Genomic DNA, 57556 nt, shown 5'->3' with positions numbered 1-57556 from the left:
TGAGGCCCAAGACATCGAGTTTCAACTCAAAGGTCAAGTCTTTGCTTCGCAAAAGACGGCCCGGCGTTGGTGGCTCAAGTTCGAGAATTGGAGCACGATTGCTGTAGGGCAGCACACCATCTTGACTTGCTCGAAAGAAGACGCTTCCGTTTTAGCCCATACGTTCGACATTCCTCGCACAAATTTATCGTGACTCGAACGGCACCAACTGTGACGAAATTCAGTATGCCGATGGGATAGCCAGACAGCGTTTTAAACAACGCTTGGGTGGCGGCAAGCAGCAGTTCGTTTTGTTCATGGGCAGCGGACATCATCCCAACATCGAAGCCGTCGGCGAGATTTTTAAAATTGCCGCGACATTGCCAAAATCATATTTCTGATCGTCGGTAACGTCGGTTTATGCTTTCGATCCCATGCTCAAGCCGGAAAATGTGGTTGTTGGGCAAATCACCGAAACCAGCCAAGATCATCCTGGGTTAGCGGATATCGCCTTGAATCCCATGCTAGCCGGATCGGGAACCAATCTCAAAATGTTAGATTACTTTGCCGCTGGGATTCCGGTGATTTCCACGGCCACCGGCGCGCGCGGTCTTGACGTGCGAGACGAAGACCACCTTCTGATCCGACCCATCGAAGCAATGGCCGCCACTATAGAAAGCTGTCTTTCTCAACCTGAACACATGGCTCGTATCACTCAAACGGCCAGAAAGCATGTCGAAGAACATTTCGATTGGCGCGCAATAGCCGAGAAAGTCATGCTGAGCATCAAAAATGCCCCTCGGCCCAGCAGCTCCCAGGCAACTCGACAGACGCTCCGTCGGGCACGCTCCCACTTACAGTCCTTAAAACGCCCATGAGCAACTTCGATCACCAGCGTTTCCCGTCGCTTGAACCTGGGTTGTGGTTTCGATCATCGAGAAGCTTATCTCAACGTCGATCTGAATTTCCTGACAAGCCGGATTTGGTCGCCGACGTCTGCGAACTGACGATGCTACCGAGCGGTTACTATGAGGAAATCATCGCCCAAGACGTTCTCGAACACCTACCGCGAACTTCGACTAGTAAGGCGCTACGCGAATGGAACCGCTTGTTGCAAGTGGGCGGCCGACTTTATCTACGGGTGCCCAGCCTTGAAGCGTTGGCGTCGCTATTTCAGCAAAGCAACAGCTTCGAACGCCATGCCGAACTTGATGCATTTTTTGTTTGGAACCCAAGCCTATACTGGCGACTTTCATCTTACTAGCTTACCCAATTATTACTGGAAGGCTATCTGAGGCAAGCGGGCTTTCAACCCGAAACAATAACCATTCTGCACGATTGGCTGTTTGATGCATCCGCTAAAAAAATTTCTGCTTTAATTCCTGACAGCCTTGAACAAGGGAAAAGAAGCTTTTGAAATCAGTGAGCCACGCGACTTTGTTGCAGCCGCCTACCGTTTGCTGCTGAGGCGCGAGCCAGATTCTGAAGGCCAAGCATTTTTCTGGACGGGTTGCGGGCAGGTCATTTGGAGTACGCTCAAGTGGTGGCGATCATTGAAGGCTCACCCGAGTACCATCAACTTCAATCCGCTCCCAGCGTGCTGAATTCCATCGAGAACTCAGCCGCGGATAGCCAATCCCACTGAACTACCATCTCGGTTTTATAAGCAGCGACCTATCTTAAACAGCCTTGATTGATGATCTGCGTGACCCGACTTTGGAATTCAGGAGAGCGCAGAAAATCCACCGCACCTGCTCGCGAGTTTGGCTACCCGTATTCAATTGGTTCACCCAGTGGTTAAAACCGCTCAGATCTCCGCCCCGGCGTAAAAAAGCGTAGTAAAGATCAGCCACATAATCCGAATTGCTCCGGTTGCGGCTAGCATATTCAGCGCTGGCCAGAAACTGGCGCGAAATGGTATCGACTTCGGCGTTTACCGCCGCCGCTCCCGAACATTGCGCGCCGCGGAAACGGCCTAACCAATATTGAAATCCACTGCTGTCCGGCAATCGGTTAAGAAAACCCCGGTAAAATCCACTACCGCATAAACCTCACCCCGGCTGGTGGTATCACCCAGCAACCCTTTCATGTAGCTGCCAAATTCCGGCGAGAACATAAAAGAAAAGAGAATCACGCTACGCGGCAATCCGGCGGCCAGTTGGCCGCTCAATAAAGCCAGACCGCCACCATCGGGTTCGCGGCTGAAAAAGTGCGATATAATTCTATAACATATTGATTATTATCTGTATTCTTAGCAAGATATTCAGCGCTGGTAAAAAACCAGCCCGCCATGACCCGAAAGGCTTCCTGAGTGTCCACCCCAGCCCTTCCAAACGAGTGGTCTCACCCTGCCAGTAGGTCAAACCCCCTGAATCTGGACTGCGCCCGAGAATAAATTGGTAGTAATGCCGGATTAGATCTGTTGCGGCAGTCGAAGCAACCACCGTGAAAGAGCGATAATAAATTTCCGAACCAAAGACCCCTCCGCCGCATTTCTGAAGTCAGCCCAAACAAAATGCAGCTTATTTTTGTGAAAATCATTTGGGGTGCATGGTATCGGCGCGCGTCGGCACTTGACTGGGGCCCCCAAGCAACGCCATCGTTGCTGCTGGTATACAGTATGGGTCCTGTGGCAAAACCCTCGACCGTACCGGTCGTTTGTTGAAGCGGCATACAACCCCAGGCCTGGCGCTTCCGCCAAGGAAGGCGCCAGGCCTTCGGCGTTGCTGTCTGCTTCCGGTTGGTTAAGGGAAAATCCAGTCAGGGCGATGGGAGCTTCCCAACCTTGATTTTCGGGCGCTCCGCGCCGGAAGGTTACGTTGGTGCCCCGCGTGCGATCCCAGTACGCTACGGCCAGACGTCCGTCGCTGGTGGTCAATAAAGTGGGTGAATAGATGGCGGCATATTCTTCCGGGTAAAGAGGCGACAGCGCTTGAGCGGGATAAAGCCAGCTCGCCCCCTCCCGGACATCCCAGCGCAACGGATCGCACTCCAAAGAGTGAAGACGGCGGCCAACCTTGTTGTGGCCGGCCCGCGCGGGTACTACGGAAAATCAAATACAATTACCGCTGGGCAATTGTCCGAGCCGTGGGTACTCACTATCAGCAATTCCATCATTTTGTGTGACATTTTGTTCTGGTGTCCACGATTGCCCGCCATCACAACTCATCCGATGGTAAATCTGGCCATAACCGACATTACGGCTGTCGTAATAACCCAAATGCAGGTTACCGAAGCGGTCCACCCATAAATCCGTAGCGTGCGAATAACCATTGCTGGAATTACTGAGTTGTTGGGAGGCTGCCGTTGCACCACCGTCGGGGCTGCGCCTGAAATAAACTTCACCGCTAACAGGATCAGCGGTCCAAGCCACATAAACATTGTTACCGGCAACGGCGATTAAAGGCAATGCATCGTTACGGCCGGCCGCATTGCTAAGATTGACTGGAGCGGTCCATGTAATACCATTGTCAGGGCTTCGAATATAATAAACTTCTGGTTCATAATTAGGATAAACGAATCAGTCCACGCCGAATGCAGCATCCCATTCGCCGCCGCAAGGCGTGGAAAAACTGGAAGGGCCTTGAACGGTTGTAAGTCTAATTTCCGGACCAAATTAGCTTCGGCCGTAAGGCCGGCAAACGAGAAGCCGATTATCAGGCCGCTTGCTAAAAAGTACTTGACCATAGCCTATCACTCGTTTATTAAGGGCACGTTGGATTGTTATCCTGATAAATTCCTGCGCCATCGGTCAACAGAAAAAGAGAACCACCGCTGCGTTTGACGTGATTGATCGCCGCTGGTAGGGTATTTTTCGTCATCCAAGAGACTCCATCATCATTACTGCAATAATAATAACCAGCGTAATCAGCGCCGAATAGTCGCCCATCAGCAGAATATTGTAAACTGCTTAAAACCAGCCGCCGCAATCCCGAAGTCGTTACTGGAAAGAAGGAGCCACCTCCATCGACCGAGCGATACACCCCATTGTTGGTGGCTGCCACAACAATAGTGGGAGCCGTTGGTTTTTCCGCAATCGACAGAAATTCAAGACGGGAAAAACCTGGCGTGCTTGCGTTTATCCTAACCCAGCTTAGTCCATTATCATTGCTAAAATAAGGCAGATCATCAAACGAAATTAAAAAGAACTTGTTGGCAAGAACGCTGGATATTACCGAACCGTTGATTTTCAATCCCAAGATATTCGAAGTGGTGCTGACCTGCCAAAAGCCGTTCGCCTGCCTTCGAAATAGCCCATAGTTAGGATCGCTACCGGGAAAAAGCGAGTAAAATACCGTATTATTGTCAAAAGGTGAAACAGCTAATCCAACTTGATTGGTAAATGATTGCGGCACACCCGCCTCCATGACTTGAGACCAAGCTGCACCATTCCAACGAAACAAGCTTAGCGGCTGCCCAGCATCCAATAAATCATTACCACCAGACGCGGCATAAATTAAATTCGGGTCATTAGCACTCGCAGATAGCTGGGTAACGCCGCGAATCAGATCTCCCGCAAAGCCGATATTCAAACCATTATTCACAGGTGTCCACGTACCACCACTATTAGTGCTTTGCCAAGCACCACCACTCTTTAAACCCATAAAGAAATTAGTGGCTACCGCAGTACCGGTAAAAGCCATAACGCGATCAGCTTTCAGCCCATTTCCCGTAAAAAGCCATGGACTAATCTGTAAAGAATTGGTGGCTTGGGCGGTCTCGGAGCGAAATAAGCCGTAGCCTTTTACCGCCGCCAATACTCTCCTAGGCTGACCCGGCAGCGTGGTCAGCGCATAGATACCACCGAGCACATCTGGATTGACGCCAGGATCGACGGCCTGTTGCCAAGTCAAGCCATTATCGAGCGAGCGCCAAACCCCAACGGCTCGGGTGCCCGCCCAGACTATTGCAGGATTATTAGCATCCCGCCGCAGCGTATAGATTCCAAACAAATTACGGGTCAGAGACCAAGCTCCGTCACCCACTTTTCGATAGATGCCGCCGCTCACATCTCTAGGGTCCATTGTTCCCGCCAATAATGCCCCTGTACTATCCACCGTTAGTGAAGTTACAAATTTATTCGGTAAACCGTTGTTCCAATTCACCCATGACGCACCACCATCCGCCGATTTGAAAACTCCTCCGATATTGAGCGCGGGATTATGGGAATTATTGCGCGTCGCAACGTAGGCGACGCCCGTATTGGCGGCAGGATCGAACAGCAGATCGACAAAATCTAGGCTATCGAGTCCAGCGACGGTGTTAATGAAGGTTGCGGCGCCGTCCGTGCTCCGATACAATCCAGCACCGTTGATGCCCGCTAGCACTTGATTGGCGTTAAAGGGATTGAGGGCCACCACGGTCACTGGATCGAACAAACGCTGGCTCCAGCTCGCGCCACCATCGCTACTTTTGTACAAACCCGAGGTCGAAGCAACGTAGAGCACGGATCCGCTCCCCGCGAGACGGTGGATATAGCGGGCCGGCAACGCGGCCAGCCGACTCCAGTTCAATCCTCCGTCGTTGCTTTTGTACAACCCCCGCCAAAAGTGGCGGCGTAAACCACCGCGCTGTCCGCCGCATACAGGTCTCGAACTTCACCAGCTTGTACAGACCATTGTACTAGCGCCTCAACGGTCGCAGGGCGCATCAGTATCAGAAGAAATACGATCAGAATTCTTAGCGGCATTGATCAGGATCTCCGAGTCTTTATATTAAATTGCCTTCAGACTATCCGCTGCGTACTTTCTAAGACCACTCTTGAAATACGCTAGAAAATATCTAAAAAAATGCGGATAATCAAATAATTATTTTATCCATTAAAGCTTCAAGGCCATTGTATAGGCCTTGCTATTTTAAGGATCCACTACTTCCGGTCATGAGCCATGCGGCGCATCGGCCCTACCGTTGGAGCCGATCATTTTGATTTTTCAATATTTTTCACTAAAAACCTTAAAAAGCTGACATGATAGACTGGGTTATGTTTCGTTCCCTCTGGCAGTTTAGAGGGTTCATGTTAGGAGCGGTGCGGCGCGAATTTCAGGGCCGCTATCAAGGCTCAATGCTGGGTGGTCTGTGGGCGATTCTAAATCCTTTAACGATGATCGTTATCTATACTCTGGTATTTTCCAAGATCATGGGTGCCCGCTTGTCAGGTCACGAAGATAGTACTTTTGCCTACAGTATTTATCTTTGCGCTGGGTTACTGCCGTGGACCTTGTTCTCCGAGATGCTCGGAAGATTGAATTCGGTCTTTCTGGAAAACAGCAACTTAATCAAGAAAGCGCAACTACCGCGCGCTTGCTTGCCCATTATCGTGGTACTTTCAGCATTATTGAACTTTGCTATTGTAATGGTTTTATTCTTCTCGTTCTTAGCTATTACCGGAAATTTTCCGATATGTCCCTTACTCACCTTTCCTCTGGTCATCATGTTGCAATTGGCATTCACCTTAGGCTTAGGGGTTATTCTCGGTACTTTAAACGTGTTTTTTCGGGATGTAGGACAGTTTACTGGTATAATTTTGCAGTTCTGGTTTTGGCTGACTCCCATCGTCTATGTTCCTGGCATCCTCTCATCGGAAACTCAAAAACTGTTTTCGCTCAACCCCATGTGGCCGATGGTTCATGCGTATCAGACCATTTTCGTCGAACAGCGTGTTCCTGACCCGTGGTCGTTAATGCCGGTAGTGCTACTAGCGTTGGTTCTACTGATTCTAGCGGCTAAGATTTTTCTCGCTCGCGTGGGCGAGATCGTGGATGAGTTGTAATGGGTTATTTGCGAATTCAAAACCTTGGCAAAGTTTATAAACGCTATCCCCATAACCGGGCCCGGCTGTGGGAATGGTTGCAACCATCCCGCCAACGCCATATCGAGCATTGGGCATTGCGCGGCGTCAGTTTTGAGGTGCATCCAGGCGAATCCGTAGGTTTTATCGGTAATAATGGGGCCGGCAAGAGTACTTTGCTCAAGATTATCGTCGGTACTACTCATCCCAATGAGGGTCATGTCGAACTGGGTGGTCGCATTGCGGCACTTTTAGAATTAGGAATGGGTTTTCATCCAGAATTCACCGGACGCCAGAATGCCTACATGAGTGGGCAAATTTTGGGCCACACTGGCTCGCAGATCACCCAGCTTATGCCAGAAATCGAGGCCTTTGCCGAAATTGGCGATTATCTCGACCAACCCCTGCGCACCTACTCAAGCGGTATGATAGTGCGGCTGGCTTTCAGCGTGGCAACCGCAGTGAGGCCGGAAATACTGATTGTGGATGAAGCTCTTTCTGTAGGCGACGCTTATTTTCAGCATAAAAGTTTCGAACGCATCCGCCAATTCCGCGATGCTGGCACCACTCTGTTGTTCGTATCGCACAGCCCTGGTGCGGTGAAAAGCTTGTGCAGCCGAGCCATCTTACTTGGATCGAGGACTGCTGATCCGAGATGGTGAACCTGACACCATTCTCGATTACTACAATGCCATCATCGCCAAACAAGAAGCCGATCAGCAAATTCGAGAGGTGGAATCCGACGCGCGCAAAAGCGTGATTCGCTCCGGCAGCCGAGCGGCGGTGATTGAATTTGTGGATATGCTGGACGCTCGTCACAGCGTTAGAGCGGTCAGGGTCGGCGATCTGGCGCGGTTTCGGCTAGAGGTGGCGATCCGCGAGGATCTCGCCGAACTCACGGTCGGGCTGCTGATTCGGGATCGACTAGGCAACGATGTGTTCGGCACCAATACCTGGCACTTGGGTGCCAGCCGCCGCGATATGACCGCTGGCGAGAGGGTGCGCGTGGAATTCGAGTTTCCCGCGTTGAATCTGGGCATCGGCAATTATAGCGTCAGCTTTGCATTGCACAGCGGCGACAACCATTTGGCCAACAACTATGACTGGTGGAATCAGGCCTTGGTTTTTCAGGTAATTCCGGGCTCCGGACCGCTGGCTTTGGGCGTCAGTTACCTTTCCGTTTCAAGCCATTGGGATTAATGGAACAGCCAGCGCCATGATGCATCAACCATTCAGTCCGGAAGTCGATGCCGAACAGCTCATGCACAGCCTTCGCGCTGAAGTGGCTAAAAGCCGGCAATGCGACTATAGCTCTGCCGAAGCCTCGCTCTCGCCTTCCAAAAGGCTTTATACCCTCGATGAGCTCTTACGTTATGACGATAGCGAATTTATCGCCAACGCCTATCAGGGACTTCTTCAGAGAGAACCTGATCCTGAAGGATCGTTTCATTTCTTAGCTCGAATTCGCTCTGGATCAGAGAATAAAGTCGATGTCTTACGGGAAATTCGATACTCCCAAGAAGGCTTGCAGCAGTCTGTACCAGTGGCCGGGTTATTGCCGCCGTCAGCGCCAGCACACTCTGTTGTTCAGGCTGAATTTTCGGAGAGTCCTTTTCCATCCGTTCCCGTCTCTCAGGCCGATAGCCCGTCACCTATCAGCCATTCAGATTTCAAACCTTCCTATACGCTGAGCGAGTTGCTGCAATTCGATGACGAGCATTTCGTTTGCAATGCTTTTCTTGCCTTGCTTAGGAGGCAACCCGACTCCCATGCCCTACAATATTATTTACACCACCTCCGACAGGGGTTATTCACCAAAATCGATATCTTAGGTCGCTTGCGCTACTCTCGCGAAGGGCGCTCAATTCGTATAAAAGTAAAAGGCTTATTAATACCTTTTTTATTGCATTCGACCTTCACAGTGCCCCTAGTCGGTCACCTCATAGCGACGATCAGCTCATTGCCAAACGCTAGAGCTTTAATCCGGCGCTTACGGGCGACGGAAGCTCGCACTGAGATGCAAGCGATTCGAATTCTTTCCATCAGAACTCAGATAGCTGGACTGGCTGAAAAGGGCTCTCTCAACCAGAACAACCTTGTCGAACTCACCACCCGCCAGCACGAGATCATTGAACATCAACGGGCAATCGCCGTTCATCAGCAAGAAATTATCGCTTATCTGACAACTGAACTCACGCAATTGAAATTGCTGGCCGACGCGAAAGCAAATAAGATAGAGCTAACGGAGCTGATAACAGATTTACAGAATTTCGCCCGATCCGAAACAGTCACTGCTCGACTGGCCGACACGCTGTCACAAATCAGAGGACTGTTGAGCGCCAAGGCAGACAGCAATGAATTTGACCAGTTTGCCCGACAGTTGCGCGCGGAATTCGACGCCAAGCTCTCCGCCAGCCTCGATCAGGCCATCCCGCCGCTGCGCGCGGAATTCGACGCCAAGCTCTCCGCCAGCCTCGATCAGGCCATCCCGCCGCTGCGCGCGGAATTCGACGCCAAGCTCTCCGCCAGCCTCGATCAGGCCATCCCGCCGCTGCGCGCGGAATTCGACGCCAAGCTCTCCGCCAGCCTCGATCAGGCCATCCCGCCGCTGCGCGCGGCGCTTGATGTTTCGCATGTAGAAGTGGTCCGACGCACACAACAACTGACCGGCGCTCTTCGCAATCAACTTCAAGATCAAAAATACACGATCCTAGATCAGCAACGGCGTTTGGGCCTGCTTCTGGAGGAAACCCGCAAACGCTTGCCGGAACCGCTGGATACGGAGCAACTGAACGTTTTTTCAGATGAGGCGGAACACTTGTTAGATGCCATGTATGCGGCCTTCGAAGATCGGTTTCGCGGCACCCGAGACGATATCAAGGACCGGCAACAGGTCTACTTGCAAGCTATTCTCGAAAGTGGTGCTGGAACGGAACACGCGCCTGTGCTGGATCTCGGTTGTGGTCGGGGCGAATGGCTGGAGCTATTACGCGACCGGCAACTAATCGGGCGCGGCGTCGATTTGAACCAGATTTTTGTCCGGCAATGCCTGGATAATGGCCTGCACGTGGTCAAGCAAGATGCGCTGGCCTATTTAAGAGAGCTGCCGAACAATGCCTTGGGCGCAATCACCGGTTTTCACATTATCGAGCACTTGCCAACCCGAATCTTGGTCTCCCTGTTGGATGAAGCGCTGCGCACCCTGCGACCGGGAGGTATGGCGATCTTTGAAACGCCCAATCCAGAAAATCTGGTGGTGGGAGCCTGTAATTTTTATATGGACCCGACCCATCACAATCCGATGCCGCCCGCGATGACGCAGTTCTTGGTTGAAGCGAGAGGCTTCGTGCGCTGCGAAATTCGACGGTTGCACAATCGGGAGTTGATCGAGCCGTTACATTTGCTGGAACCGGAAACACCAGGAACGTTAGAATTGAATCGGCTGCTCCAGATGGCCAACGAGCACTATCTCAGCGCACCGGATTATGCGGTAATCGGCTATAAAGCGGGCAGGAGCTAAGCGATCGCGACCCCTCTGGAAACCGCATGAGCGTTGATCGATCATCTGAATTCGCTCGTAAATTCTCTTGCTTGGATGCTGGAACGATCATTAATAATGCCTGGAATAATGCCTGGCTTTTTTGCCTCCCGTTTTGAATTTGCCCTGATTACTCCTTGGTTCGGCTCTTTTGCTGGCGGAGGCGGCCGCGCGTTCGCCTCTCTGGCTGAAATGCTCCAGCAGTGTGGCTATCCGGTTACTGTATTGACGACCTGTAGCCGCTCTCCTTACGAAGATTGGCGCAAGGCTTGTCACCCGGCTGGTGAAACCCAGGTCGGTGCTATCCGGGTGCGGCGCTTCCCCGTCGATCAATCCGATCCCGGACCCTACCATACCGCCGTAGCCACCAGGATGCGCGGAGAGCCCGTTTCTCTGGAACTTCAGCACGCCTTTTTTGAAAACGGCCTCAACAGTCATGCCTTGATCGAGCATATCGGCCAGTTGGACCCCGAGGTCGTCCTTATCGCCGGAACCTATTTTCAGTCGCTGGTTCCGTCCGCTATCAACGCTCATCCGGGACGGATCATCGCCTTGCCGGCTTTTCATGATGAGCCAGAGTTTTACTGGGCGCCGATCGCCGCAATGGTTAGCAACAGCCGCAAGCTGCTTTTCTTATCAGAGGAGGAAAAGGATCTCACCATTCGCGCGTACGGACATGGCGCCGGACGGCGGTTGGTGGAAAGTCCCGTTGTCGGGTTGGGGGTCGAACTTTCTTCGAGCCTGATCGCGCGGCTCGAAGAACCTGATTTTCTCCAGCGGACACGGATGAAACTTGGCTTGCCTGACCGCTATCTGGTTTACATCGGCCGTATCGAGCCTGACAAGGGGCTTTCCTACCTGTTCCCTGGATAAATCGCTTGAACGAAGCGCGCGCGGCGCACGGCGAAAATCCGATTCCATTAGTGCTAATCGGTGAGGGTCCACCTGGAGTCGTTCCAAAATCACCTTGGTTGATCGAATTGGGCTATTTGCCAGAAGTGGAAAAACTTACCGTGACCGCTCAAGCAATTAGCTTGATCAACCCTTCGAAGCTGGAAAGCTTTTCCTATGTCATCATGGAAGCTTGGCTAGCCGGCACACCGGTTTTAGTGCCGCGAGACTGCGCGGTGACCACCGGACATGTAGAGCGCTGTTCGGGGGGGTTGGTCTACAACAACGAAATTGAATTCTCGGCCCATGTCGAGGCGTTGCTGGATCGAGATATGCGAGCGGCTCTGGTGGCTCGCGGTCGGCGCTACGTCCGCTCCCGGTTCCGCTGGCCAGATGTGATGGACAGGATTCTACGAGCAGTGCTGCCATGAAGATTCTAGTTGACGGTCAGACTCTGGACACACCGGAGCTGCAGCGTGGCATCGGCAAGGCTTTTCTCGAAATTCTCTACCACTTGATAGATGGAGATATCCAGCACGACTGGCTTGTTGCGGTTCGGGATCTGAAGCATATCGAACGCCTCAAACCTCGCGCGCGGCGTTGGTTACAGCCGGTCTTGTTGCCTGCCCTTTCGACCGATGTCGAACCGGTCGAGCGCTGTCATAGTTATGGGCGGCAGCTTGATGCGCTGTCCCGGATGCTGGGAGCTGACCTCTATTGGAACCCTAACCCCTTGATGCCCAACGTGTGTTATCCGCTGGGTCTGCGTTCCATTCCTCGCGCGGTCACGCTCTATGATCTGGTTCCGCGCCGAATGCCAGAACGGTTTCAGAAGGAGTGGGGTTCCGTTCTGTGGCGGGACTATCTGGCTCGCTGCGACGATCTGGCAGCGCAGGGATGTCAACTGCTAGCCATTTCGGCCGCAACCGCAAAGGATTTTGGCGACCTATACCCCTCGGTGGCACGCCAGATTCAGATCGCCACTCTTGCCAGCGATTACTCCTTGTTTTGGCCTTACATCCAGGGCGATAAATTGTCGAATCCGCCTTATATCCTCTATGTAGGAGGCTTCGATCCCCGCAAGAACATGGATAACGCTCTACGGGCTTTCGCCGCCTTCGCGCGAACCCGACAATCCGAGACTATCCGTTTCAAAGTCATCTGCGCGTACGACCCCGCGTCCCACAACCACTATCGGGCTCTCGCCCAAGAATTGGGGGTCGCCGACCGCCTGGACCTCCCTGGATACGTTGAGGAGAACGAACTCGGCTTTTTATTCCGGGGTGCCAGTGTTTTTTTCTTTCCGTCCCTCTATGAAGGTTTCGGCTTGCCGGTTCTGGACGCGCTGGCCTGTGGCCTTCCTGTCGTAGTCAGTTCATCTTCTTCCCTCCCTGAAGTCGGCGGCGAGCACGCCATTTATTGCGAACCGCTTGATGTCGCTGACATGGTTCGCGCCTTGAATCAAGCCTGGGATCGGCGCGATCCGAACGATCCACGTCGTTTCGCCGCCGTGCGGCATGCTCGCAACTTTCGTTGGGAAAAAACTGCGAACCAGTATCTGCAAAGCTTTAAGGAAGCGCTTCTTCTTGACTCTAGCCAACAAACTTCAAAAAAATACAAGCCACGCATAGCCTACTTGTCACCGTGGCCATTACAGAAAACAGGGGTGGCCGATTATAGCTATCAGCTGATGCCATATTTGCTAGACCGCATGGACGTGACGCTTTTTGTGGAGGATCCTGAAGCAGCAATTTCTTTGCCCGGACTTGACATTCAAGCCTTAGCTGACTATCCGGAGCAAGCTCCCCATTACGATATCGCTATTTATCATCTAGGGAATAATCTCAGCCACCTAAAGATTTACGAATTGGCCTGGCTGATTCCGGGCATCGTGGTGTTACACGACTATAATATTCATCCCTCGCTGCAATGCGGCTTTCTCGATCAACCTCAGCAATTTCTCTATGAAAAAGCGTTGCATGAATATGGAATGAGAGGTTTGATCGCGTGGAACCATTACTTGAACACGGGTAATCGCCCAGACATCTGGGAATTTCCGATGTCTCATCCGATCGCCCGTCGCAGCCGCGCCGTTATTGCTCACAGCCGCTGGGTATCGGAACAGTTGACGGGTATCCAGCGCATTTTAAGAATCCATCTCGGCGCGCAGCTCCAAGCGGGTTACTCTGACCAAGAGCGCGCTTATCTGCGCAAGCGTTTGGGTTTAAGCGAACGATTTTTCTGGATAGGCGTCTTTGGCTTCATCAACCAACACAAGCGCATAGAATCGATCATGGCGGCGGTAGCCGCTCTTTATCGTAGCGGCTACCCGATAAAATTACTGATCGTCGGTGAAGTTAATGATAGCCGTATCAATTTCAACCAATTGGAACAACAATACGAATTGTCAGAAACTATTCAGCTCAAAGGTTATGTCAGTCACAATGAATTTTTTGAGTTCCTCAAAGCCGTCGATGTCGTAGCAAATCTGCGGTATCCAACAATGGGAGAGTCTTCAGCATCCTTGTATCACGCCTTAGCCAGCGGTGCACCGACTATAGTCACCGATTTTGGCTCTTTTACTGAAATTCCTGATTGTGTGGCTTGGAAAGCTGAGCCTATCGAAAACGAGATTGCACAGCTGATATCTTTTTTCAAACAGTTATTCAAATCACAGGGGGTTCGTCGTACTCTAAGTGATAAAAGTCGCCAGTTCATGCTGGATCGAGGGTCTCTTGAAAATGCTGCCGAAGCTTATTTTTCTTTTATAAGGAATTTATGAACATGGCTTCAGATCGTTCAATTGAAATCTCTAAATTTATTGGTGGATTAAAACTTGATGATTTGCGACCTTTGGATGTTGTGAAACTGGCTTACCTTCTCTTGCTAAGGCGATCTATCGATCCTATAGGCGAAGCATCATGGGCCAAACAAATCGAAACAGACAACTTTTCCATACCTTGCCTAATCGACACCCTCCAAGGCTCGCCAGAATATAAAATGGTCAATGCTATTCCATTTTCTCAAATGGTCCATAAAGCTCGTCAAGCGTGGATAAAATCCCTTCCAGTTTTTGAGAAGATACTTGATATAGGTGGTTCTTCTCCCAATATCGCTGAAGGTGCACTGATAGAACTAGGATATGCTCACAGACCCAAAGAATTAGTTATCTTTGATTTGCCTCCTTCAGAGCAGTATTGGGGGAAGCCAAAATTTCCGCAAGACCGTGATTATTCATTTTCTTGGGGTGCTCTCCATTATTTCCATGGCAAAGCTGAAGAGATTGACCAATGCCAACAGTTGGCAACTAAAACATTTGACCTAGTTTTTATGGGGCAGGTCATCGAACATATTATGCCCAATTTTCTTAACAGAGTACTTCGTTGGATTCACAGCCACCTGACTCCTAATGGTAGCTTTATTTTTGACACACCTAATAGGCTTATTACTTCCATTCAGAGTCCAGATAGTTTTATCGATCAAGATCATAAACTTGAATATACGCCCCAACAAATGGAACACATTCTCCTTGAAGCTGGTTTCAGCATTAACAATCGGCGGGGATTAATACCGATGCCTAATACCTATTTCACTAAATCCTTTAATCCTTTAGAATCCTATGAACAGCCATTGCTATCTGATGATTTAGATCAATGTTATATTTTTTCTTTTTCATGTGGGCAACAGTAACGCTCGAAATAAAATTAAAATTTCCAAAGGGCCTCCTAGCCTAAAGAAGTCGTTAAGTAGGTCATATTAATTGGTTTTTATATTGATCACAAACTTAACACCTAGCTACCTTTGTAACACTACACGCTATACATCAAAATATTCTAAAGCGGCCCATACCCTATGTTGGACTAAATTTCCTATACTTTGACGGCTGTATTTTTCCCAATTTGGAATTAATACAGCTAAAGAACCATTCATCTTGACCTTCCATTAATCTCAAAGACAACCACAAAAAATGTAAAGTCATCAATGGAACCATATGATGAAAACTATATCTTTATCGACTGTTACTCCAGTTTATTCAGGTGCTTCTTATTTAAGCAGACTTATAGAAGAACTTAGCGATCTGCGAGAAAAATGGCTTACTTTAAATGCTCCTATTTTTCTTGAAGAAGCAATATTTGTTGATGATTCCGCCATTGACAATTCACCGCAAATTCTGGATGAAATATCTTTAAAATACCCTTGGGTTACAGTAATTCATTTATCCCGTAATTTCGGACAACACTCAGCAACCGTCGCTGGCATCCTTCATTCTTCAGGAGATTGGATTGTAACTCTTGATGAAGATCTTCAACATCACCCCAATCAAATCGAAAATTTACTCAAAAAAGTTAGTATACAAAGTTGTGATGTTGTCTATGCGCATCCTCAAGAAAATGTTCATGAAAGCTTAATCCGCGATTTAAGCTCGCGTTTTTATAAAATGCTAATAGCAAAATTGACGGGCGATAAAAATATTCTTTTATTTAATAGCTTTCGTCTCATAAGAGGATCAATTGGGAGAGCAGCCAGTAGCGTTTGTAGCCATGATATGTATTTCGATATAGTTTTATCTTGGTTTACAGAAAGAGTTTGTACTATTCATATTTTACTTAAAGACGAGCGCCTTATCGAGGGGGGCAAGAGTGGCTATACATTTCGAAAACTTTTATCCCACGCAAGAAGAATGATTATATCAACCCATACTAAAGCTTTACGCATTGGAGCCTTGATTGGATTAGGGGGAGTATTAACTAGTATTTTTTATGGGGGGTACGTAATTTTTATTAAAACTCTCACCCCTGATAGCCTAATACATGGCTTAGCATCCTCATTAATAACTACACTTTTTTTTGGCGGTATTATCGTTTCTTTAATCAGCGTTCTACTTGAATATATATCAGTGATTTTACTCCATGCTCAGGGAAAACCGACCTTTTTTGTTGTAGATAGAAAAGATGATAAAATATTAGCAAAGTATTTTCAGGATGATTTATAATGATCTTATTGACTTTTAATTCTAAGGATTTTAATACTTACAAAATAACATTCATTTTTGGGTTAGGCTTAATTGGGCGCAGCATTGTTTCTTCACTTATAAACCCCACAGTGCCTCTGCATAAGCTTGAATTTCCATATTCATGGATAGATTTTCAAGCTCAAAAGACTCATCAAAAATCTATTATAAAATATCTATTAAAATTTAAAAAAAGCGTGGACCAATCAAAAATAAATAATGTTAATTTTATTTGGAGCGCTGGAGTTAGTGCATTTAGCGCCAAAAGTGAAGAACTACATAAAGAATTGATTTCTTTTAAGAATACAATCGATTTTTTTGAAGCAATCCGAACTATTTTCAATAAAGCTAATTTTAGTTTTCACTTAATAAGTTCAGCTGGAGGATTATTTGAGGGACAGTGTAATGTAAATGAAAATAATACTCCAAATCCTCTAAGACCTTATGGCCTTTTTAAACTGGAACAAGAAAATTTTCTGATCAGCAAAGATTTGGATAGCAAAGTCTTTATATATCGACCTAGCTCTGTATATGGTTATTCTGACTTAGCATCATCTAGGCTTGGGCTTATCAATGTACTCATTCAACATGCCGTTCGCTACAAGGTTTCAACTATCTATGCAGCAATGCATACTTTAAGAGATTACGTATTAGTGAATGATATTGGTAGATTTATTGCCAATAACATTTCTTCACCTTCGTTATCACATAAGATATTTGTGCTTGCAACTGGAAGATCTAGCACAATACTAGAAATTATTCGCAAGATTGAAACTATCGTAGGGCGTAAATTATATATTCGCTATATAGCTAATGATGTGAATTCGGCGAACAATAGTTATTCTTACAAAATTTTACCCGATGGTTTTAATCCAACAGATATTGATACAGGAATAAGGAAAATCTATATAAATTCAACAGGCATTAAATATACTAGCCAATGATAACAAAAGTCACAATGGATAACAGATGGTTCCAACAAGGTATTGGATTTATTATTTCACTATTATGCCTTATAGTTATTGCTAGGCAAATTAAGTTTGAGGATGTACGTATAGCACTTGCTAATTTTCAATGGCTCTATATGTTCTGGGGGTTAGCTTCATTAACCTTCGGTTATGCCATACGGATAGCACGTTGGTCAGTTTTGTTAAAAACTATTAATCCTGAAGTTTCTATTGTTGGTTGCGTCGGGCCATTTCTTGGATCTATCGCTCTTAATAATATTTTACCGATGCGCTTAGGTGATATAATGCGGGCTTTAGTTTTTCCCTCTATTCTCGGAATCGGGAAGGCTACAGCAACTAGCAGTTTAATAATTGAGCGCTTGATCGATTTGGTCACTTTGCTAGTGTGTTTATTCGTTGGTTTTATCTTCACTTTAAAAGCTGAGCTTTCGGGTTGGATAACAAAAAGCGCTTTTACTGTAGGGATTTCCAGTATCCTTATATTAGGCTTTATTTTATTTTTTAGCGCGCCAATATCATCATACTGTGAAAGTTTTCTCAGCTATTCTTGGGTTAAAAAAAGTGAAATAAGAATAAAATTTTTTATTATGGCAATGAATTTACTGAAAAATATTAATGTAATGTCGCGTTTACCTATTCTGGCTTCACTTTTTTTTATTTTCAGCACTGATATGGTTGGGAGAAGCAGGTTTTTTTTGGGCATTGTTGATAGGTTTCAGATTTTCTGTTGGCCCTGAGGCAGCTATATTTGTCATGGCAGCGACAACATTATCAACGTTGATTCCATCTTCTCCAGGTTATATTGGTTCATTTCACTTAGCCGCTTTTGCCGCAGCTTCAGTTCTAGGAAGCTCTTCAGAACAATCAGCAAGCTTTGCGGTCTTATCGCATTTAGGGGTATGGCTGCCAACTACATTGGCAGGTATCGTAGCAATTTTACTTAACCCAAAGCTTTTTGCCAGTTTAGGAGTAAAAAGAAAAAATGTGTAATTTTTTTAATTAATTTCGAGAGTTGGTTGTATGAATATAAAACAATACGATGTGGCTATCGTTGGTGCCGGCTTCACCGGGCTAGCTGCCGCATACACCCTAGCTAAAAAGGGCTATAAAGTACGAATAATAGAAGCTGATTCCAATCCTGGAGGATTAGCGGGAACTTTTGAGTTTTCTGATGGGGTTAAACTCGAAAAATTTTACCATCACTGGTTTAACAATGATGTATATATTCCTGAATTAGTAAGAGAATTAGGAAAAGAAGAGGATATAATTACACTTCCCTCACGAACCGGACTGTATTTCAATGGACGAATATGGAAGCTTTCAAAACCTCTTGATTTAATTCGTTTTAAAGCACTTTCGCTCATTGACCGAATTCGTCTTGGCCTATTGGTTTTCCAAGTTGGTCGCATCAAAAATTGGCATAATATCGAACATCTTAGTATTCGTGAATGGTTAGAACCTCTTTGTGGAAAGGACGTTTATCGCGTAGTCTGGGAACCGTTAATTGTAGCCAAATTTTCAGTTTATGCAGAGATGGTTAATGCGGTATGGATGTGGAAAAAGCTTGTACTTAGAGGTGGCACTCGTAACACTAAAGGCGATGAAGTGCTTAGATATTTTAGAGGCGGATTTGGGCGCCTTGCGGAAGCCATGGTTCTAGAGATTCAAGCTCTTGGCGGTGAAGTTTTTTTTGGCCAAAAAGCGATTGGATTACGTGCAGAAGGAAATCAAATTTTAGCTGTTAGAACCGAGCAGTGCGAAATAACCGCACGGCAATTTTTGTTTACGCCTGCTTTTCCACTTATTGCCGATATCTTTAAAGAAGTTGCGGATTCGCATTGGATTACTTGTTTACGTCGAGTCCGTTATCTTGGAAATATGTGTTTAGTGCTTCGTCTTAAATTCAGCCTATCAACTACTTATTGGCTTAATGTTAATGATTCCGGTTTTCCCTTTGTAGGTGTAATCGAACACACTAACTTTGATGCTCCTGAAAATTATAATGGAAACCATATTGTTTTTTTATCGCGTTATCTTCCTGTGGAAGATCCAGTATGGTCATATAATGACACTCAATATTTTAACTTTGCTTTAGAGCAGCTCAAGCGGATGTTTCCTGAACTAAGTCCTTCTTGGGTTATTGAATATAAGGTTTGGCGTGCAGAATATGCCCAACCAATCACTGAAAAAAACTACTCCCATTACATACCAACTAGTAAAACTCCCTTTAGTAATGCTTTTATTTCCACCATGGCCCAAATATATCCAGAAGATAGAGGCACCAATTATGCTATTCGTGAAGGTCGATCCATTGCCGACGTAATTTCAAATCATTTGTAATGGAAAATCGATCATGTCATTTTACAGGAAAGCTAGATTACGCCATAGCCCTACTATTATTTATGAGATTTTTATTATTATTGTTCTTATAATTTTGTTTTTGCCATTACTCTTTCTTACGCCGAGGCTCGTTGGAGATGGCGGCGAATATTATGCTCTTTATTTTGCATGGAAAGATACTTTTAAACCTTTCATGTCTGATGAAAGTTGGTTGGCCTTTCAATATTTTGCCACATCAAATGAAGTTTTGATGCCACCAAATTATGCTGAACTATTAAAAAAAATGTTTGAAGTTTTGAATTTAGGACCCACCAGTGATTTCAATCACTTTTGGTTTTATAGTTTATTAGCTTCACTACTTAATAGATTTTTAGAAGTACTTTGCATTAACCCCTCTACGCATCTAACTTTTATTTTTATTCATTGGATGTTTATCTGTCTACCCGTTATTCTTGCAAACCGATTTTTTGGATTGAAAGGAGCAATTGGTGTTGTTATATTGACACTTTTTTCTCCAATGATATGGTACGTCGATAAGGTTCATACAGAATTTTTTACCTACTGTTTAACTTTGAGCGCGGTTATATTTTTTATTCATAACCATTACTTATTTTCATTTCTATTTTTAGCAATAGTTTCAACACAAAATATTAGCTTTGGTGCGGTCGCAGCGATTCCTCTAGCAATTGATTTTTGCCGCCGAAAAGAAAAAACATATTCCTATTTAGAAGTTAGCCTCATATTTTTAGGGATATTTTTTATTTTATTGCACCCGCTCTATTATTTTTTTCGATATGGCGTACTGACTCCTCAACTTTTTGCTGGCGGTGCCAAAGTTGGAGCTAATTTTAAGTATCTTTTTATCTGGCTTGTAGACCCAGATGTAGGTTTGTTACCAAATTGGCCTTTTGGTGTATTTATAATCATTACTATTCTGGTAATAACTTTGAAAAGGACTAATATATCAAATGTTTTATATCTAGATATTAATTGGTGGATATTTCTAGTTGGTTATTTGTTGATAAGTCTTTTTGCGCAATCCTCGACGGAGAATTTAAATTCAGGAGCAACACCTGGGTCTTCAAGGTATGCCTTATGGTATATTTCATTGTTTTTCCTTTCTTATTAATTATTTTAAGCAATGTTGACTTTATAAAATATACTAAACATGGTATCGTCACTTTTTCAGTTTTAGTGATAGGTTTTTTACTCTATAGTCAATTATATTATAAACCTACTCTCCCTGATAATTGCATAACCCCCTCTTTTACCTCTCAATGGATCCAGAAGAATTTTCCTACTCTTTATAATCCCCCTCCTGAAATATTCGCTGAACGATTCGGAAGAATTGGCGAACAGCCCACCCTAAATGATTTTAAAGTTTTAGCAGTTTTAGGGCCTGATTGTCGAAAAATTTTGCTTCGAAATATTCCTCACTTCGAAAAAATTCTCGGACCAAAAGACTGTAATTTTGATTATGAAAAGCTTGTTTCTTTTCTTAAAAATTATTTTTTAACTCATTCTGTTAAAGAACCTCTATATTTAAATCTTACCCAGTTTGAGACAGAGCAGCTTTTGTTTGATCCAAAATTTAATGTCTGGTATTCAACAAAAATTGGATCCACAATTACAAAAGGATTAGAATTTGGCTGGAGCAGTCCCGAAAGTTTTGGTACATGGTCTAATGCAAAATTAGCTCGATTATCCTTGCCATGCCTCAAAGAAAACCGAGCTTTTAAATTAGAATTTGAAATGGGAGGATTCCTTGTTCCCCAGCATCCCACTATGGGTATCTCTATTACATTTGGCAATAAAACTTTATATTCTAGCATTTTTAAGGGCGACTTATCTTCTAGGTATTTAGTCGGAGTAGAGCTCCCTATGAATATATGCAAAACTTCAAAATCATTTGAATTAGATTTCAAAATCAACGAGCCGGCTTCACCCTTTAATCTTGGGCTTTCCGTTGATGACACTCGACAATTAGGAGTTGCGTTGATAAAATTGCGTTATATTGACCCGACAGACGCCGCTTCCAGCGATAGTTATTGATTTTTCTAATTAAGAAAAATCGCCGGTTTTACCATCTCGTCAGACAATAAGATTTTTTGCCTTTCAAAAGGCTATCCCCTCAAGCTTTTTGCTGAAAGCCCCAATTATCATGCAAATTTTTATTCGATTTTCGTTTCTTGTTGTTTTATTTGGAATTATCGCTACCATTGCTGCCTGCTGTGACCGGCAATCCCCACAAACTCCCAAGATCGCAGCGAATGCTGTAGCGCCCACTACCCAGCCGCCTCCCGCTGCTTCGCCTTCAGTACAGCCATATTCTGCCACGCTTGCTGAGGGCATAAATTTTTCTAAACCGGGCTATCCAGATTTCCTTGCCCATGCAAGTGGGATATCTGGCTATGAACCTTGGGGGCGCTGGACGGATGGCGGCAAAGTTAATTTTCGTTTCACACAGCCACTACCCAAACAATTCACTTTAGTGATTCAAGCTAACGCTTTTGGTCCCAATCTAGGTGAAGTTGTTAAAATCAAAATTGGAGCGGCGCAACAAGAATTTCGAATAACCGAATCGAGCCAAGTCCATCGTTTTACTTTTAATTTGACGGATTTCGTTGATACTATCGAACTACTTATTCCTAAGCCAACCAGTCCCAAAACCCTAAAAATCGGCGAAGATCCAAGGGAGCTCGGTCTTGGTCTGATTAAACTGCAAATTTTGGACGAGGCTCACTAGGCTACGGCTCTCGCTTCTCGATAGAGCTTGACCACTGCAAGACTTTCCCACCAAACCTGTTTGTTTTTTATTGGAATCCCCATTGATTCAATCCAATCAGTAGCTTATAAATCCTTGTTTACGGAGTTTGATCGTGGTTAAAACTGCTGTTATTACCGGCATCACCGGCCAAGACGGTGCTTACCTCACCGAGCTGCTGCTGGACAAGGGCTACCAGGTCTTTGGCACCTACCGTCGCACCAGTTCGGTCAACTTCTGGCGACTGGAAGAGCTCGGCATCCAGAATCATCCCAATCTCCGGTTGGTCGAGTATGATTTAACCGATCCCGGCGCCAGCATCAGAGTGCTCCAGCAAGCCCAGCCTGATGAGGTTTACAACCTCGCCGCTCAAAGCTTCGTCGGCGTCTCGTTCGAGCAGCCCGTAACCACCGCTCACATCACCGGCCTCGGGGCCTTGCACTTGTTGGAAGCCATCCGCATCGTCAATCCGAAAATCCGCTTCTACCAGGCCTCCACCTCGGAAATGTACGGCAAGATTCACGAAATGCCGCAAACCGAGACCACCTTCTTCCACCCCCGCAGCCCTTACGGCGTCGCCAAGCTGTTCGCCCACTGGTCCACGGTCAATTACCGCGAATCCTATGGGCTGTTCGCCTGTAGCGGCATCCTGTTCAACCATGAATCGCCATTGCGCGGGCAAGAATTCGTCACCCGCAAGATCACCGACGCCGTCGCCAAGATTCATCTCGGCCAGCCAGAGGTATTGGAACTCGGTAACCTCGATGCTCAGCGCGACTGGGGTTATGCCAAGGAATACGTCGACGGTATGTATCGGATGCTGCAACACACCGCGCCGGATACCTACGTGTTGGCCACCAACCAAACTTGGCCGGTCCGCCATTTCGTGGAGCTGGCTTTTCAAGCGGTGGAGATAGCGCTCGAATGGCAGGGCCAGGAAGACAGCGAACTGGGTCGCGACGCCCGTACCGGTCAGGTGCGGGTGCGCGTCAATCCCAAATACTACCGACCTTGCGAGGTGGATGTCTTGTGCGGCAATCCGCAAAAAGCCCGCGACCTCCTGGGCTGGACGCCCAGCACCAGCTTGGAAGAGCTTTGTCGGCTGATGGTGGAAGCGGACCTGCGGAGAAACCAGCGTGGCGTCTCCTTCTAAGCGGGTCTTGATCACCGGTGCCAACGGTTTTACCGGCCGTTGGCTCGGCCGTCATCTCGCCGCCTCAGGCTATCAGGTCCATGGCTTGGTGCAGGGGTGCGGCTCAAACCGCCGCCGAGATCGAGGCCGACCTGCGCGAGCCCGCCGCTCTGCGCGCGGCTCTGGCAACCGTGCGACCCGATTTCATCGTGCATCTTGCCGCCATCACCTTTGTCCCCCACAGCGACAGCGCTGAAATCTATCAGGTCAACCTGTTCGGCACGCTAAACCTGCTCGACGCCGTCCTGGCGGCCGGCCTACAACCTCGCAAAATACTGATCGCGAGCAGCGCCAACGTCTACGGCAATCCGCCGGTGGAAGTCATCGACGAGACGGTCTGTCCCGCGCCGGTCAACCATTACGCCATGAGCAAGCTGGCGATGGAATACATGGTCCGCACTTACCAGGACCGCCTGCCGCTGATCGTCACCCGGCCCTTCAATTACACCGGCGTCGGCCAGGAAGAACACTTCCTAATCCCCAAGATCGTCGCACACTATCGGCGGCGGGAGCCGATGATCGAGCTCGGCAACCTGGACGTGGTGCGCGACTTTTCCGACGTGCGCTTTGTGATCGAAGTGTACCGGCGCTTGCTGGAAAGCGACGTTCGCAATGAAACCGTCAATCTCTGCTCCGCTCAAGGCGTGGCTCTGGATGAAATCATCAAGTGGATGAATCGGCTCGCCGGCTACGCGATCCAGGTCAACATCAACCCCGCTTTCGTGCGCGCCAACGAAGTGCGCCGCTTGATCGGCGATAACAACAAGCTGCGCCGCCTGATCGGTTCCTTCCAGTCGTTCCGATCGACGATATTCTGAGTACCCTTTACCACAACTCGACCCCGCCGTCGGGCTGAACCAGCATTTTGGCCTTTCGCCATTCCGATTTGCGAGCGCCCGATATGGAAAGCAGTCCCCTTTCCGCATGAAACTGATCCTGAACGTCGACGCCATCACCCACCCGCTCACTGGCATCGGCCAATACACGCTGCGGCTGGCGCGGGGGTTGCGAGCGCATCCGGCGATCGAGGAAACCCGCTTCTACTCGGCGTATCGCTGGATCGAAGATCCCGAACAGGTGTTAGCCGCCAATCGACCCATCGCCCGGATCCGGCGCTGGACTCCCTTCAAGCCGCTGGCCTTGAACATCTACAGCGCGGTGCGCAGCCAAGCGTTTTTTTGGCAAACCCGCGCCCTGAAACAATACATCCTGCATTCTCCCAATTACATTCTGCTGCCTTTCGACGGTCCGGCCGTTGCGACTATCCACGATCTGTCCTATCTCCACTACCCCCAGCACCACCCCCGCGAACGCATTCTGTTCATGGAACGTCACATGCCGCGCACCCTGGCGCAAGCCGCCGCCATCATTTGCGATTCCGAGTTCATCCGCCAGGAAATCATCACCATCCTGGGCGTACCGGCGGATAAGGTGACCGCGGTCCCTTTGGGAGTCGATCCCGCGTTTCACCCGCGCGATCCCGCGACCCTACAACCCGTGCTGGCCCGCTACCACCTCGACGGCCTGTCTTATCTGCTGGCCGTATCGACGCTGGAGCCCCGCAAGAATCTACCGCGCCTGCTGATGGCCTACGCGCGCCTGCCGGACGCGTTGCGCGCCCGCCATCCGCTAGCGCTGGTCGGCGCGAAAGGCTGGTTGAACGCCGAACTGGAGCGCCATCTGGCCCCGTTGGAGCGCACCGGCCAGCTCCGCCGTTTGGGTTACGTACCGCAAGATGACCTGAATGCTTTGTACGCTGGCGCTCACGCTTTCGCCTATCCCTCGCTGTACGAAGGGTTTGGCCTGCCGCTGCTTGAAGCCATGGCCAGCGGCGTCCCGGCTCTGTCTTCCGATTGCTCGTCGTTGCCGGAAGTCGCCGGCGACGCGGCGCTACTGGTCGATCCTGAAGATATCGACGCATTGACCGCCGGCCTGGCACGCCTGCTGGATGACGGCGACTGGCGGCGTTCGGCCAGGGACCGAGGCTTGGAACAAGCCCGCCACTTTTCCTGGCAAAGCTGCGTCGAAAAAACGGTCGTCGTCTACCAGCGCTTGCTGGAGGAACCCGCCCATGGCTGAGCGCCACGCGACCGCGCGTGACCTGCCGGATAACGCTGGGCAGGCGGGAACCTTCGAATACGATTCCGCCACCAGATCGCCGCCCTTCGTGGACGAGCTCGCCCAGCTTTGGCACTATCGCGATCTGGTCTTGTTGATGGCCGGCAGCATCCTAAAAAATCGCTACAAGCGTTCCCTGCTGGGCATTCTCTGGATGCTGTTGAATCCCCTGTTGCAAACCATCGTGCTGGCAATCGCTTTCGGCGCCTTGTTCAAGTCGGCGTTACCCCACTACGCCATTTATTTGTTGAGCGGTCTGCTGGCCTGGAGCTTCATGACCCAGACCACGCAATACGCCATGGCCGTCATGGCCGGCGGCGGCGGCTTGCTCAAACGCATTTATATTCCCCGCGCCACCTATATCGTCGCGGTGGTCGGCAACGGCCTGATCAACTTCCTGGTGTCGATTTTGCCGCTGGCGCTCATCATCCTGGTGTTTCAGCATCCGTTCAGCGCCAGTTGGTTGTTCTTGCCGTTCAGCATCACGATTCTGACGGTATTCACTCTGGGGCTCGCGCTGTTGCTAGCCACCGCCTCGGTTTTTTCACGGACTCCATCGACATTTATCAGATTGTGGTCCAGGCCGGTTTCTTCCTGACCCCGATCATGTATCCGCCCGCGGTGCTGCCCGGAGTCGCTCGGCGGTTGGCTGCTGTTGAATCCCTTTTATGTGCTGATCGAACTGTTTCGAATCCCGATCTATGCCAACGCCGTTCCCGACCCCGGCCTGATCGCGGGCGCGGTCATCCTGGCGGTTGGCACGCTGCTGGCCGGCTGGATCGTGTTTAGCAACAAGGCCGATCAATTGGCTTACCGGCTGTGAGCATGAGCGCCCCCATCATCCAGATCGATAACGTGACGGTGCGCTTTCGCATTCCGCACGAGCGGATTCCCACGTTTCAGGAATACGCCATTCGCTGGCTGAAGCGGCGCGGCGTTCGCTATGCCGATTTTAATGCATTGAATAACATCAGTTTCCTGGTCCGGCCGGGCGAGACCATGGGCATCGTCGGCCCCAATGGAGCCGGTAAGAGCACCTTGCTGAAAGTGATCGCCCGCGTGATCCGCCCCACTGAAGGGCGCTTGCGCTTGCGCGGGCGGGTGGCGCCCTTGTTGGAGTTGGGCGCCGGTTTCGATTACGAAATGACCGGCCGGGAAAACGTCTTTCTAAACGGCACGGTTTTGGGCTTTAGCCGTAAAGACATGGCCCGGCGGCTGGATCGAATCGTGGATTTTTCCGGGATCGGCGAGTTTATCGACGCCCCGGTACGCACCTATTCCAGCGGCATGGTGGCGCGCCTGGGCTTTGCGGTGGCGACCGACGTGCGGCCCGAAATCTTGATCATCGATGAGGTGCTGGCGGTCGGTGATGCCGACTTCCAGAAAAAATCGGCGGCGCGTATCCGCGAATTCCGAGAGGGGGGTTCGACCATCCTGGTCGTTTCACACAGTCCGGTGTCCATCAAATCCTTGTGCAACCGTGTGCTCTGGCTCGAACACGGCGTCATCCGCCGGGTCGGCCCGGTCGATGTGGTCGTCGACCAATATATGACCGGCTCAACCTCCGAATGATGCGGGCGGATTGAAACCATGCAAATCATCGTTCTTGGAATGCATCGCGCCGGCACTTCCGCCGTAACGCGGTTGATCAACATGATGGGGGCTTATCTCGGCCCGAATAATTTGTTGATGCCCGCCAGTTCCGACAATCCTAAAGGTTATTGGGAACGTGTCGACATTCAGCAGCTCAACGAGTTTGTCCTGAAAAAATCCGACGCCAATTGGCGTAACGTTTCAAAAATCGACCCCACTAACATTGATCCGACCGTTCTTGACGAGTTCAGGCAGCGCGCCAGTAAAATCATCGTCGAAATGAACGGGCATAGTCCTTGGATTATAAAAGACCCAAGGCTCTGTCTACTTTTTCAACTCTGGCTTCCTCTGCTGCAATTCCCGTTATGCATTCATGTGGCCCGTCATCCCATGGCGGTCGCCCAATCCCTGAAGAAACGAGATGGACTCCCCCTCCACTTCGGAATCGCGCTTTGGGAGCACTATAATACCCGCGCTATCTTGGCTTCAAACGGATTGCCGAGGCTGACAGTGAGCTACGAACGGCTTATGGAAAAGCCTAACGAAGCGGTTGAAGAGCTTTATAAGGCGCTTAGCGCTCATGGAGCGCCTTCTCTTCAGCTGCCCAACAAGCATAAAACAGCGGAATTTCTCAACAACGAATTACAACATTATAAAATCGCTAAAGATAACAGCAGCGACTTTCTGACGCTCGGACAAACAAGGCTATGGAATATACTCAACGCTGAAAAAATGGAATGGCACTATGCCTTCAACAACCTTGATGTTGGTATGGCCGCACTGAAAGATTATGAGCAACTCTTTACCGATCTTGGCAAACTGCGCACTGAAATACACCATCTCAATGTCAAAGCAACTGAACATGAGAAGAAAATAAACCAGCTGGAACTCAATGCGGAATTAAATAATACCAATAACGACAGTTTAATCAAAAAGTATGTATCGGACGTCAATACCATGATACGTCTTTTTGAAAGCTTGCATCATGATACTCAGCTCGCCTTCGATTCAATGACTTGGAAACTGGGCTATCTGATCGCCGAAGCGGGTCGAAAAATCGGGGTGCTTCAAAGAAGCCCCATGGTGCAAGATCATATCAAGAGAATTATTAAATCCTACCAGATTTGGCGCAACAAAAATCCGTTCATCTCTAAAGACACTCATCGCTCGATTATCATTCTAGCGGATATTAAAAATACTTTTAATTATAACAATTCCCTTGAGAGTTTAAATTTTAAGGAAGAGCATGAAGAAGAATATTTGAATTTTAACGAAGAAGATTACTTGAATCGATATCCAGATGTAAAAGACGCGGTGGAGCGCGGCCAATTCAGGAACGGCTTAGAGCACTACCAGCTTCTCGGGCGCAACGAAATCCTGGGAGGCACGCGCCCTTACAGTACATCCAACTCAAGCCTTCCGCTTAAAATTTATAATGAAGACGATAGGATTCAATGCAAGCTGGAAATCGAAAAATGGCAAAGAAAGCCCGTCATTTCAGTCATCATGCCGGTCTATAACGTCGAGCTAAAATGGCTGAAAGCCGCGATCAATTCCGTTCGGCATCAAATTTATCCTCATTGGCAATTGTGCATTGTCGATGACCATTCATCCCGCCAGGAAACGCTCGACTATCTCAAGAGCCTTGACCATCCCGCGATCCAGCTAAAAATCCTAACCGAGAACCAAGGAATCGCGCTAGCTTCCAATGCTGCACTGTCTCTCGCGACCGGTGAATACCTTACCTTTTTAGATCATGATGATGAAATAACTCCTGACGCATTTTATGAGATCGTCAAAATTATCAATAAAAGTGATCCTGATCTCATCTATTCAGACGAAGACAAACTTACTTTGGAAGGTTACTATATTGAAACGCACTTCAAGCCCGATTATTCTCCCGATCTGATTTTTTCAATCAATTATATTTGCCATCTCAGCGTTTATCGTAAAAGCTTACTTGAAAAAATCGGCCACTTTCGCACCGGCTTCGAGGGCGCTCAAGACTACGATCTATTGCTTCGAGCGCTCGATCACACCGACCGGGTTTTCCATATCCCGCGAATTCTTTATCACTGGCGCAAAATATCGGGCTCCACGGCCGCAAAATTCAATAACAAGCATTACGCCTGGGAAGCAGGCCGGCTGGCCATTGCCGATACGCTCAAACGCCGTAACATCGAAGGCACGGTTGCGCTGGGGCATATTCCCGGTAATTATCGCGTCCAACGCAAACTGCTAAAAAGCCCCAAGATCAGCATTATCATCCCCTTCAAGGATAAGCCCGATTTATTAAAGCAATGCCTTGACTCGATATTGCTTAAAACCACCTATCCTAATTTTGAAATTATTGGCGTCTCTAACAATAGTAGCGAGGCGGAAACCTTTTCACTGATGGACGCTTACAAAAATCAGGACGCGCGGATTCGCTTTCTGTCCCATGATATCCCCTTTAACTTTCCCGCTATCAACAATTTCGCTGTCAAACAGGCCACCGGCGAGCATTTAATATTGCTCAATAACGATATCGTCGTCATTACGCCGGATTGGCTGGAAGCTTTATTAGAGCATTCGCAACGCCCGGACGTTGGCGCCGTGGGGGCCAAACTCTATTACCCCGACGATACCGTCCAACATGGTGGCGTTATCATTGGCTTGGGCGGCATTGCCGGACACGCCCATAAATATTACCAACGCGGTGATACGGGCTATTTTCATCGGCTGAATTTAATTCAAAATTTCAGCGCCGTAACGGCGGCGTGTTTGATGGTCAAAAAGTCGCTTTATGAACTGATCGGCGGCATGGATGAGGCGAATTTGCCAATCGCTTTCAACGATGTGGATTTCTGCCTGCGCTTGCGTGAGAAAGGCTACCTCAACGTTTTTACTCCTTATTGCGAACTGTACCATCATGAGTCGAAAACTCGGGGCTATGAGGACACCCCTCAGAAAAAACAGCGCTTTGCCAAGGAGATCGCCTACATGCGCAAACGGCACGCCACCATCCTGCGCGATGGCGACCCGTACTACAACATCAATCTTCCGCTGGACCGCGAAGACTTCGGAATGCTGTAAATGCAAATGCCGATGACCGAGATCATCCTACCGGTTCATAACGGCCTGAGCCTGTTACGTGATGGCCTAGACGCGGTGCTGGCCCATACATCGCGCCGCGCCAGCCGGCTTTCGATCGTGGACGATGCCAGCGATCCGGTCACCGCCGCTTGGCTGCGCGAGCGCGCCGCCGCCGAACCTCAATGGATCACGCTGCGGCGGCAGGATGAGAACCTCGGCTTTCTGGCCACCTGCAATCAGGCCATGGCTCAGGGCGATTCCGCTTATGTGGTGCTGCTGAACAGCGATGTGCTGGTCAGTCCGGGCTGGCTGGAGCGCTTGCTGGCCTGCGCCGAAGGCGATCTTCGTCTGGCGGCGGTCAACCCGCTCAGCAACCGCGCCGACAACATCGACTTGCCGATGGCGCCCGGCGCCAGCTATCTGGCGATGAACGAGTATCTGGCGAGCCAGCGCCAAGGCCGCTGTCACGATGTAGTCACCGGGGTCGGCTTTTGCCTGTTGCTGCGCCGCAGCGCCTTGAAACAAGTGGGATTATTTGATCCTTGTTACGGACACGGCTATTGCGAGGAGTCCGATCTATGCATGCGGCTGATCGCCGCCGGCTTTCGCACCGTGGTGGCGGAAGATGTCTACGTTTACCATCGCGGTGGTGGCTCGTTCAGCGACGGTCACGCCCGCTACCTGCACAACCGACGGCTGTTCGACCGCCGTTGGGGTCAGGACTACCGACGGCAATTCCGCGCCTTCCGCCGCGCCGACCCGCTGCGACCGGTGCGCCGCTTGTTCGCCCTACCCTCGCGCTGGGAGCCGACTTCGGCGGTCTGGCAAGGCGCCCGCGAACTGCTGGCGGAATGGCGCGGCCGACGCTCGCTGCAAAAACTAGCCCGCCTGAGCGTCCGCCATACGTTGCGGGTGGTGGCCGCGCGCCGGCCTTGCCCGCGCCGGGCGCTGGCGCAGCGCTTGACGCCGCCCGGACGGCTGCGCGTGACTTATGTGCTGGATCGGCTGGTGGTGGCCGGCGGCGTGCTGTCGGTGCTGCAACTGGTCAACGAACTGATCCGGCTCGGCGTCGAAGCGCGGGTGGCGGCGCTGTACGAAGATCCGCTGATCCACGACTGGCGCCCGCTCTACACCCGGCCGTTGATCTATCGCAACGCCCGCGCCTTGCTCGCCGAATGCCCCGATAGCGACTTGGTGTTCGCCACCCACTGGAACACGGTGGACTGGGTTCACCGGCTGCTGCAAACCGGGCGGACCCGCGCCGCCGGCTATCTGATTCAGGATTACGAGCCCTGGTTTTTTCCCGATACGGCCGCAGCGCAACGGGAACGGGTGAAAGCCGGCTACCGGTTGCTGCCCCACCGGATCGTCATGTCGGATTGGTTGCGCGGCCGGCTGGCGGAGGACGGCCACGACAGCCACAAGATTCCCTTAGGGATGGATTTGGGCCAATTCTATCCGCGCCCGACCGCGCGCGGCCCGCAACCGGTGGTGCTGGCCATGGCCCGACCCGGCACCCCGCGCCGGGGGTTTCCGGCGACCATCGCCGCGCTGGCGGCGGTCAAGCAGGCTCGACCCGAGGTGGAAATCGTGCTGTTCGGGGACCGCTTCCTCGACCGCTGGCGCATTCCTTTCCCCTTCCGCAACGAAGGCTTGGTCATCCGCCAGGACCGGTTGGCCGAACTCTATTCCGGGGCCGATATCTTTCTGGACGGTTCGGAATTTCAGGGTTTCGGGCGCTGCGCGCTGGAGGCGATGGCCTGCGGCGCGGCCTGCGTGCTGACCGATCTCGGCGGCGTGCTGGAATATGCCCGCCATGAGGATAATGCCCTGTTGACGCCGCCCGGCCACGCCGAGGCTATGGCCGCCGCCATCCTGCGCCTGCTGGACGATGCTCCGCTCCGTTGCCGCTTGACTGCCCAAGGCTTCACTACGGCCGCCCGCTACTGTCACCGCCGGGAAGCGCGCGACACGCTGGCTTGGATCGAACAACGCCTGACCGCTGGAGCCACCGCATGATCGCGGTCATCGTCGTCAACTACCGGCGCGCCGCCGACACCGTGGAGTGTCTGGACTCGCTGTTGCGGGTGGCCGCGCCCGCCTTCGATATTTTCTTGGTGGACAACGGTTCCAGCGCCGCCGATGTCGCTCAGCTACGCGACTATGTCGCCCGCCATCCCGAGCGCATCCACTTCACGGCATTTCCCCAAAATTTAGGATTTACTGGCGCGCACAACCGTTTGTTCGAACAATGGGTTCCCAGCCATCGCTACGAATTCTTTTTGCTGGTCAACAACGATGCGGTGGTCGAGTCCGACTTTCTGGAACACATGCTGGCGCGGCTCGATCCGTCCCAGCAAGTCGCCATGGTCGCGGCGCGGGTCATGAAGTACGCGGATCGCAGCCAGATCGACAATCTGGGCATCACTTTCTATAAATGCGGGCTGGCATCCAATCGAAAATCCCCGGATGATCCCTTGCTCGGGCCTAGCGGCAACTGCGCGCTGTATACAGCCGAGCTATTGCGCGCCATCCATCAGGCGACCGGCGAGTACTTCGACGAACACTTTTTCTGTTACGCCGAAGATACCGACTTGGCGTGGCGGGCGGTCTTGCTGGGCTATCGGGCGGCTTACGCCGAGGATGCCTTGGTCTATCACAAGGGCTCGATTTCCAGCGGCGGCCCCAACAGCGATTTCGTGCTCTATCACGGCATTCGCAATTCGCTGTTCGTGCTGGTCAAAGACATCCCGGCCCGCTTTCTGCTCGGCAATCTATTCTGGATGGTTGTATTGCACGTCGCCATCCTGCTGCGTTACACCGTTAAGGGTAAGCTCGGCGTGGTGGCTCGGCTGTACCGCGACTTCGTGCGCGGCATTCCAGGAATGCGCCGCAAACGCCGGCCCATCCAGCAGCAACGACAGATTCCCCCGCGCGAGATCCGCCAGCGGATCAGCCGGCTGTTTTACGAGCGCGGCTATGCGCTGGGTGCGCTGCGAGATTTGTATTGAACCAGCACACTCAACGCTCGATCCCCCTGCTGCTCGCGCTCCTGGCACTGACGGCGGCGCTGACGGTTTATGCGCGTTGCGTTTTGGGTTATCCGATCTGCGGAACCGACGAACAGAATTACCTGAAAATCTTCGACTGGCTGGATGGCGGGGGATCGTGGCCGATCTCAGGACCGGGCTATGCCGGGCTGATTTTCGAGCTGCGAGACTGGACCGGACTGGCCACCCGACCGCTCGTGGCCGCCGTTGCTTCCTTGAACAGCGCGTTCGTGTTGCCGCTGGGTTTGTGGCTGTTTTATCGCGCCAGCCTGAACGATATCCGTTCGGCTTGGTGGTGCTTGGCGTTTCTGTTCGCCGGCAGTTATTTTCTCGGCCCTTGGCTGGAAGGCCGCCCGCAGCAGCTCGGCATGTTGCTGGCGGCGGCCGGCGCTGGGCTGGCGTATCGTGATTTACGCGAACGCGGTACGTGTGGTCCGGCTTTTTTCCTGGTTTGGGTGCTCTGTTTCGGCTATCACATTTTGAGCTTCGTGGTGCTGACCGTGCTGGTCTTCGGTTTCTGGGCGCGCCGGTTCATCCAAAACCATTCGGATTACGGTGCGCTGGCCGCTTTGTTGCTGGGGCTGACGCTTTGTCTGGCGCTGGGCGGACTGTGGTATCCCCTGGTTTGGCTGGACATCCGTAGCAATCACATCCTTGGCGCGCACGCTTTCGTTTTCTTTGGCCAGATGATGCTGGCCGCGGCGGGAATACTGCTGTCGTTGCATGGCTTGCGCGCCTACCAGATCGGCCAACGCTTGGTCGGCGGGCTTCGCGCTGGCCTGGCGTTACCGTTGTTACCTTGGCTGACGGCGGGGCTGGTCGGGCTGGCTCTGTTCTGGCAATACGCTTGGCTCGGTCCCATCTATCGAACGGTCAATCCATTTCAGCTCATCTGGTATCAAGGTGGGAATATTTTACTGGCCGTGTTGTTTCTCACCGGTTTTTGGCGGCTGATCCAAAAGCCGGTTTCGAACATGGATTTTTTTATGGAAGCTTGCTTGATTCTGATGGCGCTGGGGACTCTGTTCTTGCTGCTGACGCCGTGGCTGCGGGACCATAACTGGACGCTGCGAATCATCACTTATTGGACGTGGTACGCCGCCCCCATTGCGGTCTTGGGATGGCAGGGATTGCCCGCGGGCTGGCGTCGGAGCGTCTTGTTGCTCTGCGTGCCGTTGCTGGTGGGTGGCTTGCATCATACCCTCTACGCCCCGACCTGGACTTGCCAACTGAACGGCTAATTTTAATTTTATCTCCAACACCACAACCGTGCGCGGCTCCGGGATCTCCGACCCTTTTTCCAGTCTGTCTTTGCCCAGCAAGACAGAAAATAATAAATCGTACTTTTTTATCTCTCTCTGCTGTTGCCTACCATTATTGTATTTGGCCTGGGTCAACCGCCATTATCAGCTAGATGATGCCCTGATCTATCTTCGATACGTCAGGAATTTTTTGAATGGAGAAGGACTAGTTTACAATGAAGGGGTTTATTTTAACGGTCTAACTTCTTCACTCTATTCATACCTGCTCATTTTGGCAGGTGTTTTAATCTCTGATTTACAAGTTGCCACTATTTTATTGGCGGCGCTGCTTCATGCTTCAGCGTTGCTTGTATTATCGGAAACTTTTTTTCGCTAAAAGGCCGCTAGCGGCAAAGTGTCTATTCATCATCCTGGCGGGAACTTTTCCTTATTTCTTCTTGACCTACGGCATGGAAACTCCGCTTTTCATACTACTTATAGGCTTAAGTCTCTACTGTTACCAGATTGAAAAATTTTTTTGGCTTGGCCTTTTTTCAGGATTGCTGATCTTGACCCGCGCCGAAGGAATTTTCCTGATAGCCACTTTTTTAGGTGGTTACCTCATTAAATATCGCCGCCTTCCTGACTACCGTTACTTTATCATCCCACTCATTTTCATCGCGGTGAATCTACTGTTCAATAAGTGGTACTATGGAGCCTTCCTACCGGCTACCGGCAGCGCCAAGCTAGGGCAGGGCCAGTCAGGGCTCTGGGGTGATGGTTGGCTCTTTTTGGATTTCGGCTATCTCTCTCGCTTGATCTTTGGCGCCAATCACTTTTATCTCTTTACTGTTTTGACGTTGGCGGCGCTAGGGTTTTCAAGCAGCATCAGACTACCAGAAAATCGAGAAACCCATTTTATCGTACTTGCTTTTCTGATTAGCTACTCCTGCTTTTACCTCTTGCTAAACATACCCAATTATCACTGGTATTATGCGCCTTACTTCATTTTTATGATGATCTATTGCACAGAAGGATTGTTTTTAACCGGCACTAGTCTGGTCGCGATTTTTCATGCGCCCCGTTGGTTAAGCTATTTACCGCTCCTATTACTCGCGCCCATTCTGATCTACTGGGCGAGCGGCATATCGGCGCGGGCGCGGGAGCCTTTCAAACCCTACAAAGACATTGGCATCTGGCTTAGCCAGAATACCGAGCAAACCACGCAAATAGCGATGGTTGAGATCGGTATTATCGGCTGGTATTCCAACCGACCTATTATTGATATCTTGGGGTTGGTCAATCCGCTCAACGCACGATTTATCGGCGAGCGCAAATTTGCAGAGTGGCTCAAGCATTATTCACCGGATTTGATCCTCATTCACGACCCAGCTTGGCCGCACGAGGTTGGGGCGGTAAACGCTCTGGCGGCAGGCCGGTTTGAACCCGATCCGCGTTTCGACTTCCCAAATTACCGCTTGTTAAGAAAAACGCTAACTGCCCAGCCGCCGTAACTTATGAGCGGACGTACCATCAAGCCTGACAAGCAAGCATACGATCGTGGCCATTGCGCCGCCAGAACAGAAAAGCGGCCGATCTTACCGGCACTAATTTATAGGAATCATGGCGCGGAACCACTATGCTTCCTCCGTCCTTGCAAGGCACCGGGCTTAAGCAGCAGCGTTTTTCGGAAGCTATAGCGTCCCTTGCCGGGGCTAGCAGCACAATAGGACAACTGGTTTGTTGTAAAATTGAAAAGAGTTGTAAAATTGAAAAGATTGTTGTAGATTGGTTCTTAAGGTTCCGCATGGGTAGAGTATGTAGTGCATCCTTTATGCTGCCTGATTATGATTTTATTAGCTTTTCCTGTAGCGGCCGACACGGATGTTGCGGCTGCTCCCGCTGCGATTCCAGTTCCAGCCGATCCGGGACCGGATAGCGTCGAAAAGCGGCGAGCAGCGTTGGAACAACGGGTTACTGCTAAGTGGGATGCCTTGATTCGTAAGGATTTCGCCTCCGCGTACTCCTTGACTTCACCCGCGTACCGCAACCTGTTCTCGCTCGAGGCCTTCAATCGGCAATTCACAGTCGGCAGGGTTGATTGGCGACGCATTGAAGTGGTGGATGTCGATTTCAAGAGTGATGACGCCGCCGTGGTCGGCATCAATATTCATTTCGTGTATCATCAGCCGCAAGCTGAGAATGCCATCGAAATGAAGACCTACACTCAGGAACCTTGGGTGCGGGTTGACGGGCAGTGGTGGTACGTGGTTAAAGACAAAACATGATCGGGCGTTGGTGATTTCGCTTAAATGTGATGAGCTGTTAGCCGATTGTTTCCTAATCTCTGTTGGAATCCTCTAAGGAGCGTTCAAGATGATGAAATGTAATATCAAGAAAATGGCGCTGGCCGTGGGCACCGTCTTGGGTGGCCTAAGCATGGTCCCATCCGCTCAGGCGGTGAATCTGGCTACCGACGGTCTGGGGCAGTCGCTGATCTTCCCCTATTACACCACTCGCGCCGGCTGGAACACCCTGTTCAACATCACCAACACCAGCGATCAGATTGTGGCGGTCAAAGTGCGCTTCCACGAGGGCTACAACTCGCGCGATGTGTTTGACTTCAACGTGGTCCTGTCGCCGAAGGATGTCTGGAACGGCACGGTGTCGAACGGTCCCGGCGATGTGCCGGTCTTCTCGACCTCCGATACCTCCTGCACGGTCCCCCAGATTCCGGCCGCCGGGCAGCCCTTCCAAGGCAGCGGCGCCAACGGCATATTGGCTTACACCAACGTACCGGGCGGCGTCCAGGCGGCCGACGGCGGTCCCGCCGACACCGATCGGATGCGGGAAGGTTATGTGACCATGACCATGATGGGTTCGTCACCGCCCTCCGGCTTGGCGGCGGGCGCCATCCACACGGCGGCTCGCGTACCTGTCAACTGTGGCGTTTTGCAAAGCTTGTTCTCGCTTAACGGCTATACCTTCGCCCAGCTGCAAGGCGCGTTCCCCGGCTACGTCGCCAATCCTCTGAAAGGCGCCTTCAGCTTGGTCAATGCGGCCAACGGCTGGAACGCCAGCGGCAGCGCCACCACCCTGGCGAATTTCTCCACGGGCGCTCCCAGCCTGATCACCGCGCAGTTGCCGCCCGCCCAGGTGGGTTTTGCAGCTTCTTTCCACTTGCCGACGCTGGCTTCCGCCTCCACGGCGGGCACCGTTCTTCTGGATGCCACCGGCGCGGTTGCTTCAGGACCGACGGGCGCGGAAGGTGTGAGCTTCGTGCTGCAACGGGCCAGCATCGTCAACCAGTGGGCCAATCGCGTTGCCTCCGCGGCGACCGGTGGCTGGTCGGTTGCGTCGGACTGGGTTGTCACCTTCCCCACCAAGCGCTTCTATGCTGATACGGCCACTCACGAGTTCTCGGGCCGCGCGACGGGTCGTACCGGTTTGCCCGCGGGCCTCGCGCCCTTCACTCAGGCCTTTGCTGGCGGCAGGTCTTGCGATCCGGTGAGCTACACCATTTATGATCGCGAAGAGCAGAGGGTTGCCGCCGCTGGTGGCGCGGTGTTCTCTCCGGCTCCGTCGCCGCAAGGCAACGAGCTGTGCGCCGAAGTCAACGTGCTGACCTTCGGCGCCGCCGCGGCCGCCACCTCGACCAACGTTCTGAAGTCGCCCATGCCAGGCCGTTTGGCGGGTAACGTCCTCAGCCTGCCGGGCGAAAACGGTTGGATGCAGCTCGACTTCCGCAATGGCGCGCGTGCTTTGCCTGTCACGGGATTCTCGGTCATCAACCGTACTTCTCCCGGCGCGAACCTCAACGAGTCCTTCATCGTTGACAACGCCTATATCCGCTAACCCAAACAGCGCACATCCCCGGATGTGCTGCTGATTGGTGAGTTTTTCAAAGCTGTACCTTAGGCCCGCCTCATGCGCGGGCCTTTTTCATTGCAGCGCTTTGACATGATCTTAGCAAAAGTATCCCAATGATCAACAAACTGATTTTATTAATATTCTTTCAGCTATTGGCCGTATTGCCAGCCTGGGCCGCCGAAATCGAGCCCCAAGTACTGCTAAAAGCAAGCGACATCGCCGTCACCCAATCAGACCTACAGCAACGCCTGCTGTTGCTACCTGAAGCCGAACGCGCTCGAATCCTGGCCAAGCCTGAAGCGCTCAAGAATTTCTTGAGCGGGATTTATCAAACGAAAAACATGGTGGCCACCGCCGAACGCTTGAAGCTGGACGAAGAGCCCTTGGTGCAAGCGCAATTGGTGGTCGAGCGCCAGCGGATCTTGGCCGAAGCCTTGCGCGAACAGACTCGAAAAAAGATTCAGCTACCTGATTTTGCCGCTCTCGCGCGCGAACATTACGCCGTGCGTCGCGATGAGTTCCAATTACCCGAGCAATTCAAGGCGGCTCATATCCTGAAAAAAGTCGAGTGCGCCTGCGAGCGCGAGCCAAAAAGACAAATCCTCGAACAATTGCGAGCCCGCCTGCAAGCCGGTGAAGATTTTGCCACCTTGGCCAATACCGAATCGGACGACACCGCCAGTGCCGCTAAAGGCGGCGACTTGGAACGCTGGTTGAAGCGCACCGACGTGGTAGCGCCTTTTGCCGAGGCGCTAGCCAAGCTGGAAACCGGCCAAGTGAGCGATGTGGTGGAAACGCAATTTGGGCTTCATCTCATCAAAAAGCTCGACTATCAGCCAACGCGCTTACAAAGCTTCGATGAGGTTCGACAGTCCCTCGAACAGCAGCTGCGCCAAGACTACGTCAAGGACCAACTGGCGCAACGGGCGCTGGACTACTTACCGCCCGCGAATGCGACGTTCGACGAGCCCGCCTTGCAGTCTTTGCTCAACAGCCATTGATCATGCTGGATTTCCTAGGAATCGGCGCTCAAAAAGCCGGAACCACCTGGTTGTACGAACAGTTCAACCATCACCCGCAACTGGCCTTTCCTCTGGGCAAGGAAGCGCATTTCTGGAACCGACCCCACGACATGGCGGCGGTTGAAAACTATTTAGATCACTTTGCCCGGAGCGACGCTATCGCTGGTGAGATAACCCCTGCCTACAGCATGTTACCGGTTGAAACGATCCGAGAAATCCATCGCCACGCGCCTCGGGTGCGCTTGCTTTACGTGATTCGCAATCCCGTCGAGCGAGCGTGGTCAGCGGCCTTGATGGCCTTGCAACGCTCGGAAATGACCCTTGAAGAAGCCAGCGATCAGTGGTTTTGCGACCATTTTCATTCAGCCGGCTCGCGCCGGCGCGGCGACTACCAGACCTGTCTAGAAACTTGGCGTTCGGTGTTTCCCGACCCGCAGTTGCTGATCCTTCGTTTCGAGCGGATCGCCTTCGAACCCGAATTAGTATTGAATCACTGTTTTCAGCATCTCGGCGCCGCGCCGCAAAGCCCTTCGCGGTTGCGGCAGCACGGCTGTCGCGAGCCAGTTTTTGTCGGACCGGGCCATGCGCTGCGTCCTTCGCTGAAAAAGTGCTGAAAGATCTGTACCAACCGCGGATTGAACGACTGGCAACCTATTTGGCCCTGGATTTGAGCGCGTGGCTGAATTTCTGAAAGCTGTTTATGAGGCATGGCGGGCTCGGGCGGTTTGGCCAGCTGGGGGAAAGCGGCGCTCATCGCAGAAAAAAGTCCTGTTTTATAGAGACTTTCTAGGCTTTACCGGCGGCCACCTAAAAGTGTGGGACTACTTCAATCACGTCCGGCATTCAGCGCATCATCAGCCGTGCATCGCCTTTTCCACCAACACGCTTTGGAACGACACCAACCCTTGGTTGGCCATGCGCGGTCAAGCGTTAGCCGCCTGGTCCGCCGAGCGAGCGGATATGCTGTTTCTCGGAGGGATGGATTGGGCCGTGCTCAGCGAAGCGCAGCGTCGCTCTCCTCCCAAACCGGTGATCAACCTGATCCAGCATGTACGCCATGCCGACCCAAACGAATCCCTTTACCAATACCTCAGCTATCGAGCCATTCGGATCTGTGTCAGCGCCCCGGTCGCCGATGCCCTGACAGCGACCGGCCGAGTCAACGGCCCTTTATTCACTATTCCTAACGGCATCGACCTCGCCGCGCTGCCACCCCCGCCAGCCTGGGAGGCTCGCCGGCTCGACCTTCTGATCGTGGGGATCAAACAACCTGCGTTGGCAACGGAAATCCATCAGCGGCTCAAAACCTCAGGCCACCGCGTGCAGGCGCTGACCCAGCCGCTAGCAAGAGCTGATTTTCTGGAATTGCTGGGGAATGCCAGAATCGCTTTGCTGTTACCGAATCCGACGGAGGGATTTTATCTGCCGGCTTTGGAAGGTTTCGCGCTGGAAACGCTGGTCATTTGTCCCGATTGCATTGGCAACCGCTTGTTTTGCCTGCCGGGTCGAAACTGCCTGCAACCAGACTATACCCTTGGAGCTCTACTCCATGCCGCTCGCGACGCGCTACACCTGATGCCGCCAGCAAGGTATGCTTTTTTAGAAGCCGCTCGTCACACGGCGCGCCAGCATTCCCTGTTGGAAGAACGCCGGTCTTTCCTGGATATCCTTCAGCAAACCGAAGCCATCTGGGGTAGCTGAACAGCACAGCGCGGATGCGCCAGAAAGTGATTTTGCCTGTGTTCCAATCACTCAGGATGGCTTTGCACACTCTGCCGCCCCACCCAATCGCGGGCAAACTGCCAAGCCACTCGGCCGCTGCGCGAGCCGCGCTGCAAGGCCCAACGGAGCGCCTCCGCGTGCGCCGCCCCATCCAGCCCTTCCGATAACCCCAACTGATCCAACCAGTAGCCGACGATCGCCAGATAGTCCTCCTGGCTGAACGGATGAAACGATACCCACAAACCGAACCGTTCCGACAACGAGATTTTTTCCTCCACCGCTTCGCCGTGGTGTAATTCACCCTCGACAATCCGGGTCTCTTGATTGTCCCGCATATACTCGGGCAGCAAATGACGGCGGTTGGAGGTGGCGCACAGCAACACGTTGTCGGGCGCGGTGCTGATGGAACCGTCCAGCATCGCCTTGAGCGCTTTATAGCTGGGATCATCCGCTTCGAACGACAGATCGTCGCAGTACAACAAAAACCGCTCCGGCCGCTCGTACAAAGGCTCCACGATCTCGGGCAGGTCGAGCAAATCATGCTTGTCCACCTCGATCAACCGCAAGCCTCGATGGGTATATTCGTTGAGCAACGCCTTGACGAGCGACGATTTACCGGTGCCGCGCGCACCCCACAACAGCACATTGTTGTAAGGCTGTCCCGCCAGAAATTGTCGGACGTTCAAATCCAGGGCCGCCTTCTGGCGGTCGATCCGACGCAGGTCCGCCAAGCGCAAGCGGTGAGGGTGCCGGACCGGCTGCAAGTAACCGCGTTGGCCGATCCGCCGCCAGCGAAAAGCCCGATAGTCTTCCCAGTCGGACAGTTTTGGCGCCGCCGGTAGTACGGCCTCCAACCGCTCAAGCACCCTGGCCAACCGCTCGGCCAAGACGCCATCGAGGGTCAAAGTCACCCCCGGCATGACTCGTCAGCGCCCCATCACCAAAGCGCTCGCCGCGTCGCTGGAACCCTTCAGCGCGATCAGATCGCCGACGATACGGGCGCTCTCATCCAGCGCGGTATCCACCACCGCGCTGTCCTTGCCCTCGGGAATGTCGTCGCCAGGCTTGAGCGGCGCCAAACCTTTGAGCGTCCGGAACCGATTCTCCCGCTCCCGTTGCCACGTCTCGATACGCTCCCGCTCGGCCCGCCGCTGGCTTTCCAACAAAGACACCGTGGTTTTCTCGCGCTGTTGCCGGGTAAATTCCAAATCCCGCAGAAAGGCTTGATAGTCGGCGTTGCCGTCGATGCGCACCTGATGGCGCCGCGCCAGCTCCGGCAGCAGATTCGCCAACCCTCGATCACCGCGATAGCGGGTCGGTGCGATCTCATCCCAGGGCAAGGCGTTCTTCTGCGCGCTTTCCCCGACTTCCTCGCTGTCCACCACCGAAGGAATGGCAATATCGGGCCGCACGCCGCGGTGCTGAGTGCTGCTACCGCTGACCCGGTAGAACTTGGCAATGGTCAGTTTGAGCTGACCCTGCGGTTCCTTGGCCCGAGTCAGTCTGTTCAAATCCACCAGGGTCTGCACCGTGCCCTTGCCGAAGGTCGGATCGCCGATGACGATCCCGCGCCCGTAGTCCTGAATGGCGCCCGCAAAGATCTCCGAGGCGGAGGCGCTGGCGTGATCGACCAGCACCGCCAAAGGCCCGTCGTAGGCTTGACTGGGATCGCGGTCCTTCTCGATCTCCGCATCATCGTTGCTGGCGCTTTTAACCTGGACCACCGGTCCGTCGCCGATGAACAAGCCGGTCAGATCCACTGCCTCTTGCAGGGAACCGCCGCCGTTCTCGCGCAAATCCAGCACCAGTCCGTCGATCTTGCCCCGCAAGTTATCGAGCAGGACGCGCACGTCGCGCGTGGTGCTGCGGTAATTGCGATCTCCGCGCCGGGCGGCGTCGAAATCGCTGTAGAAGGCCGGAATGGTAATCACCCCGACTCGCAGCTCGCGATCGTTGGCCCCGCGCAGCGTCTTGATCTCACTCTTGGCGGCCTGTTTTTCCAGCTTGATGGTGTCGCGCACCAAGCGCACGGCCTTTTCGGTCGCCGCCACACTGGCTTTGCCGGGTGCGATCTTCAAGCGCACCACCGAGCCGCGCTGGCCGCGGATTTGATCCACCACATCGTCCAGCCGCCAGCCGACCACATCCACCCAGGGGCCGCTTTCGCCCTGCGCCACCGCCACGATCCGGTCGCCGGCCTTGATCTGCTGGCTGAGATCGGCCGGGCCGCCGGTCACCAACTCGACCACCGTCACCTGTTCCTCGTCCATGCGCAACACGCAACCGATGCCTTGCAACGATAGCCGCATCTGAATATTGAAATTTTCGGTGTTGCGCGGCGAAAAATAGGCGGTGTGTGGATCGAAAGCCTGGGCGACGGCGTTCATGTAGAGTTGGAACACGTCATCGCTGCTGGATTGCAGCGCCTGCCGCAACCGATTGTCGTAGCGCTTGATCAACAGCTCGCGGGCGGCGGCTTGATCCTTGCCGGACAGCATCAACGTCAGCAGCTCGTGCTTGAGACGCTTGCGCCAAATCTCGTCGAGCTCCGCTGGGGTCTTGGCCCAGGGCGCATCCTTGCGATCCACCTCCAGCGATTCATCGAGGTCGAACCGAAACTCCTGTTTGAACAGGGTCTGGACGTGCGCGGTCCGTTCCTCCAGCCGCCGCAGATAGACGTTGAATATGTCGTAAGCCGGTTGCAGGTTGCCGTTCTTCAAGGCGTCGTCCAGCGTGGTGCGATAGCGCTCGAAAGCCGCGATATCGCTCGCCAGGAAATAAACGCGGCTGAAGTCGAGATCGTCGAGATACATGCTCAAGATGAGCGAGGACAGGTGATCGTCGAGCTTGCTTTGCCGGTAATGATACTGCGACAGCAGCTTGGAAATCGTTTGATCCAGCGACGTCAGCCTGGGAGGTCGGCGCCAGCGCCTTGACCGGGACATCCGCGACCGGATCGGCGGTCTTGGCAAAGGTCCAGGACAGACTGACCGTCAGGGCTAGAGTCAGGGGCGCCAAAAATTTCAAAGTTCGAAGATTGCGCATGGTGCTTCTCGACAGGAACGTATCTCGACACGTCGCGCCGACCGATCCCCCTCAGGGCAAGACGATGGGATGCACGAGGATGATATCGGTGGCGACGGGCTGCTTGCCGTTCGGTTCGGCCAATGTGAACTCAAAAATATGGTTGCGGGACGGCAGTTTCATGACGTTGAAGCCGTCGGGCAAGCTGGAGTCATGAAAAAACGCCGTTCGATAGGGTGATTCCGAATCCCTGGAATCCGTTTTCCACAGAAAAGGCGATAACTTCACTAGAAACCGCATGAAGCCAAAACTCTTGTTGTCGTCGTGATGGTAACAATAGCCGCGCACTCGCGACCCCATGGAACCCCAGACCGGCGCGAAATAATCATCGCCACGGGTCGGCAGCAATCCCGGCACTAGATAGCCCGACACGAAGATGTCCGATTCGCGGCGCAATTCTTCAGACACGTTGTCGAAGGCCAGGGTTTCCACTCGACAGCCTTTGTTTTGCAAGGCGCGTACCACCTGCACGAAATCACCATCGCCGGTGGCTAATAAAACCCGGTCCAGATTTTCGGATTGCAACAACACGTCCACGGCCATGTCGAGATCGGCGTTGGCTTTCCCGTAACGGTTGCCCGCTTCATCCTGAAACCATTTGACCCGCTTCTCGATGACCTTATAACCCAGCTCGCGCAAGGCGGACTGATAAGAGCGCGCCTTGTCACGATAAACCATATTGGTTTCGGCGCGCTCCTCGTCATAGGACAAATACACGTTCAACCGCAACGGCTCGGCCTGATCGCGACAGGCAAACTCGCGCAGCACATCGTATTGCATGCGCTGCCCTCCGTTGCGCGAAATGTTGGCAGCGTCCACATAAACGCCCACCTTGGCAAGGGATTTGAAATTGATAGTCATAATTTTTAGGATTTTCTCAAACTCGATGATTAACGCGCGCAGACCTTACCAAAGGCGGTTTAGATGCATTATCACAAAATCGTCACTAAACCGCCATTTATCAGTCTATTTTTGAACAACGTGACGGACATCCTCAGCAAGAAAGCCTTAAAGCCGGTTCCAAGCTTTAGCCGCCGGCTCGATCTCGAATCGCACAGTCCACGCCAGCCTCACGCCCGATGCAGCACAGCCGGCAACGGCCGGAATCAATCGGGTGCAATTGCAGCGGCCATAGCCTGCGGTCGCGGCTGGCGCTACCGCTCGGAACCGACCACGGAACACGGGGATAACGGCGCGGCTAAAAAGTGACAATGTTGTAAGTCAGCCCGCCAGATGAGGAGTCCAGGCCATTTAGGTCGCCGACCGTTCTAGAGGGAGCCGAGCGGACCTTTAGCTAGAATCCGGGCATTATGCACGAGCTGAAAGGATTTCAGGGAGCGTGTCACAAACCGAGGCTGAGTCAGCCTTAGCGCCGTCGGCCCGAACCTCCCTGACGCTACCGATAACAGGAGAAACAGCCGCTTTCGCAAGCTTGCCACAAGCCAGCGCTCGCAAAGCATAGACCATTTTATCCGCTCATTAGTGCTTGTCATCGCCATCTTTTGTCTCTATATACCAAAGAGTGGCCGAGCAAATCACCCAACTGGCCGCAAGCAGGTAAAACTGAGAATTGTGCGAGCGAATTCTCTCTCGATAACAATCATTAGGGAGTCCAGCATCATGATGGTATCGCGTATCGCCAGCCTTGGCCTGCTGGCCTGGTTAGTTTTCATCCCAGGGTTTTTCGCGCCCGATGCCGGCGCGGCCGCGCCCAATGCCGGCTTCAACAACAAATCCGGTGAAGAAGATGAGGGCATGGGCAGCGCTCAAGGCGAAATCGACCAAATCATCACGCCCGAATACCGGCGCCGCGGGATGCGGGTGGAACGGATGTCTAACGGCAACTTGCGGTTGCGCTTGCCCAGCGAGGTCTTATTCGAGCGCGACAGCGCCGATATCAGCCGCGACTTTGCCCCCACCCTACGCCAGGTCGCCCGCATCATGTCGCGCCGCCCTCGGCTGCACGCCAACGTGGCGGGCTATACCGACAGCACGGGTTCGGACAGCCACAATCTCGACTTGTCGGCACGCCGCGCGGAAAGCGTGACCACTATTTTGAAAGCCGAGGGCGTCGAAGGTTCCCGCTTGCATCCCGAGGGCCGCGGCGAACGGGAACCCGTGGCCAGCAATAGCACCGCCGAAGGCCAACAGCTCAATCGCCGGGTGGAAATCATCCTGTACCGCCAGCGCGGCGACCGGATGCGCCGGGTTCGGCCTTGATTCGCTAGCTGCTTGGATCAGCGGAGGCCGGCTTGCGGTCTCCGCGTTGAGGCGGTCCGCCCTGACCGACCTCGACAATCAGTTCAGGGTCGAACGCCGCATTCTCGCTCACGCCATTTTTCACGTAACCGCGCGGGTTGCAGACCACGCGGGTGCCGTTCACGGTGTAATCGAAGCTGTCGTGAGTGTGGCCGTGAATCCATAAGGCCACGCGGCCTTTGCCCATCAAATATTCCACATCGGATACGAAGCAGGCGCTCAACGCCGCATTCGCAAAGCGCGGATGCAGGCTTTGGGGCGATGGCGCATGATGGGTCACAACGACGGTCGGACCTGGAAACGGTTGGTCTAACTTGCCCTGCAACCAAGCGGCATGACGCGCGAACAACGCTATCGCGGCAGCGGGTGAAAAAAGCTGCTCCAACTTTTCATCCACGTAGATTCGGTGGAAATCGCGCACCCAAAGCCGCGCTTGCACCATTGCCCACTCCCGTGGTTCGCCTTCGCCAAACAGCAGGAAATCGGTCCAGAGGGTCGCGCCTAGAAAACGCACGTCACCGAGCACAACTTCGTCGCAATCCAACACTTTGACACAGGTATTCGCACTGAGCCGTTTGAGTTCCCGCACCGTTCCCTCCAGAGCGCCGCCATAAAATTCGTGGTTGCCGGGAACATAAACCACGGGGCGTTCTAGACTCGCAGCCCAGCCCATCGCTTCGTTCGGACGGGCGATATCTCCCGCCAGCACGCTGATATCGGCATCGATTTTCGGTACCTCCAGAGCGGCCACGTTCAAGTGCAGATCTGAAAGCACATGCAGGTTCACGCCTTAGCCCTCCAACGCCTCACGAATCCTCGCCGCCAGCGTCTTAAGTTGCTCGGGATCGGCCGGCGCGCGGCCGTGCGTGCCGATTCGTTGGCCGTCTTGCATCGGTATCAGATGAACGTGGTAGTGAAACACGCTTTGCCCGGCGGCGGCGCCGTTGGTCTGAACGATGCGAATGCCGTCCGGGGCCAACGCCTTGTGCATCGCGCGGGCGACTCGCTGCACGGTCCGGGTGACCACGGACAGCTCGTCCCCAGCGATTTCGAACAGATTGGCGGCGTGCGTTTTGGGAATCACCAGGGCATGGCCAGGGCTGGCGGGTTGGATATCCATGAACGTCAAGGTCGCGTCGTCCTCGTCGATCTTGGTCGCCGGGATCGCCCCGCGCGCGATTTTGCAGAAAATGCAGTGGCTAGGCTCTGACATGATCGGGATTTCCTGAAAAACAGTGTGAGTAAGGGAACAGCGTTAGTAATGAACCGGTTTGGGCCAGGCGATCGGCCGATAACTTTCGCAACGCCACGAATAAAGCGTTCGCAGGACGCCGCCGTCTCGGGCGACGGCCGGCACCGGCGGCAAAGGCTGACATCTGGCAAAAGCTTGCAGCAAGCGCGGGGGCAAAGAATCGTTGGTCGTTACGTAAACACCATCGCGACCCGCCTCTCGCTCGATACCCGGCCAAAAATCGTGCTGGCTGAAACGACGGTTCTCCGCGACCGGATAAACCGACAGCCGTTCCGGCCAGTAAAATGCGACGCCTCCCGCCAAATGGTAGCTAGGAACCATCAGAAACTGTACCGACTGAGCCTGTTGCGCCACCGTGGCAACAGACTCCCGCCAACCGCGCAAATCCTTGAAAGGCGCCTTGGTCGACGCTAGCCCAAAGCACAGCGGGAAAAAGGCGACCACCAACAGCAGCACCGAACTCGCCACGCCCGCCACCACCCACCGTCGCCAGCGATCCGTCAACCCATCGATCCGACCGGCAAGCAACAAGAGCAAGCCGATATAGGCCGGCGCGGGCCAATTCAGCTGCACCTTACTGACCGTGGCTTTGGCAAAGAAGAAAACGAGCACCGCCAGCGACAAACCCCAGAGCCAGCGCTGCTCGGCCGGACGCGGCGGACGGGCCAGCGCGCGCAACAGCGCCACGGCGACCAGCGGTGAAAGCGCCAACCACTGCCCACCGAGAAATTCCAGCAGATCGCCCGCATTTTCTTCCCAGCCGCCCTCCTCGGTCACATTGAGGACATGACTTTGCTCGTGGTGCAACATCGGCCAACCATGCGCGGCATTCCACAGCAGGACCTGGCTGAGAACCAACAGCGCCAGCAACACGCCACCCCAAGGTGGCCAGCGGCCGAGCACACGGCGGCCGGCCGGCCTCAGCACCAAGCCCACCCCCAGAAAAAAAGGCAACAAGCCGATGCTGAACTTGGCCAAACCGCCGATGCCCACCGCCGCGCCCAGCTCGTACCACGCCGAGTCCTGGTGCCGGTACAACGCTCGCCACGCCGCCCACAGCCCCCAGGTCCAGCAGACAAACAGGAATACGTCAGTGGTCATGACCTGGCCGAGCGGGAAATACAGCGGCGTGGTCAGGCCGAGAGCCACCGCCCACCAGCCGGCTCGCCGACTTTGCCAGAACTGGCGCGCGAACCCAAACAACAGCAGCAGGAACAGATCGTAAGCCAACCACGCAAACAGCCGCACTTGCCATTCGCCGTGACCGAACAGGCCCGTACTCGCCGCAATCAACCAAGCGACCAGCGGACCCTTGGAGTAGTAGCTCCAGTCGAGCTGTTGCGACCATTCCCAATATTGCGCTTCGTCGAAATGCAGATCGAAACCGCCGGCTTCGGCGATATAGCAGCGCAAGATGGGCAAAACCACAGCCAATCCCGCCAACAGCGCTATATCGCGCAAGGCGACTGGCGCCGCGTCGGCCGCGACGGCGGATGAGGGCTCAACCATGCGGCATCCGCCAACCGGCCTCGGCGGTCAACTCCTGGGAGCCATCCGGGCGAACGGCATAGGACGAATTGGCGCTGGAGGCAAAATAGGTGCGGGTAATGAGTTCGCTCAGCACTCCGGTGGTGAGGAATTGCACGGCCATCAGCACCAGCAAGACACCGACCAGCAACAACGGTCGAGTACCGATATTGGCGGCGAACAACAATTTCTGCACGAATAGAGAAGCTAGAACCAGCAAGCCCGCTCCCCCGCTGGCCAAACCGATCCGGCCGAAAAAATGGCCGGGCCGGGTCAGAAACCGCAGAAAAAAGTAGACGGAGAGCAAATCCACCACCACCCGAAAGGTCCGACCGATCCCGTACTTCGATTCTCCGTACTGGCGGGCGCGGTGGTTGACCACTTCCTCCCGAATGCGGCTGGGGGCGGTCTGCACCGACATCCAGGCCGGAATGAAGCGGTGCATTTCACCGTACAGCCGCACCTGCTTGATCACGGCGGCGCGATAGACCTTGAGGCTGCACCCGTAGTCGTGCAAGCGGACCCCGGTGATGTTGCCGATCAGGCGGTTGGCGATTCGCGATGGGATGGTGCGCAACCACACGTTATCCTGGCGATGCCGCCGCCAGCCGACCACCAGATCGAGATTTTCATTGAGCAGCCGTCCGACCAAGCGGGGGATATCGGCTGGGTCGTTCTGCAAATCACCGTCCAGCGTGGCGATCACGTCGCCGCGCGCGGCGTCGATGCCGGCCTGCATCGCGGCGGTCTGGCCGAAATTGCGCTGCAAGGTGAGGACCCGAACGTGAGCGCCGAAACGGCTCGCTTCCGCCGCCAACCGTTCCGCCGTGCCATCGCTGCTGCCGTCATCCACCGCGATCAGTTCCCACGGATAGGGATAATTCGCCAACACCTCGTGAATCCCCGCCAGCAAGGGGTCAACGTTGTCTCGTTCGTTGTAGAGCGGCACCACCAGCGACAGCCGGTGCGGCGGCGGGATGGCATCAGGATCGGCTTGACTCATTCATCGAGCTCTCGGTTGGCGGCGGAAGAACGGAACGGTGGGCGGGTTCGATCTCCAAGCGGCGGGCTGAAAACCGTTGGATAACGGACGACCAACCACGCCCCCAAGCCGCCGACTGCTACGCCGATCACCGCGCCGGCCAGAACCTGACTGGGATAATGCTTGCCCAAATAGATACGCGACAAGCCCACCAGCAGCGCGGCGGCGCACAGGCCGACCCGCCAGCCGCGCCAAGGGGTCACTATCGCGACGAAGCTCGCGGCGGCAAAAAAGTTGATGGCGTGATTGGACGGCATTCCGTTCAGGGCAGTACCACAACGGTCGGCCACCGCACCGCCAAGGGCGCGCAACTGCTCGAAGACGGCCTGACACGGACGCGGTTCAGCGAACCATTCCTTGAGCAGATCACCGAGTACATCACCGACGGCAACCGTCGCCGCCAGCATCAGGAACCACCGCAGGCCGCCGCGACCGCAACGGCGAACGCTATCGTACAGCAGGATCAACGCCAGGGGTAAAGCAAACCACAGCCGCTGCGACACCCACCAGAACAGCCCGTCCAGCAACGGCTGGCCCCAACCTTGGTTGACCCATAGCAGCAAGCGTTCATCCATTGTGGCGCAGCAGTCCGGCGGCGGGTCGATCATGGCTCAGCAAAAACCCCAGCGCGCCGCCAAGCAACGACAAGCCGAGCATGAACAGATGCAGGTTGACCGCCGCCGCCAACGCCGCCGCCGTCGGTATGTCGAATGGCGTCAGGGCCGCAACGACCCCGGCTTCATAGGTCCCCGCGCCCGCAACGCCGTGCACCGGCAACACGCTGGTCAGATCGCCGCCGATGGCGCCCATCACCGCCGCCGCCCCCGGCATCGGCGCAAACAGCCGCAAAATCCAGGCGAACACCGCCAACTTCACCAGCCAGTTGAGCTGCGTCCACAACCAAGCCCGCCAAAATGCGGTCGGGGTTTGCGGCAGCCCTGCTCGCGCTCGCGCCAGCCGCTCTCGCCAACGCGCCGGCAAACGTTGGCCCAACCGGGCCAACGCCGGCGCTGCTTGCAGCCGGAACGACCACCACGGCAGGCCCAACCAAACGGCTGTCAGCAAGCCCGCCCACCCCACATCCAACCAGCGACCACCGACGGCGAGCAACGCCACCGCCGCCAAAGCGTGCAAATCCATCAGGCGAAACCATAGCAACGCGGCCAGCGAACCAGCCAGCGGCGTGGCGAAATAGCGGGTCATCAGCACCGGAAACGATACTTCTCCGGTTCGCATCGGCAACAGATTATTGAACAGGTTGTGCAACAGGGTCAGCTTGAGGCAGGCCACAAACCCGCCGTGCGTGACCGGCAGAAAATAATCGTACAACCGCAGCGCCCGCACGGCATAGCTACCCAGAGTCAACAGCGCCGCCGACACCAGAGCGGCGGGCGAAATGAAGCGCCAGAGCATCAGAAGTTGGCTCCAGCCGATCAGCCACTGGACGCCGGCTATCACCAGCACCAAGACGGCCAGGCCGAACCACAACCGAACGTTGGCGGTCATTCAACATCGATCCGTTTCGGTTCTGAGGCGCGCTGCTTCCTGGCGCTCCACCGCCAGTTGATAAGCGACCCCCAGCAAGGCCAACAACGCCAAAATACGCTGCAAAAGGTCGGCTTGCGGATAACCCGTCCGGTAAAACAGTAGCGCGCTCAGGGCGCAACCGACCAGCAGTAGGGTCAACCAACGCCGCCCGGCCGGCGTGACGCCCCAGGCCCAACGCTGCGCCCAAACGGTACCGAGCACCGCCGCCAGCCAACCGCCCGTCACACCGGCCAGCACATCCAGCGGCCAGTGCGCTCCGACGACGACGCGCGACAGGCCGACCAGACCGGCCAAGACCAGCAGCAGCCAAGACCAGCGCCGGCGCCGGTCATCCGGTAAATGTAAAACGATAACACCGGTCAACATGGCCACCGTGGCGGCATGGCCCGAAGGAAACGAAAGGGTCAGCAAAACCCGACCGATGACGTGAAACTGCTCTCTGGCCAAGAGCGACGCCGGACGCGGCACAGCCAGCGAATGTTTGAAACCGTGCACGAACAGGAAGGTCAGCACTCCCGCCAGCACTCCCGCCCAAACCAGTTCCGGCCAACGCCGCACCAGCGGCAAAAATAGCGTCAGTGCAATCAAGGCATCGCCCAGAACGGTTAAGTTGGCCCAGAATCCGTCGCCAGTAGACGCGCTCAACCGATTGAATCCCAAAAACAGCGGCTCATTCGCTTGTAATACGACGATCGCCACCATGCCGGCCAGCGCCGCCAGCGGTAAATCCCAATACCAGGGATTCCAGCGGCGAGCGTACTGGCGCCGGGCAGGCATCACGGCGTTGGCCCGGTGGTTTGGGAACAGGCCGTGGCCGGCGCACACGACGCAGCCTCGTCGTCAGCAACGGTCGGTGAGATCCGCGCCAGCGCGATCCCGTGTTGCTGGTAGAGCAGTTCGTGCGAGGCCAGCGCCGGCAAGCGCGCGCTTTGGGTCAGCACCACATCGCCGGGACGCGGCTCGCGACGCTCGACAATCCGCCCGCTGTAAACGCTGAAGCTTGGCGCATTGATGCCCCACATCACCGCGGGCGCTTGCAGTTGACGCGCCAACAAACCCGCCTCCTTCACCGGTAGTTGCCGGACGCTGGCCACCAGCGGCAGCACTTGATTGGAGACCAGGAAAACCAGCGTCAACCCGCTGGCTAGCATTTTATAAGCCAATGCGATCCGCCGCTCGCGCATCCAATAGACCGTCAGCAGCAACGCCCCCACCAACAGCAGATAATAAGCGAGCGGAAACACCAAGCCTTCGAGTTGGGCGCGCACCAATTCATCCCGCACGCGCGGCAAGGCCACCGCCACCGCCGCCGGCAAAACCAACAGCAGCGCCAGAAACAGCAGTTGCGGCAACAGCAACCAACCGGCCCGGCCGGGGCTGTCCAATTCCGGGGCCATCAACAGAAACAGCCCGGTGTAGCCATAGATCAGATAATGCGGCAGTTTGGTGGCCGCCAGCGAAAACAGCACGAACACCAGCACGAACCAGATCAGCAGATAGCGGCCCAGCGGATCGGCGAGCGTTTCCCGCCAGCGGCCCAGCACCCGCAGCAGCAGGGCGGTATAGGGCAACACCCCCACCAACAACACCGGAAGGTAATACCACCAACCGCCGCCGTGCCCTTCCAGCGGTTCTTGGAAGCGACCCAGATTGTGGCGCAGAAAAAAGCCCAGAAAAAATCCTTCTCCTTCGCGCAGATATTGCACGATATACCAGGGCGCGGCGACCGAGAGAAACAAGCCCCAGGCCCGCCAGTCCACCGCCAGCCGCAGCCAGGCCCGCCCTTCGCCCCGACTGGCGCAGTACGCCAAGCTGACCGCGGCGGGAATCGCCACCGCAACCGGACCCTTGGTCAGAAACCCCAAGCCCATCGCCGCCGCCGCCGCATAGAGCCAACCCCGTCGCCCTTCGCGCAGATAGAGATACAACGCCAGCAGACTGGCCGACAACAGCAGATTGAGCAAGGCATCAGCGGTGGCCGCCTTGCCGATCACCGTCACCGCCAGCGAGGTCGCCAGCAGCAGCGCCGCCATCGCTCCCCGACGGCTGCCGGCCACCCGACGCCCGAACAGAAAAACCACCAAGGTCCAGGCGGTGGCGGCCAGCGCCGACGGCAGGCGAAAGACCCATTCATCGACCCCGAACGCCGCCAAGCTGGCTGCTTGCAGCCAATAGCTGAGAATGGGTTTGTCGTAACGCGGCCGACCGTTGAGATAAGTCGAAACGAAATCGCCGCGCAAGAACATTTCGCGGGTGGCCTGACCGAACGCTCCTTCATCCAGATCGAACAGCGGCACCGCGCCGAGCTGATAATAGAAGCTGGCCCACAGCGCCAGCGCCAGCCACCCATACAGCGGCCAGTCGCGTTTCACGACGCCGGAGAACCGAAAACGATCGAACCGCATTGCTAAGAAAGTTTGCCGGCGGCCAAATTCAGCGTTCGACCGCCCGGAGTTCCATGCGCAGCACCTCCTTCTCATCCTTCTGCTGCATGACCCGCACCGGCATATAACCCAACTCCGGGGCGAACCAGAAGCGGGTTAGTCGGGTCTTGCCGGGTTTGGATTGACTGATCCGCAGCGCGCGCAGTTTGCCGACCGAGGTCTCCAGCGTTTCCTCGCCTTCGTTCTTGATCTGATAGGGCTTCAGTTCGATCTCGTCCGCCAGGACATACTCCGAAGGCAAATCACCGCGCCGCAAATCCCACATGACCCGCAAATTCAAGCTCAACGGGTCCAGTACGCCGGGCGACAGCGGCAGCGTGGCTTTTTCATCATTATCGCTGGCCCGAAGTTGCTGCGCCGGCCAATCGAAGCGCAACCGCACCGTTTGCTTTTTCTTGGGTGTCTCCACCCGTCGTTCGTATTGGGTTGGGCGGACAGCGCCATCGCGAATTTCACCGCTCGCCTGCTCGTCGATCTGCCCTGAAACCAGCAGCGCAGCCAAACCGTTGGGCCGAACCTGAGCGCTCATCTGATAAGCGTTCGGGCCGGTGGCGGTCAAGGTCATGACCGCATCGCCGATGGAAAACCCGGAACCGTAGACTTCGTAGCGGGCCTTAAAAGGATTGACGGGCAGACTATCAGAGTTGGCCGCCGGCGCGGGCGACCACACCAACAGCAGCGAACCGAGCAGCGCGACGGCGCGAAGAAAAAGCTTCATGCGACGATGCATCCTCGCCGGTTCGAACACCGGCCAACAGTTTCAAGGATCGGGACCGTGCATGATAAAGCATTCTGGCCAGCCGGAGGCGAGAACTGGCCGATCGGACGATCAGGCTCGCAATTGAGAGAGTTGGTCGCGGCGCTCGCGCAACAGCGTTTCATAGGCGCGGCTGAGGGCGTGCTCGTAGGCGCAATCGCCTTCTTCGCCCATCTCGTGCAAGCGCGCCTCGAAAAACGCGATTTCCTGGCGTAGAAAATCCGCCGCTCGGTAGTCGGCGACCGGATGGCCCCGGCCCGTGGGGCGGGTGCCCAGCATAATTTCAGCGTACATCGGTTCTTCCCCTCAATATCTGTTCTTGGTTTCGATGATCCGAGCTTGTAGCCTAGGCCCGCTCGGTTAATCTTTTGTGACAACCGTTCGAGCGTCGCGTTTCACAGGCCGCGAAACCGCATCGATAAATCCACCGCGCGCAGGTCCTTGGTCAACCCGCCGATGGAAATGTAATCCACGCCGGTCTCGGCGATCCGGCGCACGGTGGTGAAATTGACGTTGCCCGACGCTTCCAGCTTGACCCGCTTGGCGGTCAGGCGCACCGCCTCGGCCATCGTCTCCAAATCGAAATTATCCAGCATCACGATATCCGGCGCGGCCGACAGCGCTTCCTGTAACTGCGCCAGGTTCTCAACCTCAACTTCCACCTTGACGCTGGGATGCAAGCGGCGGGCCGTCTGAATGGCCTGCGTGATCGAACCGGCGGCCATGATGTGATTTTCCTTGATCAACACGGCGTCGAACAGGCCGATGCGATGGTTCTGGCAGCCGCCGCAACGGACGGCGTATTTCTGCGCCAGCCGCAAGCCGGGAATCGTCTTGCGGGTGTCCAGAACGGTCGCGCCGGTGCCGGCCACGGTATCGGCGAACTGGCGGGCGAGCGTGGCGGTGCCGGATAGGGCTTGCAGGAAGTTGAGCGCCGTGCGTTCGCCGGTCAGCAGGCTGCGGGCCGGACCGCGCAGCGCGCACAGCAGTTGATCGGGCTCGACCCGATCCCCGTCGGCCGCCCGCCAATCGACCGCGACGCGGGGATCGAGCTGCCGGAACACGGCGTCGAACCAGGCTGTCCCACACAACACCGCGCGCTCGCGGCTGATGACGGTCGCTTCGGACTCGGCCGTTTCGGGGATCAGGGCGGCGGTCAAATCGCCGCCGCCGACATCTTCGGCCAAGGCCGCGGCCACGGCGGGATTGGGATCGGGCATGGTCATGAACGGATTCCTCGCAACGCGCTCCGCATGGGGCGGAAAACAATCAAAATAGCGGCTTTTTTGATGGAATGACGACAAATGTTTTAAGGTTATCAGGCCAAAACCAAGGAGAAAAATCATGAAACGCTTTTTATTCAGTCTGTTATTGACCTGTAGCGCGCTGGTGCAGGCGGCGGGAAACAATGCCGTTCAGATCGTGAAGCCCCAGGCCGCCGAAACGCCGCCCGGCGCGAAAACCGGCGCGGTTTATTTCGATGTGGTCAACAGCGGCGGCGCGGATCGGCTGCTGAGCGCCGAGGCCAAAGAGATGGCGGGCACCCTCGAACTGCATACCACGCAGATGGAAGGCACGATGATGAAGATGCGCCAAGTCGATGCGGTTGATCTGGCGGCCGGTGAAACGACTTCGCTCAAGCCGGGCGGCTTGCATGTGATGCTGATCGACCTGAAAAAACCCCTGCAAGCCGGTCAAAGCTTTCCGCTGACCCTGCATTTGGAAAAAGCCGGAACCTTGCAAGTGACGGTGCCGGTGGTGAAGCGCGAGGCGATGATGGACGCGATGCCGCAACACGACCAAGGTCATTCCGGGCACGCAAAGCCCTGACTTAGCCGCTTTCGAACACGTTGGCGTGATCGGGCGCGCGTATTCGCAACGCCGCGACAAATTCAGTGAATGTGGGGTGAATCTTGAAAAAATACAGATGCGCCCGACAACGGCAATCGGAAGCGCCGAAGCGAAATGGCGGCGCTCGTCCGCCGAGCGCTTGGGCCGCCTCGGCCCACAGACATTCCCGGCGGATCGGATCGTAACTGAACCAGACCGCCTCAAGAGCGGCGCGTTGCCGCAGGTAGTCGATGTGCCAGTGCGGCCGAGCCGCCGGTCGGCGATGATGGCGCAAGCGGCCCGCGATGCCGCCGGGGCCGAACGCGCTGCCGAGATAAAGCGCCCAACCCGGCGTCAGCGGCAACCACCGCCGACCGACGGGGATCGATTCCTCAAGGTCGAGCCGCAGCAACAGCGCATAGGTTCCGGGCCGGCTAGCGGCTAGCGGGGCCTGATCCATCGCGTCGCGCCCGCCTCCTCGTTCGTCTCGCGCGGGTTCAGGGCCACAGGATTTTCGCATTTGAGTTGATCGCGCCCGCAACTGTCAAGGCGCGCGGGGTGAAGTATTGGCCGGCGACGCCTTGCAGCAAATCTTTCAACGGCGCGCCGGGCTTGCGCTCCAGCGGACGGCTTTCAGTTTTGAGCGATTTCT

At 54.0% G+C, this 57556-nt stretch carries 55 protein-coding genes and 2 pseudogenes (1 of these 57 only partly in view); 36 read left to right on the top strand and 21 right to left on the bottom strand.

The features are described 5' to 3' along the window. The first annotated feature begins 413 nt into the window (after positions 1 to 413). Positions 414 to 857 (top strand): glycosyltransferase, encoded by a 444-nt coding sequence (locus IPK09_14935; protein ID MBK7984893.1) that lies wholly within the window; start codon positions 414 to 416, stop codon positions 855 to 857. Next, complete coding sequence (locus IPK09_14930; protein ID MBK7984892.1) at positions 854 to 1243, top strand: methyltransferase domain-containing protein; 390 nt, start codon at positions 854 to 856, stop codon at positions 1241 to 1243. Before IPK09_14935 ends, IPK09_14930 begins: the two co-directional genes overlap by 4 nt. A 415-nt stretch (positions 1244 to 1658) precedes the next feature. On the opposite strand, the gene IPK09_14925 is transcribed toward IPK09_14930, so the two are convergent. The 5 genes from IPK09_14925 to IPK09_14905 all read right to left on the bottom strand — a co-directional run bounded on the left by IPK09_14925 (position 1659) and on the right by IPK09_14905 (position 5426). Next, complete coding sequence (locus IPK09_14925) at positions 1659 to 1988, bottom strand: DUF4214 domain-containing protein (GenBank protein ID MBK7984891.1); 330 nt, start codon at positions 1986 to 1988, stop codon at positions 1659 to 1661. Further along, complete coding sequence (locus IPK09_14920) at positions 1955 to 2149, bottom strand: hypothetical protein (protein MBK7984890.1); 195 nt, start codon at positions 2147 to 2149, stop codon at positions 1955 to 1957. The genes IPK09_14925 and IPK09_14920 overlap by 34 nt, the downstream gene beginning before the upstream one ends. After that, a complete protein-coding gene (locus IPK09_14915) occupies positions 2146 to 2298 on the bottom strand; it encodes a hypothetical protein (protein ID MBK7984889.1) in 153 nt (50 codons plus the stop codon). The genes IPK09_14920 and IPK09_14915 overlap by 4 nt, the downstream gene beginning before the upstream one ends. Before the next feature lie 733 nt (positions 2299 to 3031). Continuing rightward, a complete protein-coding gene (locus IPK09_14910) occupies positions 3032 to 3388 on the bottom strand; it encodes a hypothetical protein (GenBank protein MBK7984888.1) in 357 nt (118 codons plus the stop codon). 295 nt (positions 3389 to 3683) lie between these two features. Beyond that, positions 3684 to 5426 (bottom strand): hypothetical protein, encoded by a 1743-nt coding sequence (locus tag IPK09_14905; GenBank protein ID MBK7984887.1) that lies wholly within the window; start codon positions 5424 to 5426, stop codon positions 3684 to 3686. 518 nt (positions 5427 to 5944) lie between these two features. On the opposite strand from IPK09_14905, the gene IPK09_14900 reads away from it, so the two are divergent. From IPK09_14900 to IPK09_14745, 32 genes and pseudogenes are all read left to right on the top strand, one after another. After that, positions 5945 to 6748: an ABC transporter permease gene (locus IPK09_14900; GenBank protein ID MBK7984886.1), complete on the top strand. Its 804-nt coding sequence runs from the start codon at positions 5945 to 5947 to the stop codon at positions 6746 to 6748. Next, positions 6748 to 7428, top strand: coding sequence for an ABC transporter ATP-binding protein (locus IPK09_14895; protein MBK7984885.1), 681 nt, complete (start codon positions 6748 to 6750; stop codon positions 7426 to 7428). The genes IPK09_14900 and IPK09_14895 overlap by 1 nt, the downstream gene beginning before the upstream one ends. After that, positions 7397 to 7966: a Wzt carbohydrate-binding domain-containing protein gene (locus tag IPK09_14890; GenBank protein ID MBK7984884.1), complete on the top strand. Its 570-nt coding sequence runs from the start codon at positions 7397 to 7399 to the stop codon at positions 7964 to 7966. Before IPK09_14895 ends, IPK09_14890 begins: the two co-directional genes overlap by 32 nt. Positions 7967 to 7982: 16 nt before the next feature. Further along, positions 7983 to 10286, top strand: a complete 2304-nt coding sequence (locus IPK09_14885) for a DUF4214 domain-containing protein (GenBank protein MBK7984883.1) — start codon at positions 7983 to 7985, stop codon at positions 10284 to 10286. 33 nt (positions 10287 to 10319) lie between these two features. Continuing rightward, entirely contained in the window at positions 10320 to 11177 is an 858-nt protein-coding gene (locus IPK09_14880) for a hypothetical protein (GenBank protein ID MBK7984882.1), read from the top strand. 5 nt (positions 11178 to 11182) lie between these two features. Further along, positions 11183 to 11626, top strand: a complete 444-nt coding sequence (locus tag IPK09_14875) for a glycosyltransferase (protein MBK7984881.1) — start codon at positions 11183 to 11185, stop codon at positions 11624 to 11626. Next, complete coding sequence (locus tag IPK09_14870) at positions 11623 to 13977, top strand: glycosyltransferase (protein ID MBK7984880.1); 2355 nt, start codon at positions 11623 to 11625, stop codon at positions 13975 to 13977. Before IPK09_14875 ends, IPK09_14870 begins: the two co-directional genes overlap by 4 nt. 2 nt (positions 13978 to 13979) lie before the next feature. Then, the gene (locus IPK09_14865) at positions 13980 to 14885 is read left to right on the top strand and encodes a methyltransferase domain-containing protein (protein ID MBK7984879.1); all 906 of its coding nucleotides are present in this window, start codon (positions 13980 to 13982) and stop codon (positions 14883 to 14885) included. Positions 14886 to 15189: 304 nt separating this feature from the next. Then, positions 15190 to 16188: a glycosyltransferase gene (locus IPK09_14860; GenBank protein MBK7984878.1), complete on the top strand. Its 999-nt coding sequence runs from the start codon at positions 15190 to 15192 to the stop codon at positions 16186 to 16188. Then, on the top strand, positions 16188 to 17150 hold the full coding sequence (locus IPK09_14855) for a hypothetical protein (GenBank protein ID MBK7984877.1): 963 nt from the start codon (positions 16188 to 16190) through the stop codon (positions 17148 to 17150). Before IPK09_14860 ends, IPK09_14855 begins: the two co-directional genes overlap by 1 nt. 14 nt (positions 17151 to 17164) lie before the next feature. Continuing rightward, the gene (locus tag IPK09_14850; protein MBK7984876.1) at positions 17165 to 17911 is read left to right on the top strand and encodes a flippase-like domain-containing protein; all 747 of its coding nucleotides are present in this window, start codon (positions 17165 to 17167) and stop codon (positions 17909 to 17911) included. Beyond that, positions 17850 to 18164 carry a flippase-like domain-containing protein gene (locus IPK09_14845; GenBank protein MBK7984875.1) on the top strand — a complete coding sequence of 105 codons (315 nt, stop codon included), beginning with the start codon at positions 17850 to 17852 and terminating at the stop codon, positions 18162 to 18164. The genes IPK09_14850 and IPK09_14845 overlap by 62 nt, the downstream gene beginning before the upstream one ends. Positions 18165 to 18200: 36 nt before the next feature. Beyond that, positions 18201 to 19514 carry an NAD(P)/FAD-dependent oxidoreductase gene (locus IPK09_14840; GenBank protein ID MBK7984874.1) on the top strand — a complete coding sequence of 438 codons (1314 nt, stop codon included), beginning with the start codon at positions 18201 to 18203 and terminating at the stop codon, positions 19512 to 19514. 13 nt (positions 19515 to 19527) lie between these two features. Beyond that, a complete protein-coding gene (locus tag IPK09_14835) occupies positions 19528 to 20643 on the top strand; it encodes a hypothetical protein (protein ID MBK7984873.1) in 1116 nt (371 codons plus the stop codon). Beyond that, complete coding sequence (locus IPK09_14830; protein ID MBK7984872.1) at positions 20610 to 21566, top strand: hypothetical protein; 957 nt, start codon at positions 20610 to 20612, stop codon at positions 21564 to 21566. The genes IPK09_14835 and IPK09_14830 overlap by 34 nt, the downstream gene beginning before the upstream one ends. Positions 21567 to 21675: 109 nt before the next feature. Further along, a complete protein-coding gene (locus IPK09_14825) occupies positions 21676 to 22260 on the top strand; it encodes a hypothetical protein (protein MBK7984871.1) in 585 nt (194 codons plus the stop codon). A gap of 127 nt (positions 22261 to 22387) precedes the next feature. Continuing rightward, positions 22388 to 23431, top strand: coding sequence for a GDP-mannose 4,6-dehydratase (gene gmd, locus IPK09_14820; GenBank protein MBK7984870.1), 1044 nt, complete (start codon positions 22388 to 22390; stop codon positions 23429 to 23431). Continuing rightward, positions 23415 to 24288: pseudogene (locus tag IPK09_14815) on the top strand (GDP-mannose 4,6-dehydratase). Before gmd ends, IPK09_14815 begins: the two are co-directional and overlap by 17 nt. Before the next feature lie 106 nt (positions 24289 to 24394). Then, complete coding sequence (locus IPK09_14810) at positions 24395 to 25549, top strand: glycosyltransferase family 4 protein (protein ID MBK7984869.1); 1155 nt, start codon at positions 24395 to 24397, stop codon at positions 25547 to 25549. Next, a complete protein-coding gene (locus IPK09_14805) occupies positions 25542 to 26186 on the top strand; it encodes an ABC transporter permease (protein ID MBK7984868.1) in 645 nt (214 codons plus the stop codon). The genes IPK09_14810 and IPK09_14805 overlap by 8 nt, the downstream gene beginning before the upstream one ends. Before the next feature lie 57 nt (positions 26187 to 26243). Further along, entirely contained in the window at positions 26244 to 26411 is a 168-nt protein-coding gene (locus IPK09_14800; GenBank protein MBK7984867.1) for a hypothetical protein, read from the top strand. A gap of 2 nt (positions 26412 to 26413) precedes the next feature. Continuing rightward, entirely contained in the window at positions 26414 to 27160 is a 747-nt protein-coding gene (locus tag IPK09_14795; protein ID MBK7984866.1) for an ABC transporter ATP-binding protein, read from the top strand. 18 nt (positions 27161 to 27178) lie between these two features. Continuing rightward, positions 27179 to 30256 carry a glycosyltransferase gene (locus tag IPK09_14790; protein MBK7984865.1) on the top strand — a complete coding sequence of 1026 codons (3078 nt, stop codon included), beginning with the start codon at positions 27179 to 27181 and terminating at the stop codon, positions 30254 to 30256. Next, a complete protein-coding gene (locus IPK09_14785) occupies positions 30257 to 32275 on the top strand; it encodes a glycosyltransferase (protein ID MBK7984864.1) in 2019 nt (672 codons plus the stop codon). After that, entirely contained in the window at positions 32272 to 33267 is a 996-nt protein-coding gene (locus tag IPK09_14780; protein ID MBK7984863.1) for a glycosyltransferase family 2 protein, read from the top strand. Before IPK09_14785 ends, IPK09_14780 begins: the two co-directional genes overlap by 4 nt. After that, positions 33264 to 34547: a hypothetical protein gene (locus IPK09_14775; protein ID MBK7984862.1), complete on the top strand. Its 1284-nt coding sequence runs from the start codon at positions 33264 to 33266 to the stop codon at positions 34545 to 34547. The genes IPK09_14780 and IPK09_14775 overlap by 4 nt, the downstream gene beginning before the upstream one ends. 569 nt (positions 34548 to 35116) lie before the next feature. After that, on the top strand, positions 35117 to 36061 hold the full coding sequence (locus IPK09_14770) for a hypothetical protein (protein ID MBK7984861.1): 945 nt from the start codon (positions 35117 to 35119) through the stop codon (positions 36059 to 36061). A 333-nt stretch (positions 36062 to 36394) separates the two neighbouring features. After that, a complete protein-coding gene (locus IPK09_14765) occupies positions 36395 to 36835 on the top strand; it encodes a hypothetical protein (protein ID MBK7984860.1) in 441 nt (146 codons plus the stop codon). An 88-nt stretch (positions 36836 to 36923) separates the two neighbouring features. After that, positions 36924 to 38402, top strand: coding sequence for a hypothetical protein (locus IPK09_14760; GenBank protein MBK7984859.1), 1479 nt, complete (start codon positions 36924 to 36926; stop codon positions 38400 to 38402). Positions 38403 to 38530: 128 nt separating this feature from the next. Beyond that, the gene (locus IPK09_14755) at positions 38531 to 39418 is read left to right on the top strand and encodes a peptidylprolyl isomerase (GenBank protein ID MBK7984858.1); all 888 of its coding nucleotides are present in this window, start codon (positions 38531 to 38533) and stop codon (positions 39416 to 39418) included. Between the two features lie 2 nt (positions 39419 to 39420). Next, a complete protein-coding gene (locus tag IPK09_14750; GenBank protein MBK7984857.1) occupies positions 39421 to 40053 on the top strand; it encodes a sulfotransferase domain-containing protein in 633 nt (210 codons plus the stop codon). Positions 40054 to 40252: 199 nt separating this feature from the next. Continuing rightward, complete coding sequence (locus IPK09_14745; GenBank protein ID MBK7984856.1) at positions 40253 to 41140, top strand: glycosyltransferase family 1 protein; 888 nt, start codon at positions 40253 to 40255, stop codon at positions 41138 to 41140. Positions 41141 to 41187: 47 nt separating this feature from the next. Here the strand turns inward: IPK09_14745 and IPK09_14740 are convergent, their stop codons facing one another. From IPK09_14740 to IPK09_14730, 3 genes are all read right to left on the bottom strand, one after another. Continuing rightward, positions 41188 to 42081, bottom strand: coding sequence for an ATP-binding protein (locus tag IPK09_14740; GenBank protein ID MBK7984855.1), 894 nt, complete (start codon positions 42079 to 42081; stop codon positions 41188 to 41190). Between the two features lie 6 nt (positions 42082 to 42087). Then, complete coding sequence (locus tag IPK09_14735; GenBank protein MBK7984854.1) at positions 42088 to 44106, bottom strand: carboxy terminal-processing peptidase; 2019 nt, start codon at positions 44104 to 44106, stop codon at positions 42088 to 42090. 151 nt (positions 44107 to 44257) lie between these two features. Further along, the gene (locus tag IPK09_14730) at positions 44258 to 45106 is read right to left on the bottom strand and encodes an NYN domain-containing protein (protein MBK7984853.1); all 849 of its coding nucleotides are present in this window, start codon (positions 45104 to 45106) and stop codon (positions 44258 to 44260) included. Positions 45107 to 45865: 759 nt separating this feature from the next. Between IPK09_14730 and IPK09_14725 the strand changes: the two genes are divergently transcribed. Continuing rightward, entirely contained in the window at positions 45866 to 46465 is a 600-nt protein-coding gene (locus IPK09_14725) for an OmpA family protein (GenBank protein MBK7984852.1), read from the top strand. A 4-nt stretch (positions 46466 to 46469) separates the two neighbouring features. On the opposite strand, the gene IPK09_14720 is transcribed toward IPK09_14725, so the two are convergent. The 11 genes from IPK09_14720 to IPK09_14670 form a co-directional block, all read right to left on the bottom strand. Then, a complete protein-coding gene (locus IPK09_14720; protein MBK7984851.1) occupies positions 46470 to 47291 on the bottom strand; it encodes a metallophosphoesterase in 822 nt (273 codons plus the stop codon). Between the two features lie 3 nt (positions 47292 to 47294). Continuing rightward, the gene (locus tag IPK09_14715) at positions 47295 to 47717 is read right to left on the bottom strand and encodes an HIT family protein (GenBank protein ID MBK7984850.1); all 423 of its coding nucleotides are present in this window, start codon (positions 47715 to 47717) and stop codon (positions 47295 to 47297) included. 42 nt (positions 47718 to 47759) lie between these two features. Further along, complete coding sequence (locus tag IPK09_14710) at positions 47760 to 49265, bottom strand: glycosyltransferase family 39 protein (protein MBK7984849.1); 1506 nt, start codon at positions 49263 to 49265, stop codon at positions 47760 to 47762. Continuing rightward, positions 49258 to 50286 carry a glycosyltransferase family 2 protein gene (locus IPK09_14705; GenBank protein ID MBK7984848.1) on the bottom strand — a complete coding sequence of 343 codons (1029 nt, stop codon included), beginning with the start codon at positions 50284 to 50286 and terminating at the stop codon, positions 49258 to 49260. Before IPK09_14705 ends, IPK09_14710 begins: the two co-directional genes overlap by 8 nt. Continuing rightward, complete coding sequence (locus tag IPK09_14700) at positions 50283 to 50900, bottom strand: phosphatase PAP2 family protein (GenBank protein ID MBK7984847.1); 618 nt, start codon at positions 50898 to 50900, stop codon at positions 50283 to 50285. Before IPK09_14700 ends, IPK09_14705 begins: the two co-directional genes overlap by 4 nt. Then, positions 50893 to 51831 (bottom strand): flippase-like domain-containing protein, encoded by a 939-nt coding sequence (locus IPK09_14695; GenBank protein MBK7984846.1) that lies wholly within the window; start codon positions 51829 to 51831, stop codon positions 50893 to 50895. Before IPK09_14695 ends, IPK09_14700 begins: the two co-directional genes overlap by 8 nt. After that, positions 51832 to 52650: a phosphatase PAP2 family protein gene (locus IPK09_14690; protein MBK7984845.1), complete on the bottom strand. Its 819-nt coding sequence runs from the start codon at positions 52648 to 52650 to the stop codon at positions 51832 to 51834. Then, entirely contained in the window at positions 52650 to 54278 is a 1629-nt protein-coding gene (locus tag IPK09_14685) for a glycosyltransferase family 39 protein (protein ID MBK7984844.1), read from the bottom strand. The genes IPK09_14690 and IPK09_14685 overlap by 1 nt, the downstream gene beginning before the upstream one ends. 28 nt (positions 54279 to 54306) lie before the next feature. Next, complete coding sequence (locus IPK09_14680) at positions 54307 to 55035, bottom strand: DUF3108 domain-containing protein (protein MBK7984843.1); 729 nt, start codon at positions 55033 to 55035, stop codon at positions 54307 to 54309. A gap of 111 nt (positions 55036 to 55146) precedes the next feature. Further along, positions 55147 to 55368 carry a hypothetical protein gene (locus IPK09_14675; GenBank protein ID MBK7984842.1) on the bottom strand — a complete coding sequence of 74 codons (222 nt, stop codon included), beginning with the start codon at positions 55366 to 55368 and terminating at the stop codon, positions 55147 to 55149. Between the two features lie 101 nt (positions 55369 to 55469). After that, on the bottom strand, positions 55470 to 56300 hold the full coding sequence (locus IPK09_14670; GenBank protein MBK7984841.1) for a carboxylating nicotinate-nucleotide diphosphorylase: 831 nt from the start codon (positions 56298 to 56300) through the stop codon (positions 55470 to 55472). Between the two features lie 118 nt (positions 56301 to 56418). Between IPK09_14670 and IPK09_14665 the strand changes: the two genes are divergently transcribed. Beyond that, the gene (locus IPK09_14665; protein MBK7984840.1) at positions 56419 to 56904 is read left to right on the top strand and encodes a copper chaperone PCu(A)C; all 486 of its coding nucleotides are present in this window, start codon (positions 56419 to 56421) and stop codon (positions 56902 to 56904) included. 1 nt (position 56905) lies between these two features. On the opposite strand, the gene IPK09_14660 is transcribed toward IPK09_14665, so the two are convergent. Together IPK09_14660 and IPK09_14655 are read right to left on the bottom strand one after the other, a co-directional pair. Further along, complete coding sequence (locus tag IPK09_14660; GenBank protein ID MBK7984839.1) at positions 56906 to 57364, bottom strand: GIY-YIG nuclease family protein; 459 nt, start codon at positions 57362 to 57364, stop codon at positions 56906 to 56908. Between the two features lie 112 nt (positions 57365 to 57476). After that, positions 57477 to 57556: pseudogene (locus tag IPK09_14655) on the bottom strand (DEAD/DEAH box helicase family protein); it runs 1416 nt beyond the window's last position.

This window comes from Candidatus Competibacteraceae bacterium, from assembly GCA_016713505.1.
In the GTDB taxonomy this organism is placed as follows: Bacteria; Pseudomonadota; Gammaproteobacteria; order Competibacterales; family Competibacteraceae; genus Competibacter_A.
This window is presented reverse-complemented; position numbering and strand designations above follow the sequence as displayed.

Bases quoted from the DNA above. Each gene is read 5' to 3' on its own strand.
- IPK09_14870 (MBK7984880.1), top strand. From the start codon at position 11,623: ATGAAGATTCTAGTTGACGGTCAGACTCTGGACACACCGGAGCTGCAG.
- IPK09_14780 (MBK7984863.1), top strand. From the start codon at position 32,272: ATGATCGCGGTCATCGTCGTCAACTACCGGCGCGCCGCCGACACCGTG.
- IPK09_14735 (MBK7984854.1), bottom strand. From the start codon at position 44,106: ATGTCCCGGTCAAGGCGCTGGCGCCGACCTCCCAGGCTGACGTCGCTG.
- IPK09_14825 (MBK7984871.1), top strand. From the start codon at position 21,676: ATGCAAATTTTTATTCGATTTTCGTTTCTTGTTGTTTTATTTGGAATT.
- IPK09_14705 (MBK7984848.1), bottom strand. From the start codon at position 50,286: ATGAGTCAAGCCGATCCTGATGCCATCCCGCCGCCGCACCGGCTGTCG.
- IPK09_14795 (MBK7984866.1), top strand. From the start codon at position 26,414: ATGAGCGCCCCCATCATCCAGATCGATAACGTGACGGTGCGCTTTCGC.
- IPK09_14810 (MBK7984869.1), top strand. From the start codon at position 24,395: ATGAAACTGATCCTGAACGTCGACGCCATCACCCACCCGCTCACTGGC.
- IPK09_14855 (MBK7984877.1), top strand. From the start codon at position 16,188: ATGATCTTATTGACTTTTAATTCTAAGGATTTTAATACTTACAAAATA.
- IPK09_14895 (MBK7984885.1), top strand. From the start codon at position 6,748: ATGGGTTATTTGCGAATTCAAAACCTTGGCAAAGTTTATAAACGCTAT.
- IPK09_14790 (MBK7984865.1), top strand. From the start codon at position 27,179: ATGCAAATCATCGTTCTTGGAATGCATCGCGCCGGCACTTCCGCCGTA.
- IPK09_14665 (MBK7984840.1), top strand. From the start codon at position 56,419: ATGAAACGCTTTTTATTCAGTCTGTTATTGACCTGTAGCGCGCTGGTG.
- IPK09_14740 (MBK7984855.1), bottom strand. From the start codon at position 42,081: ATGCCGGGGGTGACTTTGACCCTCGATGGCGTCTTGGCCGAGCGGTTG.
- IPK09_14685 (MBK7984844.1), bottom strand. From the start codon at position 54,278: ATGCGGTTCGATCGTTTTCGGTTCTCCGGCGTCGTGAAACGCGACTGG.
- IPK09_14830 (MBK7984872.1), top strand. From the start codon at position 20,610: ATGGTATATTTCATTGTTTTTCCTTTCTTATTAATTATTTTAAGCAAT.
- IPK09_14710 (MBK7984849.1), bottom strand. From the start codon at position 49,265: ATGGTTGAGCCCTCATCCGCCGTCGCGGCCGACGCGGCGCCAGTCGCC.
- IPK09_14715 (MBK7984850.1), bottom strand. From the start codon at position 47,717: ATGTCAGAGCCTAGCCACTGCATTTTCTGCAAAATCGCGCGCGGGGCG.
- IPK09_14680 (MBK7984843.1), bottom strand. From the start codon at position 55,035: ATGAAGCTTTTTCTTCGCGCCGTCGCGCTGCTCGGTTCGCTGCTGTTG.
- IPK09_14935 (MBK7984893.1), top strand. From the start codon at position 414: ATGCTCAAGCCGGAAAATGTGGTTGTTGGGCAAATCACCGAAACCAGC.
- IPK09_14865 (MBK7984879.1), top strand. From the start codon at position 13,980: ATGGCTTCAGATCGTTCAATTGAAATCTCTAAATTTATTGGTGGATTA.
- IPK09_14860 (MBK7984878.1), top strand. From the start codon at position 15,190: ATGAAAACTATATCTTTATCGACTGTTACTCCAGTTTATTCAGGTGCT.
- IPK09_14765 (MBK7984860.1), top strand. From the start codon at position 36,395: ATGATTTTATTAGCTTTTCCTGTAGCGGCCGACACGGATGTTGCGGCT.
- IPK09_14835 (MBK7984873.1), top strand. From the start codon at position 19,528: ATGTCATTTTACAGGAAAGCTAGATTACGCCATAGCCCTACTATTATT.
- IPK09_14675 (MBK7984842.1), bottom strand. From the start codon at position 55,368: ATGTACGCTGAAATTATGCTGGGCACCCGCCCCACGGGCCGGGGCCAT.
- IPK09_14885 (MBK7984883.1), top strand. From the start codon at position 7,983: ATGATGCATCAACCATTCAGTCCGGAAGTCGATGCCGAACAGCTCATG.
- IPK09_14695 (MBK7984846.1), bottom strand. From the start codon at position 51,831: ATGACCGCCAACGTTCGGTTGTGGTTCGGCCTGGCCGTCTTGGTGCTG.
- IPK09_14700 (MBK7984847.1), bottom strand. From the start codon at position 50,900: ATGGATGAACGCTTGCTGCTATGGGTCAACCAAGGTTGGGGCCAGCCG.
- IPK09_14690 (MBK7984845.1), bottom strand. From the start codon at position 52,650: ATGCCTGCCCGGCGCCAGTACGCTCGCCGCTGGAATCCCTGGTATTGG.
- IPK09_14660 (MBK7984839.1), bottom strand. From the start codon at position 57,364: ATGGATCAGGCCCCGCTAGCCGCTAGCCGGCCCGGAACCTATGCGCTG.
- IPK09_14805 (MBK7984868.1), top strand. From the start codon at position 25,542: ATGGCTGAGCGCCACGCGACCGCGCGTGACCTGCCGGATAACGCTGGG.
- IPK09_14730 (MBK7984853.1), bottom strand. From the start codon at position 45,106: ATGACTATCAATTTCAAATCCCTTGCCAAGGTGGGCGTTTATGTGGAC.
- IPK09_14850 (MBK7984876.1), top strand. From the start codon at position 17,165: ATGGATAACAGATGGTTCCAACAAGGTATTGGATTTATTATTTCACTA.
- IPK09_14760 (MBK7984859.1), top strand. From the start codon at position 36,924: ATGATGAAATGTAATATCAAGAAAATGGCGCTGGCCGTGGGCACCGTC.
- IPK09_14670 (MBK7984841.1), bottom strand. From the start codon at position 56,300: ATGACCATGCCCGATCCCAATCCCGCCGTGGCCGCGGCCTTGGCCGAA.
- IPK09_14750 (MBK7984857.1), top strand. From the start codon at position 39,421: ATGCTGGATTTCCTAGGAATCGGCGCTCAAAAAGCCGGAACCACCTGG.
- IPK09_14930 (MBK7984892.1), top strand. From the start codon at position 854: ATGAGCAACTTCGATCACCAGCGTTTCCCGTCGCTTGAACCTGGGTTG.
- IPK09_14725 (MBK7984852.1), top strand. From the start codon at position 45,866: ATGATGGTATCGCGTATCGCCAGCCTTGGCCTGCTGGCCTGGTTAGTT.
- IPK09_14900 (MBK7984886.1), top strand. From the start codon at position 5,945: ATGATAGACTGGGTTATGTTTCGTTCCCTCTGGCAGTTTAGAGGGTTC.
- IPK09_14755 (MBK7984858.1), top strand. From the start codon at position 38,531: ATGATCAACAAACTGATTTTATTAATATTCTTTCAGCTATTGGCCGTA.
- IPK09_14785 (MBK7984864.1), top strand. From the start codon at position 30,257: ATGCAAATGCCGATGACCGAGATCATCCTACCGGTTCATAACGGCCTG.